A 57671-nucleotide genomic window follows, 5' to 3' on the forward strand; every position below is an offset into this window, starting at 1 on the left:
CCCTCCTTGTGGGGGAGATGTCCGGCAGGACAGAGGGGGGCGCGAAGGATCGCCGCCTATCTACTTTGCACCAACCGCCTGCTCATAGACATCCGGCTTGAACCCCACGAGAACACTGTCACCAATTTCCAGCACCGGGCGCTTGATCATCGTCGGTCTGGCCAGCATCAGCGCCTTGGCCTGCTTTTCGTCGAGCGATTGCTTGTCTGTCTCCGGCAGTTCGCGGAACGTGGTGCTGCCCTTGTTGAGGAGCTTTTCCCAGCCGACCTTGCCGACCCAGCCATTCAGCCTGCCCGCTTCGATCCCGTCGGCCCGATAGTCATGGAAACGATAAGGCACGTCATGGCTCTCCAGCCAGATGCGCGCCTTCTTGATCGTGTCACAGTTGGTGATGCCATACATGGTGATCGTCAAAGCGCGCTTCCCTGCTGATTGTCGAATCCGTCCCGCACCCTAAAACCGCCCTTCCCGCTTTGCCAGCGCCCGCATCCCATGTGAAGATGATTTGAACCTTGCATGAACGGCCAGGGCATTGCCCCGGCCGCCATGCTCGTTTTTCGCCTGCAGCGAAGAAAGCAGACTCCGGAAAGCCGGCGGCATTGCCTCAATAGTAGAAGCGCTCTTCGGTAATCTTGCCGTTCTTGACTGTGTACAGGCCAACCTCATCCATGGTGACGCACTCGCCCGTAGCCTTGGGCGTTATGTCAAACGTGAAGCGCACCGCGAACTGGTCGCCGTTGATATAGGGCCCCTCGACGGAGCCGCCGTGCACTTGGTTGTTCTCTTGCCACCACTGGCCCTTCTGTTTCACGGCTTCCTTGCCGTTGCAGACGGCCATAGGGCCCTCCATGGCTTCATAGCTGACGATTTCGTCGGCATTGTACTTCTGAGCGGCACTTTCGTTGTCGCCCCGCCTGAGCAGTTCGGTGAAATCCTTGGCAATTTCCGCGACGGTCATTTGTCTTCCTCCTGTTCCGACGCACTCGAAGTAGGAAAGCGCTCGCCAGTCCGCCAGCTTTGCCCGCACGACAGCTGACAAGCTTTGTCAGGACGATAGACATAGCGCGGCTCTGGGACGACGGTTTGAGGGCGAGCGATCGGCGCATCACATCGCACTGAGCGGCCAACAGTCCGGGAAAACGTACTTCTTCAGTCCGCGCAAGCTGTGCACAAGAACGAACTCCCGGGCGACAAAGCTGATTGGGCCGATAGGCTGTTGCGGAATAAGTTTCTGGTCATAGGCCAGCGTCAAATGTGGAACGAAACCGTCTGAAGCTTTGAGTCCTTCGCGCGACATTTCAGCGCCGAGCTTCCTGCTCAATTCGCAAACCGGTCCGTCATCGGCGAGAAGCACGAAAGGATGCTTGGCCGGGCGGCTCCTCGTCGCCGGGCGACCGGGAAAGCTCCTGAATTGGCGAAAGGTGACATCAAACTCAGACATCGCGATGCGCCGCCCCGATCGGGCCGCTGCGAAGATGATTTTCTCTGGCAGCCTTTTGTAATCACCGACATGTTGCAGGCTGACGTGAAACCGGTGATACAGCAGACGTGAGGCGGTTATCTCACATTGGCCGCACAGCTGGCTTTGACAATCCGCAAACCGCGAATAGTCCTTCTGCTGCAGAAACAAGCCGTAGAAGACGCGCTCCGGCCGCTTAGGCCGCCATGGCGGCTCTGGAATTCCGAAATCGAACTCGCCTTGGTACATACGCGTACGCTCGCCAAGGAACGCTCCCGTTTTGCTCCGGCGTTAGAACAAAACAGGTACATCTCTTTGAGTCAAGCGTGGATTGCTTCGAAGCCCACCCCGCATCCGATGCCCTTGACCTCGAGAAAGTCATGGACCCCAGTCGGCGTATTCGCGGCCGTTGCCCGACTGCCGTAGCCGCCGATGGAGCAGGTCAGCTGGGCAGCATAGGGCAGTTGGCGCCACGGCGCAGGCTGATATGCGCCACGTCGCCGACGCTGAACTGGAAACCCTCAGCCTGGCGCGGCGCATCGATGACAATAGGTGCGCCTTGGTCGAGTTCGGCATGCAGCCGCAGCGTGCGGCCATGAAAGACGACGCTGTTGACGCGCGCCGGCGCCGTGCCCGGCGCGGCCTCGGTCGTTGCCAGCAAGTCCTCCGGGCGCACGCCGATGGTCCGCACTTCGCCTTGCCCGGGTGACTTCCCAGTTTCAGAAGTTGCCTCCACCGCCAGGGCGCCGGCGGCGAAACGCAGGCGATCGCCCTCGCGGCCGACGAAATGCGACTGCAGGAGATTCATGGTGCCGATGAAGCTCGCCACGAACGTCGTGGCGGGCCGGTCGTACAGTACCGCCGGTGGCGCGATCTGTTCGATGCGGCCCTTGTTCATGACGACGATGCGGTCGGAGATCGACAGCGCTTCGGTCTGGTCATGGGTGACCATGACGAAGGTGGTGCCAAGCCGCGACTGCAGCCGCTTCAACTCGACCTGCATCTGTTCGCGCAGATGCGCGTCAAGCGCCGACAGCGGTTCGTCGAGCAAGAGCACGCGCGGTTCGCAGACGATGGCGCGGGCGAGCGCGACGCGCTGGCGTTGGCCGCCGGAGAGTTCGGAAACGCGGGCACGAAGCTTGTCGGCGAGGCCGACCATGTCGAGGGCTTCACCGACGCGTTTTGCCTGTTCGGCTCCGGACAATTTGCGCAGCGACAGACCGAAGCCGACATTTTCGGCGACGTTCATGTGCGGGAACAGCGCGTAGTCCTGGAACACGGTATTGACCGGCCGGTCGTAAGGTCGAAGCGCGGTGATGTCGCGGCCGTCGAGCAGCACCGCGCCGCTCGACGGGCTTTCGAAGCCCGCAATGACGCGCAGGCTGGTGGTCTTGCCGCAGCCCGATGGTCCGAGCAGGGTGATGAACTCGCCGCTGATGATGTCGAGATCGACGGCGTCGAGCCCGACGATACCGCCGGGAAAAATCTTCGATACCGCCTGCAGGCGGACGAGCGGATCAGGCGCCATCGCGAACCTCGGACGGTTTCGTGGTGTTGACCCAGAGGATCCGGCATTCCTCGCCGCCAGGATTGCGGAAAGCGTGCAACAGCGTGCTCTTGAAGGCAAAACTGTCGCCGGTCTTCAGCACGTATTTTGTCGAATCCACCACCAGTTCGACCTCGCCGGCCAATACGTAGCCAAACTCATGGCCTACATGCGCATAGGCTTCCGCGGTGCCGCCGCCGGCTTCCACCGTTACCAGCATGCCGGTCAGCGTCGCGCCCGGCGGCGACAGCAGCGCCTTGGCGATGCCCTCCGACTTCACCGGGATGGCGCGGCGGCAGTTGGCACGCACGCAGTAGAGATCGTTGGCGGCATCGTCGCCGTCGGCGATCAGCGCCGACGGCTCGATGTCCAGAGCCGCGGCGAGCGGCCAGATCACCTTGACGCGCAGCGAAGACATGCCGCGCTCGATCTGGCTGAGCGCGCCGATCGACACGCCCGCCCTGGCGGCAAGCTCCGCCAGCGAAAGGCGGCGCTCGAGCCGCAGGGCCCGCACCCGCCGACCGACGCGAACGTCGGCATCGTCCTTGGGTTTCTCGGCCTGTTCGTCCAGCATGTCCATGCATCGGTCCTCGTTTGCCGCATCCTTATCGAGCAACGCAGCATTGTCGTTCGCACGTTTGCGCTGCCCCTCACCCTTACCCTCTCCCCGTGAAAAAACGGGGAGAGGGGGTCGCCGACGTTGCGGCCAGTCCCCTTCTCCCCGTCTCTATTACGGGGAGAAGGGGCAGGCGGATGAGGGGCGGCGCAAGCTTCAGTAATCCAATCGCCTCCAACAAGGCTGGCCAGCGTCACCCGCCGGCCTTCACCTTCTCGAACATCTTGGCGACATCGTCATTCTGCTTCATCGGGCCGGTGAAGATCGTGCTCTTCAGCATTACTTCAGGGTCGGACGGCAGCTGGAGCTTTTCCAATTCGTCCTTCGGCACACCGGCGAAGGCAGTCGAGAGCGAGCTGCCATAGCCATAGGACTGGATCAGGAATTTGCCCGACTCGGCGTCCAGCCGGCTGTTGATGAAGTCATAGGCGAGATCGACGTTCTTGGCGTCCTTGAGCATGACGAAACCGCAGGCCCAGGTCAGCATCCCTTCCTTCGGCCTCATGAACTCGACCGGCACGCCCTGCTTCTTCAGCGAAGTGGCCGATGCGTTCCAGGTCATGGCGGCGACCAGCTGGCCACTGGCCAGCGCCTGCTCGACCGAAGTCATATCGGTGGTGTAGCTCGACAGCAGCGGGCGCTGTTCGCGCAGCTTCTCGGCGACCTTGTCCATTTGGTCCGCAGTCATGTCGAAGGGGTTCACGCCGGCAAGCAGTGCCGCGACGATGGGCGTGTCGTGGACGGCGTCGATGGTCGCCATGCGGCCGGCATACTGCTTGTCCCACAGAAGTTTCCAGCTCGCTTCGGGGTTCTTCACCAGATCGGTGCGGTAGAGGATCGAGGTGTTGCCCCAGTCCCACGGCACCATCCAGACCTTGCCGTCGCCCGCCTGCAAATCGGGCAGGTTCTTGAACACGGGGAAGACCGAATCCCAGTTCTTGATGCGCTTGGTGTCGATCGGCTGCAGCAGGCCTTCCTTGTTCCAGCGCGCCACCTTGTCGTAGCAGGGATGCGCTATGTCGGGGCGGAAGCCTGCCTTGACCTTGGTGAAGGCATCGTCATCGTCACCGAAGATGGAGGCCTCGAAGCCATCGGGATGCGCGGCGAGGAAGCTCTTGTTGAAATCGGGCAGCTCGTACCCTGACCAGGTGAAGTATTGCAGCTTCTCGGCGGCCAACGCCACGGTCGACGACAGTGCGAGCGCCAGTGCGGCAAGGCCGGCCCGGGCCTTGTGTCCGGCTATCGATTTCAGGTGGAATGCCATTTTCGTTCTCCTCTTCTTTGTTGTGGTTGGCGTTGTTGTGATCAGGCTGAATTGGCGGATATCCGGCGCACCGCGCCAAGCCCGCGATGGCGCAGGATCTCGGCTGTGCCGGCGATGATGAAGGACACGGCCAGGATCATCGTCCCCAGCGCCATGACGGTGGGCAGCGAGCGGGGAAAGCGCAGTTGGCTCCAGATGTAGAGCGGCAGGGTCGGCTCGGTGCCGGCAAGGAAGAAGACGACGATGAATTCGTCGAAGGAGATCAGGAAGGCGAGCATGAAGGCCGACAGCACGGCGGGCAGGCTGAGCGGCAGCATGACGCGCCGGAACGTCGTCCAGTCGGAGGCGCCAAGGTCGAGCGCCGCCTCGCGAACCGTCCTGGGGATGGCGGCGAAGCGGCTGCGCATGACGACCACGGTGGTTGGCAGCGCCACCAGTATATGGCCGAGCACGATGGCGACACGCGACGGTCCAACGCCAACGAGGTTGATCAGGATCAACAGCGATATGCCGACGATGACGCCTGGAATGAGGATCGGCAGCCGTGCGATGGCGCTGATGGTGGCGGCCAATGGCGAGCGGCCGTAGAGGTCCATATAGGACACGGTAATGCCGCACAGCGTGGCGCCGGAGGCCGCGATGGCGCCGATGACGAGACTGTTCAGGAGCGCGCCCGACAGAGCGGAATTGCCATAGAGGGTCGCGTACCACTGCAGCGTGAAGCCCTGCAGCGGAAACGCCGCCTGGATGGAATCATTGAAGGAAAACAGCGGAATCAGCAGAACCGGGAGATAGAGAAACACGAGGTAGGCGAGCACATAGAGGCCTAGCCAGCGGCCATTTCGTTGCGTGCCGAGGCGTTCCACTCTCATGTGCGGCTGCCAAACCTGCGGTCGGCGCCGCGTGCGACCAGCACCACGACCAGGATGACCAGCATGACGCAGACCGAAAGGGCCGCGCCGAACGGCCAGTCGTTGGCCTTGCCGAACTGCGACTGGATCAGTGTGCCGATCATGGTGCTGGCCGGTCCGCCGACCATCGCCGGGGTGACATAGTCGCCGACCGTCGGCACGAAGACGACCAGGGCCGCGGCCAGGACGCCCGGCATCGAGTTCGGCAGCACGACCCGGCGAAAGGACGTGAACGGCCGCGCGCCAAGGTCTGAAGCGGCCTCGATCAGCGATTTCGGAATGGTCTCCAGCGCCACATAGATCGGCAGGATGGCGAACGGCGCATAAGCGTGGGCCAGCGTGACGACCACAGCCGCTGGCGTATTGAGAAACGCCAAGGTCGGCTGTGACCAGATACCGCTTTCGATCAGCGCCGAGTTCAGGACGCCGTTATAGGCGAGCACGATCTTCCAGGCGAAGACGCGCAGCAGGTAGCTGGTCCAGAACGGCAGTGTCACCAGGAACAGGAGCAGGCCACGCCGCCGCCCGGCGTAGAACGCAAGGTAGTAGGCGACGGGATAGGCGGTGACGACCGTGGCCAGGGTCACCAGCCCGGCGATGACCAACGAGCGCAGCGTCACCGTCCAGTAGAGCGGATCCGAAACCACCGTGGCGAAATTCGCCAGGCCGAAGCCGCTGCCCAGCAGCGAACCGTCATTGCCGCGGAAGGCAAGGAAAAGCACGAGGCCAAGCGCAAACAGGATCAGCAGGAAAGTGACCAGCGCGCCCGGCAGCAGCATGGCGAACCGGAAGCCCGACGAAGACCGGGCCTCGGACACCTGTGCCGCAACTAGGGTCGACATCGACCGGCTCACCCAAATTTTGAAATTACCAAAGAGTTTTTCATATTTGTGAAACTGTCAAGCGAAATCCCGCCGGTGGATTGTGACGGGCATCCATTGAAACCGTTTCGACAAGGTTTGAACGAGTCACATGAATACCCAGAGGTTTCACGCTCTTGAAAAGACTCAGCCGGGTCTCGACAGTGCCGACGCAGACCCGCTTGTCGCAAAGCCGGAATTTCATGGACGAGACGGCAGTCTGAATCGCCATCGAATGGGATAGACCTTTGGGCGGAATCCGGGGAAAGTGCCGCGCCGACCCGGCAAGCCCGCATTCGATGATCAGAGGACCGCACGCATGACGAACCCGACGCATCTGCCGACCGAGGGCCTTTTTGTCGGCCGCGCCAGGAGCAGCGATGCCTTGTATCCCCTGGTGATCACGGTGCGTGACGGCATCGTCTTCGACATCACGTCGAGCGCGGCGCCGACCGTGCGCGACGTCTGCGAGATGGCCGATCCGGCAAGGCATGTGCGCTCGGCCGAGGGCAAGCCGATCGGCTCCCTCGACGACATCGCGGCCAACAGTTTCGAGGCCACGCGTGATCCGGCAAAGCCATACCTCCTGTCCCCGGTCGACCTGCAGGCCATCAAGGCATCGGGCGTGACTTTTGTCGTCAGCCTGCTCGAACGGGTGATCGAGGAGCAGGCGCGCGGCTCGGCGGAAAAGGCCGACGCCATCCGCGCCGACATTGCCGGGCTGATCGGCCATGACCTTTCGAAGCTCAAGCCCGGTTCGCCCGAAGCGATGGAGATCAAGGCCAAGCTGATTTCGCGCGGCGCCTGGTCGCAATATCTGGAAGTGGGCATCGGCCCGGATGCGGAAATCTTCACCAAGTGCCAGCCGATGGCTTCGGTCGGCTTCGGCGCCGATGTGGGCCTTCACCCGGTGTCGACCTGGAACAATCCGGAGCCGGAGATCGCCATGATCGCCGCCAGCAGCGGCAGGATCGTCGGCGCCACCATCGGCAACGATGTCAATCTGCGTGACGTCGAGGGGCGTTCGGCGCTGCTGCTCGGCAAGGCCAAGGACAACAATGCGTCGGCTTCCCTCGGTCCTTTCATCCGCCTGTTCGACGACGCATTCTCGATCGACGACGTGAAGCGCGCCGTCGTGCGCCTGAAGGTCGAGGGCGAGGATGGGTTCTCGCTGGAGGGCGCAAGCTCGATGGCCGAGATCAGCCGCTCGCCCGAAGAACTGGTCGCCGCTGCCATGGGTCCGCATCACCAATATCCGGATGGGCTGGCGCTTTATCTCGGCACCATGTTCGTGCCCTCGAAGGATCGCGGCGAAAAGGGCAAGGGCTTTACCCACAAGGTCGGCGACATCGTCACCATCTCGTCGGAAAAATTCGGCGCGCTGGTCAACCGGGTGCGGCTGTCGCCCGATTGCCCGCACTGGACCTACGGCGCCAGCCATCTGATGCGCGACCTCGCCAAGGCCGGTCTCATCTAGCTGTGGCGCAACCGGCCTGCCGGACGGTCAGGACGGTTGCTCGGCTGAGCCTCGACGCCAATCATCCCGCTGCCCGGAAAAATCACCCCAACTGAATCTGATGGGGCCGTTGATGGCGCCCGGTCAGCCGCCAACTACATCTGCAGATGGAGGCTTGCCATCCGCCGAAAAAGGGAATGCTCTTGGGCATCCGAGCGGCGCTGGCAAAAGACGCAATCCGGCTGAAGCCGGAACAAGGGACGGATCATCTTCAACCGGGAGGAAATCAAATGCTGACGAGACTAAGACTTGTGCTCTACGGCCTGCTGGTCGCGCTGACGGTTCTACCGGCAGCCGCCCAGGCCAAGACGTTCTACTGGATTTCACATGGCGGCCCGGCCGATCCGGTCTGGACCTACTTCCTTGCCGGCGCCAAGCAATGGGCAAAGGACACCGGCAACACCGTCAACACCTCGTTCCACAATGGCGACGTTGCCTCCCAGCAGGAAGCGGTTCGCGCCGCGATCTCGGCCAAGGCCGACGGCATCGTCACCACCAGCCCAGATCCGGGCAGCCTGGTTGAGATCGTCAAGGAAGCCCGTACCGCCAACATCCCGATCATCAACTTCAACACGCCCGATCCCAAGGCCAATTTCAATGCCTATGTCGGCGGCGACAACGTCACCTTCGGCAAGCATTGGGCGCAGTATCTGGTCGACAAGGGGCTGGTGAAGAAGGGCGACTTCGTCTGGATGCCGGTCGAGATCCCCGGCGCCACCTATGGCGTCCAGGAGGAAGAAGGTATCAAGAGCGTCTTCGGCCCACTCGGCGTCACCTATGAAGTCACCGAGGCGACGCTCGACCAGGCCGAAGTGATCAACCGCATGGTCGACTATCTCACCGCCCATAAGGGCAAGGTGAAGGCCATCATCGGCCTCGGCGACCTCGTCACCGGCTCGATCAAGCGGGTGTTCGACCAGGTCGGCATCAAGCCCGGCGAAATCCCGGTCGTGGGCTGGGGCAATTCTCTCGACACCACCCAGGAAGTGCTGAACGGCTACGTCAATGCCGGCCAGTGGCAAGACCCGCAGGCGACCAGCTATGTCGCGCTGTCGCTGGCCAACATGGCCGCCAGCGGCATTCCTCCAGGCTTCAACGTCATCACCGGCGCGCTCTATGAGAAAGACACCGCCGGGGTCTACGACAAGATCCTGTCCGGCAAATAACCGCGATCCTGGCGCCGCGCCGTTCCGGCATGGCGCCAGATGCCTTCTTGCGCCGCGACTGCCCGCCTATGCGGTGGGGGGTCGCGGCCCGTTCCAACCATGTCGCGGGTTCCCAGTGGAAAATCATTCGCTCATCCAACGCCTGATCGCGCGGCCGGAATTCGGACCCTTCGTCCTGCTGGTCGTCGAAATCGCCGTTTTCTGGAGCATCAACCCCGATTTCCTGTCGCCGCAGAACATCTCCAACACGCTGGCCTTCACTGTCGAACTCGGCCTGATCGCGCTGGCGATGACATTGCTGATGACGTCGGGCGAATTCGACCTGTCCGTCGGGTCCCTGTTCGGCTTCTCGCCGGTGCTGATGTGGACGCTGTTCAATGGCGGCGTCACCTCGCTGGAGATGGGCTTCGTCGTCGCGCTGGTGGTCGCCGCGCTCATCGGCCTGGTCAATGGCTGGTTCGTCACGCAGCTCAAGATCCCGTCCTTCCTGGTGACGCTCGGCATGCTTCTGGTGGTGCGCGGCAGCGCCCTTTTCATCACCGATGGCTTTCCGCAGCGGACCTGGAGCGCCGAAGGCAGCTGGCTGGCGGAAGCGCTGGTCGGCGACTTCTTCATCGGCCCGTTCCGCATCTACATGTCGCTGTTCTGGTTCATCGCCGCGGCAATCGCGCTCGGCTATGTGCTGACGCAAAGCCGGACCGGCAACTGGATCCAGGCGGCGGGCGGCAATCCCAACGCAGCGCGCGCTCGCGGCGTCAATGTCAACCGCGTCAAGGTCGGCCTGTTCGTCCTGTCGTCGGTCATGGCCTCGCTTGCCGGCGTCATCTCTTCGCTGCGCACATCCGCCGCCAACCCCAACAGCGGCACCGGCTACGAACTCGAGGTGATCGCCATGGTGGTCATCGGCGGCACGGCGCTGACCGGCGGGCGCGGCACCATCATCGGCACGGTGCTCGGCATCCTGATCCTGCGCGTGATGCGCAACGGCATCGTGCTGATCGGTGTACCCGGCCTTGCCTACAACATCTTCATCGGCGCGATCATCCTTGGCATGATGGCACTCCACTCATGGCTGGAACGCCGGCATCAGGCAGGGACTTGAACCATGGCTGAACCGCTCATCCGCATGCAGAACATCCGCAAGTCCTACGGCCGCGTGCAGGCGCTGGTGGATGCCAATTTTCATGTCAACGAACGAGAGATCGTCGGTCTGCTCGGTGACAACGGCGCCGGCAAGTCGACGCTGATCAAGGTGCTGTCGGGCGCCGTGCCGCTGACCAGCGGCGACATCTTCATCCGCGGCAAGAAGGTGAACCTGCGCAGCACCAGCGACGCAATCGCCAACGGCATCGAGACCATCTACCAGGACTCCGCACTGGTCACGCAATTGTCTATCGCCCGCAACCTGTTCCTGGGGCGAGAGCCGATCAAACCGCCGCGCTTCCTCAACCGCATGGACCAGGAGGCGATGAACACGGTCGCCCGCGACCTGCTCAAGCAGGTCGGCATTTCGAAGAACATTCCACCGACGACGCCGATCGGCTCGCTCTCCGGCGGCGAGCGGCAGGCGGTGGCGATCGCGCGCGCCATGCATTTCGATAGCGACCTCATCATCCTCGACGAGCCGACCAACAACCTTGGCGTGGCCGAAACACAGGGCGTGCTGAGTTTCGTGCGCAACGCACGCGATTCCGGTCATTCCTGCATCTTCATCGCGCACAACATCCACCATGTCTTCCAGGTGGTCGACCGCATCGTCGTCATGCGCCGGGGCAAGGTGGTCGCCGACGACATCGATCCGAAGAAGACCAGTGTCGCGGAAGTCGAACGGATCATCACCGGCATGTCGGACAAGGAAATCCGGGACGCCATCGCCGACGGCAAACCGGCGCACTGAGGACGGGCGGAAGCCGTCCTGTCGAAACCGTCGAATGCGAATGGGATGATGGTGGGCAATCATCCGTTGCTCAGATCGCATCGCTTCTCACATCACCCGTCTGGCGCGGCAACGCGTCGACGCATAGGGTTGCGGCATGAAGGCCACCGTCTCCGATATCGCCAGGAACTGCGGGCTCTCGACGGCGACGGTCGACAGGGTGCTCAACAATCGGCCCGGCGTGAGCGCCGCCAACAGGCAGCGCGTCATGGAGGCCGCCAAGCAGCTTGGCTATTTGCCGGTCGCCGATCAGGTGACGCTGCCCTCCAAGCCCGCAAACCTCGAATTCTTCCTGCCGATCGGCAGCAACGCCTTCATGCAGGATCTGGCAAGGCACATCGAGGACTATGCGTCGCGCCTGCCGCTGGTCGCGTCCTGCCGGATCCACAACCTCGCCGGTATCTCGCCGAACGCATTGCAGACAGCCGTGGAAAACCTGTCGCTGAAGGCCAATGGCGTCGGTGTCATCGCCATCGACCATCCACGAACCCGCAACATACTGGGCGACATCGTCGAAGCCGGCATCCGCCTGGTGACGCTGGTGTCGGATATTCCGGCCGCCCCCCGCTCGGCCTATGTCGGCATCGACAACCGGGTGGCGGGGCGAACCGCGGCACTGTTGATGGGGCGTTTCCTCGGCGGCCGCGAGGGTCAGCTGGCGATGGTCGTCGGCTCACGCTCCTATCGTGGGCATGAAGAACGCGAAATGGGTTTCCGCTCGGTGCTTGGCGAGGAGTTTCCCAACCTGACCATCAGCAGCGCCGTCGAGATCAACGACGAGCCGGATGCCAGCTACGCCGAGACCATGAAGGCGCTGCGCAACGAACCGGAACTGCTCGGCATCTATTGCGTCGGGGCCGGACGCTCCGGTGTTGCGAAAGCCATCCGGGAGACGCGGCCCAATCGCAAACCGGTGTTCATCTGCCACGACCTGACCAAGGAGACGCGCGGCTACCTCGTCGACGACCTTGTCGACGTCGTCATCGACCAGCATGCGAGGCTGATCGCAGAACAATCGGTCATCCGCCTGCTCGGCTCCATTGCGTCATCGGCACCCTATCTGACCCGGAAATTTATCGAGCCGCGGCTGATTTTCAGGGAAAACGTGCCGGTGCAGTGAGGTCGCACCCGAATGTCACGGGGCGGCACGGCAAATCTGCACAGCTGCTATGCACTATTCGTGATTGCCGAATCATTGGGCAATTCGTAGCTTCTGGTTGTCGGCCATCTACTCCTCCCAGATGCGATGCTGGCGCTGAATGGGGTGCACCTCCTCCCGCACCACATTCGAAATCGAGCCCGCTGCCACCTCCTCCCGGCAGCGGGCTTTTTTCGTTCAGCCGGCGGGTAGTGCGGTAGCAGCCGGCCAACAAAGGCGTCAGGCATCGCCCGCTGATGCGGTGGGGAATGACTGATAGCCGCGACGAATTTCAGCCGGCCGCAGCGCCCCGGAAGGAAACGATCAGGCCTTCCGCCATGCGCACGAATTGCGTGCTGGGGCCTTCGGTGCCCACGGTCTGCACGCTGACACGCGCGCCCTCGAACAGCAGCGACAGCGTATCGGCGAGAAGCTCGGCCTGGCCGATGCCGGCATCGCGGCAGAGTCCGACCAGGCGTTCGCGCTGGGCTTCCTTGAGTTCCTTGATCACGCGCCTTGCCGGATGGTCTGGCTCGGTCAGCTCAGCGGCGGCATTGGCCATGTCGCAGCCACGGCCGTCGGTATTGAGCATGGCGGCCGCCTTGGAAACCCAGGCGTGAAGCTGCGCGAGCTTGTCGCCCGGATGCTCCGCTTCGAATGTTTCCCACATCGCGCCGACCTTGGCCGCATTGGCGCGCAGGCACTCGACGATGAGATCGTCCTTGGATTCGAAGTGACGATAGAGCGTCATCTTGTTCGTGCCGGCGGCTTCGGTGATGGCGTCGACGCCGACGCCCTTGATGCCGTGCTTGTGGAACATGTCGCGTGCCGTCTCCAGGATCCGATCCCGGGGACGAGAGCGCTCCACGACGCCGTCTGTCATCATGATCTCCTTTCGTTTCCAAAAAACCCTCGGCCACCTCTTGACTAGGGTGTTACCGGTCTGTAACTTCCAGAATGTTACTTACTGGTAACACCTATATCGTCCGCCGTCAATAACAAGGTCGTGACCTGGTCCTACCAGATCGAGAGAGACGATTGCCAATCATGCGGCCTCGGCCGGTGAAGAGATGAAAAACGGTTCGCGAGCATGGGCTGCGAATCGACAGACAAGGAGCCGGCCAATGTCACAGCGCCGCGATCTTACCATAGATGAAGCCGTCCGGGATCCGATGATCCGGCTGGTCATGAAAGCCGATGGCGTCGACCCGCACGCCCTCGAAACGATGCTGCGGTCGCTCGCCGATGCGCAGAACCGCGACGAACCGCTGCTCCGCACGCGGAATGACACCAGGCGCCGCCAGCGGCTGTCCACCGTTGCCCGTGCATTCGGCAGGGCAAGAGCAGCAGGCGAGGTGTGTGTGTCGTGGTAAATTTCTTCATCCACCGTCCGATCTTCGCCTCCGCGATCGCCATCATCATGGTGCTCGCCGGGACGATTTGTTATTTCCTGCTGCCGGTCTCGCAGTTTCCCGACATCACCCCGCCACAGGTCGTGGTCAGCGCCCACTATCCTGGCGCCAGCGCGCAAGTGGTGGCCGATACGGTGACGACGCCGCTGGAGCAGCAGATCAACGGCGTGCAAGGCATGACCTACATGTCGTCGACGAGCTCCAACGACGGCTCCTCGACCATCACCATCACCTTCGATGTCGGCTATTCCTTGAGCACTGCCGCCGTCGACGTCCAGAACCGCGTCTCGCAGGCGGCTTCGTCACTGCCGGCGATCGTCAACCAGGGCGGCGTGACGATCAAGAAGCAGAACCCGAACTTCGTGCTGATCGTCAACCTCACCTCGCCCGACAATTCCGTCGATCCGGTGGCGCTTTCGAACCTTGCCTATCTGCAGGTCGTCGATCCGCTGAAGCGCTTGCCCGGCGTCGGCGACGTGCAGATCTTCGGCGAGCGGCGCTATTCGATGCGTGTCTGGCTCGATCCGGACAAGCTCGCCAATCTCGGCATCACCGCCGTCGACGTGCAGAACGCCATTTCCGAGCAGAACGTGCAGGTGGCGGCCGGCAAGATCGGCCAGTCACCCGCCCCGGCCGGCACCGCCTTCGAGATGCAGGTCAACGCCGTCGGCCGCCTCAGCGACCCGAAGGAATTCGGCGACATCGTGGTGCGCGCCAATACGACCAGCGGTTCGCTGGTGAGGCTACGCGACGTCGCACGCATCGAACTCGGCGCGCTGCAATACTCGTCCTCGGCCTTCTTCGGCAAGGACCCGACGGTGGTGCTCGCCGTCTACCAGATGCCCGGTTCCAACGCGCTCGACCTTCAGCAGCGCGTCAAGGACAAGATGCAGGAGCTATCGACCCGATTCCCGAAGGGCGTCTCCTACGCCATGCACTACGACACGACGCGCTTCGTCTCGGCGTCGATGCATGACGTGCTGATCACGCTCGGCGAAGCGCTGGTGCTGGTCGTCGCCGTGGTGTTCATCTTCCTGCAGAGCTGGCGCACGACCATCATCCCGACCATCGCGATCCCCGTATCGCTGGTGGCGACGCTCGTCGTCATGGAGATGCTGGGCTTCTCTCTCAACATGCTGTCCCTGCTCGGCATGGTGCTGGCGATCGGCCTTGTCGTCGACGACGCCATCGTGGTGGTGGAGAATGTCGAACGACAGCTCGAGGCCGGACTGAGACCACTGGCGGCAACCAAGGCCGCCATGGCCGAAGTCACCGGGCCGATCATCGCCACGACAGCCGTGCTGATGGCGGTGTTCATACCCGTCGCCTTCATTCCCGGCGTCTCGGGACGGCTCTACAACCAGTTCGCATTGACGGTGGCGATTTCGGTCGGCATTTCCGCCTTCAATTCGCTGACGTTGAGCCCGGCGCTCAGTGCCGCTTTCCTGCGCCATCGCCATGGCACGCAATTCGTGCTGTTCCGCTGGTTCAACACCGGCTTCGACAGGCTGTCGCATGCCTATGCCCATGGCGTGCGCCTCCTCGTCCGCTTGCGCTGGATCATGCTCGGCCTGTTCGCGGCGGGGCTGGTCGCCACCTATTTCGTCTGGCAGCGCCTGCCCTCGACCTTCCTTCCGGTCGAGGACCAGGGCTACTTCTTCGTCGTCATCCAACTGCCGGACGGCGCCTCCCTGGAACGCACCGACGCGGTGGCGCAGAAGGCGCGTGACATCCTGCAGGCAACGCCCGGCGTCGACATCGTCGGCTCGATCAGCGGCCTGAACTTCCTGACCAGTGCCGCGCAGTCGAATTCGGCTGTCGAATTCGCCATCCTGAAGCCATGGGAGAAACGCGGCCCCGACCAGAGCGCCTCGAAACTCGTCGCCGACGTGCGCATGAAGCTGCTGCAGATACCGGAAGCCTTCGCGCTCTCCTTCGATCCGCCGTCCATTCCCGGCATCGGCACGACCGGCGGTTTCGAATTCGTCGTGGAGGACCTCACCGGCCGCGGCAGCAATGCGCTTAACGACGCAACGCAGGCCGTGATCGCCGAGGCGCGCAAGCAGCCCGAGATCAATCCGCAGCAGCTGTTCTCGCCGTTCTCGACCTCGACGCCGCAGTTCAATTACGACCTCGATCGAGCCAAGGCGAAGCTGCTCGGCCTCAACCTGCCCGACGTCTTCAACACGCTGCAGATCTATCTCGGCTCGCTTTACGTGAACGACTTCAACCTGTTTGGCCGCACCTTCCGGGTGACTATCCAGGCCGACAAGGATGCTCGCGCGGGTGCGGCAGACATTTCGCGGCTCTATGTGCGCAATGCTTCCGGCGGCATGGTGCCGCTCAGCACGCTGGGCAAGCTGGTACCGTTCGTCGGTCCGGAGACCGTGCCGCACTACAACAACAACGCCTCGGCCACGATCAATGGCGGCGCCGCACCCGGCTTCTCGTCCGGTCAAGCTGTCGCTGCCATGGAACGGGCGGCCACCACCGCACTGCCCAGGGATTTCGGCTTCGAGTGGACCGGCATCACCTTCCAGGAACTCAAGGCAGGATCGATTGCGTCGGTCGTCTTCGGCCTTGCCATCGTCTTCGTCTTCCTGATCCTAGCGGCTCAATATGAGAGCTGGGCGATGCCGTTCATGGTGCTGCTGGCGGTGCCGCTCGCTCTGTTCGGCGCGTTCGCCGCACTTTGGGCGCGAGGCATGCAGATCGACGTCTACTCGCAGATCGGCTTCGTCATGCTGATCGGCCTGGCGGCCAAGAACGCGATCCTGATCGTCGAGTTCGCAAGACGGCGGCGCGAGGAAGGCTTGAGCATCGTCGAGGCGGCCATGGAGGCCGCGCGGCTCAGGTTGCGGCCGATCCTGATGACCGCCTTCGCCTTCATCCTCGGCGTGCTGCCGCTGATGTTCGCCACGGGTGCGGGCGCGGCAAGCCGCCAATCGATCGGCACCACCGTGTTTGGCGGCATGGTCGCCGCGACCATCCTGTCGCTGGTGTTCGTGCCGGTCTTCTACGCGGTCATCGAACAATTCCGCGAACGCCGTGGCGGTGATGAGCCTGTCGCCACGCACACTGAACCAACCGCCGAACCCGCCTTCCCTCCCCTGGCGCAAGCGGCCGAATAAGATTGGAGACTGATCATGCGTAAATGGAAAATCGCGTTGGGAACGGCTGTCGCGCTGGGCGCCATCTCGGTGGCGAGCGTCCACCTGCTCGACATGGGCAACCTCAGGCTGAGCGCCGGCACGGCTGGAGCGGCGACGCCGGCCGCGGCAGCCTTTGTCATGCCCGTGCCGGTGGCGAGCGTCGTCAAGAAGACGATCCCGATCTATCTCGACTACGCCGCCCGCATCGAGCCGATCCGCAGCATCACCTTGCAGGCCAGAGTGCCGGGCTATCTGCAAGAACAGACGGCGCAAGACGGCGCCGATGTGCGGCAGGGCGATCTGCTCTACAAGATCTCGCCCGACGACTTCCAGGCCGCGCTCGACCAGGCGAAAGCCCAGGTGCAGCGCGACACGGCGACGCTCGACTATGCGCGGTCCAACCTCGGCCGCGGCTCCGAACTGGCCAAGAGCGGTTATCTGGCCAAGGACAGCTTCGACCAGCGCACCAGCACCTTGCGCGAGGCACAGGCGTCGCTGGCGCTTAACCAGGCGGCCGTGCGCACGGCGGAACTCAATCTGAGCTACTCGGAAATCCATGCGCCGTTCACTGGCCGCCTGGGCCGCAACCAGGCCTCGGTCGGAACGCTGGTCAGCGTCGCCGGCACGGTGCTGAACACGCTGGTGCAGCTCGACCCGATCTACGTTACCTTCAATCCGAGCGAGACGGACCTTGCGCAGATCGAAGAAGCCCGGGCATCGGGGCCGATCGAAGTCGAAGTCCTACTGCCCGGCGCTACGGAAGCCAGCCAGAAGGGTCAGCTGACCTTCATCGACAACACCGTCGACCACTCGACCGGCACGATTACGGCCCGCGCCACCATCGGCAATGCGAAGTTCACCTTGCTGCCGGGCCAATATGTGCGCGTGCGGCTGCACGTCAAACAGCAGCCCGATGCGCTGATGGTGCCTCAGGTGGCGCTCGGCTCGAGCCAGCTCGGCAAATATCTCTATGTCGTCGGCAAGGGCAACACGGTCGACCAGCGGCTGGTTTCGCTCGGACCGACCAGCGGCGACCAGATCGCCATTTTGAGCGGCGTCGCCGAAGGCGACCAGGTGATCACGAGCAATCTGCAGAAGATCGGACCCGGAATGCCGATCTCGCCACTGCCACAGAAACCGGCTACCTGACTCCCCCGCAGGCCCGGTTTCCGCGCGGCGTCCTCGACCTTTTCTCAGGTCGTGGGCGCCGTTTTCACGAGCAGGCCGACAAGAGCGGCCACATCGGCGCGGTCGGCCTGGGCTGGCGGCATGAAGGCGCAATAGGGATGACCGAGGCGCACCGAGACCGATGACGGCGCGATCAGGCGCCCTGCCTTCAGATCGGCCTGCGCCATCACCCGCTGGCCAAGGGCAATGCCGAGGCCCAAGCGTGCCGAGGCGATCGCCAGGCTGGACAGGCCGACGCGACGGCCATGCGACGGGTCTGGCGAGCGGTTGCCGCCGCATGCCGCGAACCAATCCGCCCAGGTCGGGTGCGAGGCATAGTTCGGACCCCAATTGGTGTGGATGAACAGGCTCTCATGCAGATTCGCCAGACCTGTGTCGCCATTGCCATGCCGGTGCCAGAACCCTGGCGCGCAGACCGGCAGCACATCGTCATGGACAAGACGGACCATCCGCAGGCCGGGATAGTGGTAGTCGCCATAGGAGATCCGCAGATCGACACCCTGGCGCGTCAGGTCGACCGGATCGTCTTCCGCCCGCACGTCGATCGCCATGTGCGGGAAAGCTTCAAGAAGTGCTGCCAGTCTCGGCGCCAGCCACAGCTCGGCCAGCGAGTACGGCACGCTGACCACAAGCCGTGTCCTCAAGCCGCCTTCCAGCATGCGCTGGCCGATGGCGGCAATGTCGCCCAGCGCACGCGCGGTCTGCGGATAGATGGCATGGCCGGCATCGGTCAGCGTGATGCGGTTGCCGGTGCGCACGAACAATTGCTTGCCGAACCAGGTTTCGAGGTTGCGTATCTGCTGGCTGACCGCCGCCGAGGACACGCCAAGCTCACTCGCCGCCAGAGTGAAGCTGCCAACGCGGGCAGCGACCTCGAAGGCCCTGATCGCATTCAGCGGCGGCAGGCGCTCCATGCAGTCTCCATAAGTTTTTCTTGGCCATTCCTAATAATTTTCCGCGTTGAGAGAAAGAATTTTTTGCCCTCTTCTGTGCCCAACCTATGGAGCACGCGACATGAAAGACATTCTCGATCTCGACCTTTATCCGCTCGACCGTGAGGGCAGCGCCGAATGGAACCGCCTCGTAGAACAGTCCATCGCAGCGCTCGAAGCCGACGGCATGTTCAATCTCGAAGGTTTCTTGAGGCCCGGCGTCGCCGAAAAGGCGGTGCGGGAAATCAAGCCGGTGATGGACACGCAATCCCACGTCCACAAGCGCATGCACAACATCTACTTCAAACCCGATATCCCCGAACTCGCGCCCGATCATCCCGCGCTGCGCAAGGTCGAAACCATCAGCCACACCGTCTGCGCCGACCAGATCCCCGGCAGCACGGTGATGACGATCTACGAGTATGAACCGCTGGTGCGGTTCCTGGCCGCGACGATGGGCAAGGAGAGGCTGCATGTCATGCAGGATCCGCTGGCCCGCGCCAATGTCATGGCCTACCGCGCCGGCGAGGCGCTGAACTGGCATTTCGACCGCTCGGAATTCACCACAACGCTGCTGCTGCAGCAGGCGCAACGCGGCGGCGACCTAGAATACCGCACCGATCTCAGATCGGATGACAACCCGAACTACGAAGGCGTCGCCAAGCTGCTCGAAGGCCGCGATCCCGAAGCCAAGATCCTGCGCATGAAGCCGGGTACGCTCAACGTCTTTCGCGGCAAGAATACCGCGCACCGCGTCACCACCGTCGAAGGCGAACGCGAACGCATGATCGCGGTGTTCTCCTACTATGAAAGGCCGGGGGTGATGTTCAGTGCCGAGGAGCGGGTCGGCTTCTACGGCCGCGCGGCCTGAGTTGCCCCGAACCGCATCGGGCCGGAGTGTCGGGTAAAAACGAAAATGACGCCTTGTCAGATTGTCGACAACCTGATTGTCTAGCCTTCTTTCTCGCTGGAGTCGGCCGAATGGTGAAGACGGAGTTCAGCCCAATTGCCGACACGACGCGCCGGGCCGAAATCATGTATCTGCTGCGGCGTGCGATCCTGACCGGCCAGCTCGAACCAGGCCAGAAGCTCAACGAGCTCCGTATTTCCGAACAGATGCGGGTCAGCCGCGCGCCGTTGCGCGAGGCGATGCGCGAACTGGTGCAGGAAGGCATCCTGACCAGCATTCCCTATGCCGGGACCTTCGTCATCGACGTCACCGCCAAGGACATCGACGATGCCTATTCACTCAACAAGGTGCTGGACGAGTTCGCCATCGAGCGGACCTGGAAGCTGCGCGACCAGCGTTTCTTCGATGAGCTCGACCGGCGCCACGAGGCGGTCAAGCAGGCAACGCGCGACCGCGACACCACAAGGCAGATCGAAACCGCGCTGCAGCTGCACGGCCTGATCCACGAATGGGCCGACAATTCGGTGCTCCTGGAAACATGGCAGCGGCTGACCAGCCGGTTGCAGATGTATTTCGCCCTGCACCAGCAGGCGCGCAAGGAAGCCGTGCCGGCCGCGGACGTCCATGAGACCTATGTGCGGCTGCTCAAGGGCGATGACATGCGCGCCGCCCAGCGTCACGCCCGCGAGCACATCGACCTCGATTTCGAAGAGCTTCTTGCCTATGCGCGCGGCCTCGAAGCGCGCACGCCAAAAGGCGCCTGATCATCTCTCCTCATCGCTGAGAACGGACACCAAAGTGCAGATCGAAACCATCAAAGCCTATCATGTCGTGCAGCCCTTCGTTGACGGCCCCTACCGCATGTCCAAGGGACGCGTCGCCGATGCTTTCGACGCGGTGATTGTCGCCGTCACCTCGGACAGCGGTTTGACCGGATGGGGGGAGATGGCGCCGCTCGGCAATTTCTACTCGGCGGCGTTTCCAGCGGGGACACGCGCGGGCGTGCCGGAAATCGGGCCGCACCTTATCGGCCAGGATCCGCGTGGGCTGGCCAGCATCGGCCGGCTGATGGACACTGTGTTCAAGGGCCATCCCTACATCAAGTCGCCGCTCGACATGGCCTGCTGGGATCTCGCGGCACGCGCCGCCGACGTGCCGCTGGTCACGCTGCTCGGCGGCAAGGAGAGCGACACGGCCGAGCTCTACAAGGTCGTCACCCATGGCACGGTCGATCAAATGGCGGCGCTGGCCGAGCGGATCGTCAAGGACGGCTTCCACCGGCTGCAGGTCAAGGTCGGCGGCAATGTCCGCGACGATATCGAGCGCGTTACCGCGGTCGCTGGCTCGGTGCCGAAAGGCACTGTGATCTTCTGCGACGCCAATGCCGGCTGGACGCCCTATCAGGCGCGCCAGTTCGCCGACGCGACGCGCGCAATCGACTATACGTTCGAGCAGCCCTGCACGACGATCGACGAGAACATGTCGGTGCGCCGCATGCTCGACAAGCCGATGGTGCTCGACGAATCCGTCACCTCGCTGGAGGAGATGCTGGAAATCCATCGCCGGGGCGCGGCCGACGGATTGACGCTGAAGATTTCGCGGCTCGGCGGCATCACCAAGACCCAATTGATCCGCGACGTTGCCGTCGACCTCGGCTTCATGATCACGGTCGAGGACACTGGCGGCGCCGAGATCGATACAGCGGCGATGGCGCACCTGTCGCTGTCGACGCCGGAGGAGCGCCGGCTGCATGCCATCGCCTTCCACGAATGGGTGACGGTGCGCACCGCATCGAACATGCCGCCGGTCACGGGCAGCCGCATGGGCATTCCGGACGGTCCGGGCCTTGGCATCGACGTCGTTCCCGACCTCCTCGGCAAGCCCTTCTTCGAGATCGGCCGCTGAGATGAAGATCAGGCGCATCAGGGCAACACCGATCAACTACCGGCTGGAAGCTCCTTACGTCTGGGTCTTCGGCGAACTCGACGGCTTCTCGCCGACCATCGTCGAGGTCGAGACGGAGGACGGGCTTGTTGGCCTCGGCGAGGCGCCGACGCCGGCCGCGGCCGCGATCATCAATGACGTGCTTGCCCAACGGCTCGTCGGCCGCGACGCCTTCGACATCGCCGGTGCGGAGCATGTCTGCCTGCCCTTCTGGGCCGGCGTTCAGTCGATCAATGATCGCGCCCGCATCATGGCCTTCGGCGCCATCGAGATGGCGTTGTGGGACCTGCGCGGCAAGGCGTGGAACCAGCCGCTCTATCAACTGCTCGGCGGCGCGGTGCGCAAGGACATCCCGTTCACCGACTATTTCTCGTTGCGCGGCGACGGACCTGATGTGAAGGGCGAGACGACGCCGGAAGAAGTCGCTGACTATTGCGTCGAATTGCACGAGACGCATGGCACGACCTTCTTCGAGGGCAAATTCTCGACCGACGATCCGAAAATCTCACTGACGATGGTCGAGTTGATCCGCCGCAAGCTCGGCGACGACGCGATGATCCGCATCGATTCCAATCAGGCCTATTCGCTCAGCACCGCGCGGCGGCTGGCGCGGCCGCTGGAGGAACTCGGCGTGCGCAACTGGGAGGATCCGGTGGCGACCATCGAGGAGATGCGCGAACTGCGCCGCCATTGCTCGATCCCGTTCTCGACGCACAACATCGACGTTGCGCGCGCCATGGACCTCAAGGTTCCGGACGCCTTCGTCGGCAACCCGACGGCGCATGGTGGCATCGGCCGCATGCTGCGCTTCGTCGGCGCCTGCGAGCACGCCGGTATCGACTATTGGTGCTACAGCGGCGACACGGGCATCGGCAGCGCCTGTTATCTGCATCTGTGCGCCGCGCTCGGCTGGATCCGGGAGCCCAACCAGTCGCTGTTTCGCATGCAGCCGATGGACATCATCGAAGAAGGGCCGTTTTCGCCGAAAAACAATGTGGTGCCGGTGCCGGAAGGACATGGCCTCGGCATCACGCTGTCGCGCGAGAAGCTTGCCGCCTGCCATCGCGACTTCGTCGAGAACGGGCCATGCAATAAATATCATGACCCGGAAAAGCCCGGCACTTACCGCAGATTGCCACTGAACTAGAAGGACGCTGAAAGGAAGGAGGACATATCGGAGAAAAGGCGGCCACGCTTCAATCCGGTCGCCTGGCGACAGAAAATGCATCAAGAAAATCTGACCTTTCCGACCCAAGGGGCGGATGGACCAGACAGAACCCCATGCTACAGTCCGTCGACCGATAGTGATGAATGCCTGGACAGGAGAACTCCACGGAACTCGTCAACTGGAATGCTTCGCCAATCACAACAACTGGGGAAAGGGCTTAGAACCCATGAACAAGAATTACCGCATTCTCGATCTCATCCGCCGTAACCGCACGCCGCTCGAAAACCATCTGATCGATGGCCTCGTCGATGGCCGTGTCAGCCGCCGCGACTTCATCCGGCATGGCAGCCTGCTCGGCCTGTCGCTGCCGCTGCTTGGCGGCATAACCACGGCGGCCGGCCTGGGCGGCATGCCGTCGCTCGCCCGCGCCGCTGGCGCACCCGGCGCCACAATCCGCGTCGCCAGCAGCGTGCCGGCAGCAGCCATCGACCCCGTCACCATCGCGGATGCCGGCGGCCTGCTGGTCATGCAGCAGGTTGCTGAATTCCTCTGCGTCGACGGTCCCGATCTCGTGCTCAAGCCGGCACTGGCCGAAAGCTGGAAGCCGAACGACAACGGCTCGGTGTGGACCTTCAAGCTGCGCAAGGGCGTGAAGTTCCACTCAGGCGGCGAGATGAAGGCCGAGGACGTGGTGGCCAGCATCGACCGCCTCGCCGATCCAGCCAATTCGTCCAACGCTCTGTCGGTGTTCACCGGCATCCTGTCGAAGGGCGCCAGCAGGAAGGTCGACGATTACACGGTGGAATTCCACCTCGACGCGCCCAACGGCAACTTCCCCTACATGCTGTCGTCCGACAACTACAACGCCGTCATCATCCCGGCGAGCTATAAGGGCGATTATGAGAAGAGCTTCGACGGCACCGGGCCGTTCAAGGTTGAGAAATACACACCGAAAGTCGGTGCATCCTTCGTCCGCAACGACGACTATTGGGGCGAGAAGGCGCTGCCGGATCGCACGGAATTCACCTTCTTCACCGATGTGCAGCCGATGATCCTGGCGCTGCAAGGCGGCCAGGTCGACATCATCAACCAGATGCCGGTGCTGGCTGGCGTCGCCCTGCTCAACGATCCGAGTGTCGACATCATCAGTCTGAAGTCTTCAGCGCATCAGCAACTGCATCTGCGCTGCGACGACGGCCCGCTGAAGGATGCGCGCGTGCGCCGCGCCATCGCGCTCAGCATCGACCGCAAAAAGCTGGTCGCAGGTCTGATGAAGGGGCGCGCCGTGGCGGGCAATGACAGTCCGTTCGCCGCGGTCTACCCTTCCACCGATGCGAGCGTGCCACAGCGCGAGCAGGACATCGCGCAGGCCAAGCAGTTGATGGAAGCCGCCGGTGCCGGCAAGGGCTTCAAGATAACGCTGACCACCGAGCGTTACCTCGAAATCCCGGAATATGCCCAGCTCATCCAGAACTGGGTCAAGGAGATCGGTATCGAGCTCGAACTCAACATCCTCGACCAGAGCGCCTACTATGGAGACGCGGTGTTCGGCAAATCGAACTGGCTGGATTCGGTGATGGGCATCACCGACTATGGCCATCGCGGCGTGCCGAACGTCTATCTCGCGGCTCCCTTGAAGAGCGACGGCACCTGGAACGCCGCGCATTTCAAGAACAAGGACTATGACACGCTGGCGACCAGCTATATCGCCGCGCTCGACCTCGAAGCGCAGAAGGCGACGGCGGGCAAGATCCAGAAGCTGCTGCTCGAGGAAACGCCTGTCATCTTCGGCTATTTCTACGACTACCTGACGGCAACGGCGAAGGGTGTGGCCGGCGTGCAGCCGACCGCCATGTCGCAGTTGTTCCTCGAAAAGGCGTCGAAGGCCTAAGCGCGAGGAGACAGCCCATCCCGCAACTGCCAGTCCCCATCGGGGCTGGCGCTTTCGCGGCCAGGCCGAGGCAAGGCGTTGCACGCCGGCCTGACGCGGACCCTCGCCTGCGGGACGATTGATCATTGACCGGCCCGATGGAGTCCGAGACGCTGCTCACCACCATGCATTGGGGGACCTACGAAATCCGTGCCGAGAACGGCAGGCTCGTTGGCGTCGAGCCATGGAGCGGCGACCCCGATCCATCGCCGATCGGCAAGTCCATGCTCGGCACGGTACAGGGGGATCTGCGCGTGGCACGTCCCGCCGTGAGGCGCGGCTGGCTCGAGGGAAACAGGTCCACCGCCAATGGCCGGCGGGGTAGCGAGCCCTTTGTCGAAGTGTCGTGGGAAACGGCACTGGACATCGTGGCGGCCGAACTGGACCGGGTTCGCGTCGAGCATGGAAACAGTGCAATCTATGCGGGATCCTATGGGTGGGCGAGCGCAGGAAGATTCCACCACGCCCAGAGCCAGGTGCACCGCTTCCTCAACACGATCGGCGGTTATACGAGTTCGGTGCTGAGCTATTCCTATGGCGCGGCCGAGATCATCCTGCCGCATGTGCTTGGCGGGACCGATGGCCTGACGGGCAATCATTCCACCTGGGATGGGATCGAACGGCATAGCGAGTTGATCATCGCCTTTGGCGGCTTGCCCTGGCGCAATACGCAGATACAGGGCGGCGGCTCGGCACGCCACGAGGCTGCGGCCGCCCTGCGCAAAGCCGTCGGCAATGGCGCCCGCCTCGTCAATGTTTCGCCGGTGCGCGACGACGCGCCGCGCGGTGTCGACACCGAATGGCTGCCGCTTCGGCCGAACAGCGACACGGCGATGATGCTGGCCTTGTGCCATGTCCTGGTCAGCGAACGCCTTCACGACGAGGGGTTTCTGGCGCGCTACTGCACCGGTTTCGAGATCGTTCGCGCCTACATCCTCGGGGAAAGCGACGGGCAACCGAAGGACGCGGCATGGGCTGCCGCCCTGAGCGGCGTGGCCGAGGACCGGATCGTCGCCCTGGGCAGGGAGATGGCCGCCAAGCGCACCATGTTGATGGTCAGCTGGTCGCTGCAGCGGGCCGACCATGGCGAACAACCTTACTGGGCCGCGATTACGCTTGCCGCACTGCTTGGCGAGGTCGGGCTGCCGGGCGGCGGGTTTGGCTTCGGTTATTCGTCGACAAATGGCGCCGGCAGACCGGAGATGGGATTTCGCTGGCCATCCGTTCCGCAAGGCAAGAACCGCGTGCCTGACTTCATTCCCGTCGCCCGCATTGCCGACATGCTGCTTAATCCAGGCGGATCGTTCGAATTCAATGGCGCTGCGATGTCCTATCCCGACATCACGCTCGTCTACTGGGCCGGCGGCAACCCGTTCCACCACCATCAGGATCTGAACCGTCTCGTCGAGGCATGGCAACGGCCTGAGACGATCATCGTCCACGAGCCGTTCTGGACGGCAACAGCACGCCATGCCGACATCGTGCTGCCGGTCACCACGCCGCTGGAGAGGAATGACCTCGCTTTCTCGAACCGTGAAAATCTCGTCGTCGCCATGAAACAGGCCATCGATCCGGTGCAGGAGGCGCGCGACGATTACCAGATCTTCTGCGGTCTCTCGGCGCGACTCGGTGCCAGCGAAGCCTTCACCGAAGGGCGCGATGCCTCGCAATGGATTCGTGTGCTTTACGAACAGGCCAAGGATAATGCGGGCGCGGCCGGGGTCGAGATGCCGTCATTCGACCGTTTCTGGCAGGATGGCCATGCGGATCTTGCCCGGCAAGTCACCTCGCAGACATTGCTTGGCTCCTTCCGCGCCGATCCGGAGCGGAACCGGTTGGCGACGCCGTCAGGCCGCATAGAGCTGTTTTCCTCGACGATCGATGGTTTCGGCTATGACGACTGTCCCGGCCACGCGGTGTGGCGGGAGCCCAGGGAATGGCTGGGCAGCGACCTTGCGGAGCGGTTCCCCCTGCATCTCCTGTCGCCGCAGCCTGCGGACAAGCTCCACAGCCAGTACGATCACGGCTCGGTCAGCCGCGCGGGCAAGGTGTCGGACCGCGCACCGCTGTGGATCAATCCGGTGGATGCCGCGGCACGCGGCATACAGGACGGGGCGGTCGTCCTCGTTTCCAACGATCGCGGGTCGTGCCTGGCGGGCGCCGTGCTGACGGACGGCTTGATCCCTGGCGTCGTCCAGCTGCCGACCGGCGCATGGTTCGACCCTGCCGAGCCAGGACAGTCGCATAGCCTGGAAAAGCATGGCAACCCGAACGTGCTGACACCAGACCGGGGGACGTCGCGCCTTGCCCAGTCACCGACCTGCAATTCGACGCTGGTCGAGGTGTCGCTGTTTGCCGGGGTCATTCCGGCGGTGACAGCCTTCGATCCGCCTGTCACAGTAAGTTCACCGAACCTGCCTGGCGTGGCCGGGCCGAAACCTCGTTCATAAGGAGCCGATGCCATTCTCTCCTTCTTCGCCCGGCGTGTGTCGCTGTCGCTGATCACATTGTTCTTGCTCAGCATCATGGTGTTTCTGGGCGGCCAGGTTCTGCCCGGCAATGTCGGACGCGCGATATTGGGCCCGTTCGCCGACCAGCGGGCCGTGGACGCGCTCAACCACTCCCTCGGCGTCGACCGCCCGCTGCTCACCCAATACGCGACCTGGATCTGGAACTTTGTCCGGGGCGACATGGGCACCTCCTACATCTTTCGCTCGCCGGTCGCGCCGTTCGTCATCAACGCGCTCGGCAATTCGATGAAGCTGGCGGCGGTCGCCTTCGTGCTGGTGGTGCCGATCGGCATTCTGGGCGGCGTCATTGCAGCGCTTAATCTCAACCGACCGCTCGACCGCATCATCAGCCTCGGCGGCCTGTCGGTGACGGTGCTGCCGGAGTTCGTCACCGGCATCATCCTGATCCTGATCTTCGGTGTGTGGCTGCGCTGGCTGCCGATCTCGGCGGCATGGCCCAAGGACGCGGGCTTCTTCACCCAGCTCTATTACCTCATCCTGCCCGCTTTGCCGCTGTTCCTGGTGCTGTTCGGCTATATCGCGCGCATGGCGCGCTCGGGCATGATCGAGGCGCTCGATTCCGATTACACGCGAACCGCCGTGCTGAAAGGCCTGCCATGGCGCACGGTGATCTGGCGCCATGTGCTGCGCAATGCGCTCCTGCCGACCATCACCGTCATTGCCACCCAGACCGGCTATCTCATCGGCGGCCTGGTGGTGATCGAGACGCTGTTCCGCTACCAGGGCATCGGCTCGCTGATCTTCACCGCCGCGCGCGGCAAGGACTTTCCAATGCTGGAATCGGGCATTCTCACCATCGGCATCGTCTATGCCGTGGCGACATTGATCGCCGACTTCCTCTATTCCGTGCTCAATCCACGCATCCGGCTGGGGACAGACCAATGAGCGCCGTCCAGACCACCTCTCCCGCTCGACAAGACGACACGCGCCGGCGCAGCCCGGCGGCGGAGGTCCTGTCCTCGCTCATGCGCTCCGGCACCTTTCTGACCGGTCTGGCCATCGTCCTGTTCTGGGTCGCCTGCGCGCTGTTCGGCGAACATTTCGCGCCCTATGATCCGCTTGCCGACGATATCATCAACGCGCTCACGCCGCCTTCGGCCGAACACTGGTTCGGCACCGACCAGATCGGCCGCGACGTCTTCTCGCGCGTCATTGTCGGCTCGCGCGATATCCTGACCGTCGCACCGCTCGCCACCTTGCTGGCGACTATCGCCGGCACCGCGCTTGGCCTGCTCACCGGTTACTTCCGCGGCATCGTCGACGATGTCGTCAGCCGCATCCTCGAAGCCTTCATGGCCATCCCCGTGGTTATCGTTGCGCTGCTCGCCATCGTCGCGCTCGGCACCTCCAAGACCACCGTCATCATCGTCATCGGCCTGAGCTTCGCGCCGATCATCGCCCGCACCGTGCGCTCGGCGGTGCTGGCGGAGCGCGAACTCGACTACGTCGCCGCCGCACAGCTCCGGCACGAGAGCGCCTTCCACACGATGTTCGTCGAGATCCTGCCCAACGTCATCCCACCGATCCTGGTCGAGACCACGGTGCGGCTGGGCTATGCCATCTTCGCGGTCGCCACACTCTCCTTCATGGGCTTCGGCATCCAGCCGCCCTCACCCGACTGGGGGCTGTCCATCTCAAGCAACTACGGCATGATCGGCGGCGGCTTCTGGTGGACGGTGCTGTTCGATGCCTTGGCCATCGCCTCGCTGGTGATCGGCGTCAATCTGGCCGCTGACGGCGTTCATGGAGCCTTCAATGACTGAACCCGTCAAGGCACAGGACGCAAAAGCAAAAAACGCGCTCGAACTTAAGGACCTATCGGTCGCCTACCGTGTCGCTGGCCGCAACCGCGCGGTGCTGCGCAATCTGAGTCTCACGATCGGCCAGGGCGAGGCCTATGGGCTGGTCGGTGAATCCGGCTGCGGTAAATCCACCGTCGCGCTCACCGTGGTGCGCTATCTGCCCAGGAACGGTTCGATCACCGGCGGCGCTATCGCGCTCGACGGCCAGGATCTGATGAAGCTCGATGCCGAGGCGCTCAGGCGGGCCCGCGCCGAAAGCGTATCCATGGTCTATCAGGATCCGGGCAAGGCATTGAACCCGTCGATCCGCATCGGCCGGCAGCTGACCGAGATTTTCGAGCTTGGCGGCATAACCGGACAGGCCGCCACCGATCGGGCGATCGCCATGCTCAACCGGGTGCGCATCTCCGATCCGCCAAGCGTCATGCAGCGCTATCCGCACCAGTTGTCGGGCGGCATGCAGCAGCGCGTGGCGATCGCCATGGCGCTGGCCAACGATCCCTCCATGCTGATCCTCGACGAGCCGACCACCGGGCTCGACGCCACCGTCGAGGCCGAGGTGCTCGACCTCATCGCGCAACTGCGGCAGGAACTCTCGGCCTCGATCCTGTTCATCAGCCACAATCTCGCCGTCGTCTCCAATATGTGCGACCGTGTCGGCGTCCTCTATGCCGGCATGCTGGTCGAGGAAGGACCGACGGAGGTCGTCTTCAACGATCCCCGCCATCCCTATACCGTCGCCCTGCTGCGCTGCCTCCCACGCGGTGGCCAGCGCAAGGACCAGGGCCGGCTCGACACCATCCCCGGCTTCCTGCCCGGCATTGGCGCCACCATCACCGGCTGTGCCTTCGCCGACCGCTGTGCGTTGGCGACCGAGCGCTGCCGCACCGAATTGCCGCCCCTCTATGATCTGAGTGACGAGCGCGGCAAGCGCTTGTCGCGCTGCCACTATCACGACAAGGCGCAAGCCCTGCCGCGCGCCACACCCAGCGATGTGGCGCCCGCGCCAAAGCCTGCGGCCCAACCTGTGTTGCGGGTGGCGGGAGTGAACAAGACCTATGCCAGCCATGGCCATCCCTTGCGCGCCGTCAAGGACGTCTCGCTTGATCTCAGGCCCGGCGAGACACTGGGGCTGGTCGGCGAATCCGGTTCAGGCAAGACCACCTTCGCCAGGCTGCTGCTCGGCCTGGTACCACCCGATGATGGCGGCCTCATAGAACTCGAGGGCAAGGCGCTGGCGCCGAAGCTGGAGAACCGCGGCGACGACCAGGTCAAGGCGATGCAGATCGTCTTCCAGAATCCGGATTCAGCACTCAACCGTTCGCATTCGATCCGCCACATCCTTGGGCGGGCGTTGAAGCGGCTGGCCGGTCTCTCCGGCAAGCCGCTGGAGACGCGTCTCGACGATCTGGTCCGGTCGGTGCGGCTGACCGACCGACATCTGGCCGTCAAGCCGCGCCAGCTGTCGGGCGGATTGAAGCAGCGCGTCGCAATCGCCCGCGCCTTCGCCGGCGATCCGCGCATCGTCGTCTGCGACGAGCCAACATCGGCACTCGACGTCTCCGTGCAGGCGGCGATCCTCAACCTGCTCGCCGATCTGCAATCGAAGGAAGACGTCAGCTACATCTTCATCTCGCACGACCTTGGCGTGGTTCGTTATCTCTCCGACAAGATCGCCGTGCTCTATCTCGGCCGCATCATGGAGCTCGGGCCATCGGAAGCCGTGTTCTCCGGCCCGCATCATCCCTATACCGAAGCACTGCTCTCGGCCGTGCCAAAGCTCGACCAGACCGAGACGGCGCGCATTCGGCTCGACGGCGAGATTCCCAGTGCCGTCAACCCGCCCTCCGGCTGCGTCTTCCACACGCGTTGCCCGCGCAAGATCGGTCCGATCTGCGAACAGCAGGAACCGCCGCTCGCCGAGGCGCAACCTGGACATTCCATCCGTTGCCATATCCCCTATCCGGAGCTGGCGAGGTTGCAGAAGGGTGTCGTCATCGAAGCGGCATAGCGGCATTTCCTGCTCGCCATGCCGGCCGGTCACATCCGTTCGGCCATGCCCAGCGAACGATCGCCTTCCGAAAAACCCTGATCGCTGTGCCAGTCCCCGGCCAGCGTGCGCAACCCGGTGAGCGCGACATCCAGGACATCCGAGGAAACCGGGTTCGAGGGATAGGCAAGATAGATCGGCCGCTGGAACACCGGCGTGTTGTCGATGCGCCGCATCTCGCCGCGCTCGATATGGCCGCTGACAGCGCTGAGCGGGAGATAGGCCGCCGCCTGCTGCGACAGGACATGCTGCAGCCCGATGAAGACCAGCCCGGCCGAAATCGCCGGCTTGACCATGCCGGCGAAGGCACGGTCATGCTCGATGCGGAATTCGAGCCCCCAGTCCATCAGAATGTAGTTTTCGGTCCATGGCTTCGTCTGACCCGTGTGCTGGACGAGCACGACCTGATCGACGGCGAGCGTCTCGTAGACGATGCCGGGATGCGGGCGCGGCAGATAGAGGATACAGATGTCGAGCAAGCCTTCCGCCAACTGGTCGATCGCCAGATCCGGAAAACTGCCTTCGAGCCGCAGCGCCACATTTGGCCGCTCGGCGCGCATCCACTCGACCCATGGCGAGGTGATGCGCTCCCACAGATAGGCGGGAGCCGTCAGCCGCAGCAGGCTCTCATAGCCATCGGGAACGGCGATGTCCTGCCTCGACTGCTCCCAGGTGCGGGTGATGGAGGAGGCATGCGGCAGGAATTGCCGACCGGCCGGCGTGAGTGTCACACCATCGCGATCCCTGACGAAAAGCCGGCGCCCCAACTGCTCTTCCAGCCCCCTGATCCGCGCGCTAACGGTGGATTGGGCGAGGTTGAGCCGGTTGGCCGCGACGGTGAAGCTGCCATGTTCGGCGACCTCCAGGAAGCTGCGCAGGTTCTCGGTATCCATGAATCACTCCTGCATCGAAAATTTCGATGGACCCCATCAAAAAATATCGCTTTCCGGTCGCGGTCAACAATGACCTAAATGGCCAACCCCCCAAGGGCAAGCGAGGAATGCAGCCATGCCAAGGCATTTCAGGATGATCGACGCCGCTCGCAGAAGCCTCACCGCAATCGAAAATTCCGCTGTCGACGAATTGCTGGCCGGCAGGCTCGACCGGCGCGGTTTCCTGCGCCACGGCAGCGTGCTTGGCCTTTCCCTGCCGTTCCTGGGCAGCCTTGTCGCCGCAGCCGGTTTCGGCACGCAGCAAGCCCGCGCCGAGGGGAAGCCGGGCGGCACTATGCGCGCCGGCGTCGCCACGCCCGGCGGCGCCATCGATCCCGTCACCTACTATGATAGCGGCAGCTACCAGTTGGTTTTCCAGACCGCCGAGTTTCTCTGCGTCACCCAGCCCGACCTCACCCTGAAACCGGTGCTAGCGGAAAGCTGGTCGCCGAACGAGGATGGTAGCGTGTGGACCTTCAAGCTGCGCAAGGGCGTGAAATTCCACAATGGCGAGGACTTCAAGGCCGACGACGTCGTCGCGACCTTCGACCGGCTGGCCGATCCGAATGGCGCTTCCAACGCGCTGTCGGTGTTCAAGGGCCTGCTGTCGAAGGGCGGCACACAAAAGGTCGACGACCACACCGTCGCCTTCCATCTCGACGCGCCCAACGGCAGCTTTCCCTATTCGGTGTCGATCGACAACTACAACGCCGTCATCCTGCCGGCGAGCTACAAGGGCGACTACGAAAAGACCTTTGAAGGCACTGGACCGTTCCGGCTGGAAAGCTATACGCCGAAGGTCGGCGCGACCTTCGTGCGCAACCCCGACTATTGGGGCGAGAAGGCCCTGCCTGATCGCCTTGAGTTCAAGTTCTACGGCGACGTGCAGCCACGCATCCTGGCACTGCAGGCCGGCGAGGTCGACATCCTCGACGCCGTCCCACTCGATGTCAGCCAGGTGGTGCTGAACAGCCCCGACATCACGGTGCTGCGCGTCGCCTCGACCGCGCACCGCCAGCTCCACATGCGTTGCGACATGGCGCCGTTCACCAACAAGCGTGTGCGCCAGGCGCTGGCGCTGTGCATTGATCGCTCCAAGCTGGTCGACGGCCTCTGCCGCGGCATGGCCGCGACCGGCAATGACAGCCCGTTCGCGCCGGCCTTCCCCGCTACCGACAAGTCGGTGCCACAACGCACGCAGGATATCGCTAAGGCCAAGCAACTGCTCGAGGCGGCGGGGCTGGCCAGCGGCTTCGACATCACCCTGACGACGCTGCGCTATTCCGACATTCCAGGCTACGCGCAGCTGTTCCAGAACTTCGCCAAGGAGATCGGCGCGCGCATCGCGCTCAATATCGAGGACCAGGACAAATATTACGGCAAGGCGGTGTTCGGCCAGTCGGACTGGCTGGACAGCCCGCTCGGCATCACCGACTACGCGCATCGCAGCGTGCCGAATGTCTTCCTGAAGAGCCCGCTGGTCAGCGACGGCCCATGGAATGCGGCGCATTTCAAGAACCCCGCCTATGACGGCATGGTCACGTCCTATCTGAAAGCGCTCGACATCGGCGCGCAGCGCGCGGCCGCGTCCGACATCCAGAAACTGCTGCTCGACGAGACGCCGGTCATCTTCAGCTATTTCCCGGATCTGCTGGTGCCGGTGCGCAAGAATGTCAGCGGCCTGCCGCCGATCGCCGCCGGGCTGCTGCTCGATCGTGTGTCCCTGGGTTAGAGGCTCGGCTGTGAAACTCCGCTTTTCGGGCGGTGAGGCTATCCGGCAGCAGGGTTGCGAAGAGCGGTGGGGGCCATCGTTCCAGCAGTTTGATGCAGGAGAAACCCGCCGCCCGGAAACCCTCTCCGATACAACAGCTCAATCCGAAGCTCATCTCACTTTTGGCCAACGCTCGATGACAAAAGAAAAGAAACGGGAGACTACCATTCGCAAGCCTCATTTGCGCGGCCGCGGGCCGCATTTCCCCCTGCTCGACAACATCATGCAGTATGAGTTCGAGCCGGGCTACGTCGCCTTCACCATGCCGATGCAGAAGCGGCTGCGCGTGCAAGTGGGTTCGATGATTGTCGCCGACACGACCAAGGCGCTGGTGCTCTACGAATCCGACCACCTGCCCGTCTATTATTTCCCGATGAGCGACGTGCGCGAGGAGTTCCTGCTGCCAAGCACGACGACGACCGAGAGCCCGTTCAAGGGCGTCGCCACGCACTACTCCCTGAACACCGGCATCACACTGGTCGAGGATGCCGCCTGGCGCTATCTCGATCCGGTCAAGGGGTCCCCGCTGCCGACGGACTACATGTCCTTCTATTGGCCCAAGATGACGCACTGGTATGAGGAGGACGAGGAGATTTTCGTCCATGCCCGCGACCCGTTCCGCAGGGTCGACTGCCTGCCCTCGTCGCGGCGGGTGCAGGTCATCCTCGATGGCGAGCAGGTCGCCGATTCCCGCCGTGGGGTGTTTTTGTTCGAGACCGGCCATCCCGTGCGCCACTATCTGCCGATCTCGGATACGCGGCTCGATATGTTCGCACCCAGCCGCTACATTTCGCGCTGCCCCTACAAGGGTATCTCCAATTACTACCACGTGACGACAGCCAAGAAGCGGCACGAGAACCTTGTCTGGTATTATCCGGAGCCGGTGCACGAGGCGGAGCGTATCAAAGGGCTGGTCTGCTTCCACCACGAACTGGTCGACAAGATCCTGGTCGACGGCGTCGAAGTTCCGAAGGAAGCCACCGCTGCCTCGAACGGTTATTTCTGAGCGAATCCGCACAACTTCGCCTGCAGTCTGAAATTCCGCCGCGAGCGAAGCGTTAGTCGTTGCGCCGCATGAACGTTGGTATATATAATTTCATCCCATGAAACGGCCTTGCGAGATGGGGCTCGCCGGGCCAACAGCCGAGATCATGGGACCGTGATGGCTCGCACCTCGCAGGGCGCCGCAGGACTGGCAATCGACCCGCGGATGATCGCTCCCGCAGCGACGCATCGGCCATGAGACTGGCCGCCTCGGCAGTATCCGTCACCACCAAAATCGAGCATCATCGCGCCTGCGCCGGCCTTGGCTGCGGCATGGCGGCAGAGGCCTTGCGCAACGACCGGCTTTTTTCAGAACAATCAAGAAAAGACGCAAGAAGGGAACGACCATAACCGACACAGCTTGAAGGAGAACAAGCAATGCCATTTCGTGGTTTGATTTCGAAATTCCCGATGGGAGCCCTGACACTTGCCGCGGCAAGTGTCATCAGTCCGATCGCCAATGCCGCCGCACCGGAATCCAACGACCCGATCAAGATCGCACTGTTCGACTGGACCAGCGTCAATCTCAACGCCAAGATCCTCGGTGGCATCCTCGAAAAGCTCGGTTACACGGTCGAGTATCCGACCGCCGACTACCTCTCCAGCCTGACCACCGGCCTCACCAATGGCGACCTCGATGTCGGCCTGGAATTCTGGGATACGACCGCCGGCGAGGCCATGAAGGCGTCCGACGCCACCGGCCAGACCGAGCGGCTCGGCAAGCTCGGGCCGAAGGCCAAGGAGGAGTGGTGGTTCCCCGAATATATGAAGGAAAAGTGCCCGACCTTGCCGGACTGGCATGCGTTGCTCGACGCCACATGCGCGGCATCGTTCTCGACCGCCGAGACGGCACCGAAGGGACGCTATCTCGGAGGTCCGGTCACATGGGAAGGCTTTGACGACGAGCGCGTTGCCGCGCTGAAGCTGCCCTTCACCGTGATCCATGCCGGCACCGATGCCGCGATGTTCGCCGAGCTCGAGTCGGCCTATCAGCGCAAGGCGCCAATCATGCTGTGGATCTACTCGCCGCACTGGGCGCCGGCCAAATACAAGGGCGAGTGGGTGCAATTCCCCGAATACACGCCCGAATGCTACAACGACCCGAAATGGGGCGTGAACCCCGATGCAAAATACGATTGCGGCAAGCCGCATGGCGAAATCTGGAAATATTCCTGGAACGGCATGAAAGACAAGTGGCCGGTCGCCTACAAGGTGGCCAAGGCCTACACGATCGATACCGACGAGCTCAACAAGATGAGCGGCGAGATCGACCTCGACGGCAAGACGCCGGAGGACGTTGCCGCCGCCTGGATCGCCGCCCATGAGGCAGATTGGAAAGCCTGGGCGCAGTGACTGTTCCGACTGGAAGTGAGACCCGGCCGTTGATCGGCCGGGTCTCAGCTGTTGATGTTCCCCAAGGACCATTGGATGACGGACAGGACTGAACAGGGGTCGCCGCAACCGGGCACGGATGACCGCCCGGTAAAACTTGCCTGCCGCAATGTCTGGAAGCTGTTCGGGGCGAACGCGGCCAATTTCATCCGCCAGCGCGACGGCAAGGCCAGCATGGCGGACGTGGCCGCGGCCGGGCTGGTCGGGGCCGTACGCGCCGTGGACCTCGAAATCCGCCAGGGCGAGATCTTCATCATAATGGGCCTGTCCGGCTCCGGCAAATCGACGCTGGTGCGCTGCATGTCCAGGCTGGTCGAGCCGAGCCACGGCAAGGTCGAGTTCGAAGGCAAGGACCTGCTGAAAATTTCCGACGCCGCACTCATCGAGTTGCGGCGCCATCGCATGGGCATGGTGTTCCAGAATTTTGCCTTGCTGCCGCATCTCAACGTGCTCGACAACATCGCCTTTCCTCTCAGCATCCAGGGCCAGGATCGGACGACGCGCGAGGCGCGCGCCCGCGAAGTCATCGAACTTGTCGGCCTGCGTGGCCGCGAGCATTTCTACCCCCGCGAACTCTCCGGCGGCCAACAGCAGCGCGTCGGCATCGCCCGCAGCCTCGCCACCAAACCCGAGATCTGGTTCCTCGATGAGCCGTTCTCCGCGCTCGATCCGCTGATCCGCCGCGAGATGCAGGACGAGTTGATGCGGCTGCAGACCATGCTGCACAAGACCATCGTCTTCATCACCCATGATTTCGACGAGGCGATAAGGCTCGCCGACCGCATCGCCATCATGAAGGACGGTGAGGTAATCCAGATCGGTACGCCGGAAGAACTTGTGGTCAATCCGGCGACCGACTATGTGGCCGAATTCACCCGCGACGTCGACCGCGCCAAGGTGATCTCTGCACGCAGCCTGATGCGCGCCTGCGAAGGTGCGGAGCATGGCGGCGTGGTCGCGCCGGAGGCCAAGATCGCCAGTTTCTCGGCCGACATCGTTTCAGCCGGCAAGCCGTTCGCGGTGGTCAACGGCACCGGCAAGCCGATCGGCGAAGTGACGCCGCAAGCCGTCATCGATCTGTTGGCCGGCATCGAGCGCGCGGCAGCCGGCACATGACGGTAACGGCAAGCGCCAGCAAGGTGAGACAGCCGGTTCAGCGGTGGCTCGTCATCTGGGCGCTCGCGCTCACCGCCGTGCTCGTGATGTTCCTGCTGCAAGACACCATTCCTTGGGCCGTCAACTATCCCGCCAGCGCCGTCGTCCCCATCCCCGAGTGGGTCAGCGCGCTGATGGGCTGGATCAAGTCGAACCTGTCCTGGCTGACCCGTTCGATCACAGCGGTCCTCGGCGTGCCGCTCGATTTCGCGCTCGATCTCTTGGCCAAGAATTTCAAGATCGGTCATGGCGCGGACGCCTATGTCCTGCCACGCCTGTCATGGGTCGGCGTGTGCGCCGCCGCCTTCCTCGCCGGCCATGCCGTGGGAGGCCGGAAACTCAGCCTGCTGGTCGGTGGCTGCTTCCTCTACATCGCGCTGTTCGGCCAGTGGACCAGCGCCATGCTGACGCTGGCGCTGATCTCCATCGCCGTGCCGTTCTGCATCGTCACCGGGCTGTTCGCCGGCATCTGGGCCTGGCGCAAGCCGTGGGCGGAAAGGCTGGTGGTCTCCCCTGCCCTCGACCTGATGCAGACGATCCCGACCTTCGCCTATCTCATCCCGATGCTGCTTCTGTTCGGCAACAGCCCGGTGTCGGCGATGATCGCCACCGCCATCTTCGCCACGCCGCCGATGGTGCGCGCCACGATGCTGGGGCTGTCGCGCGTGCCACAGGAAATCGGCGAATTCAGCGACATGGCCGGCTGCACGGCGCGGCAGAAACTGTGGCGGGTGCTGCTGCCCTCGGCGCGGCCGACGCTGATGGTCGGCGTCAACCAGGTGATCATGCTGGCGCTCAACATGGTGATCATCGCGTCGATGATCGGCGCCGGTGGCCTGGGTTACGATGTGCTTCTGGCGCTGCGCGCGCTGAAGGTCGGCGAGGCGATGGAAGCGGGTCTCGCCATTGTCGCGCTCGCCATCGCGCTCGACCGGCTGAGCCAGGCCATCGCACACAAGCAGGCCAGGGGTCATATCCGTCAAGAGACGACCCCAGGCGTCTGGCGGCGCCACCCCAATCTGTCGCTGGCCGTCGCCATCCTCATCGTGACGACCCTGCTCAGCCTGTTGGTGCCGGCCTTCGCGGCAGTGCCGAAGGCGATCACATTCACAACGGCGCCGCTGTGGAAAGCGGCGGTAAACTGGGTCACGATCAACTTCTTCGACACGATCGAGGCGTTCCGCGTCGCGCTTATCCTCAACGTGCTCAACCCGGTGCGCGCTTTCTGCGAGGGTTTCCCGTGGCTGGGTGCCGTGTTCCTGCTTGGCCTTGCCGGCTATCAACTCTCAGGCTTGCGCCTGGCGGCGCTCGTCGCGGCGCTGACCGCCTTCTGCGCCGTGACCGGACTCTGGGAAAAGACCATGGCGACAGTCTATCTCTGCGGTATCTCGGCCTTCATCGCCTGCCTGATCGGCATCCCGATCGGGTTCGCGGCATCGCGCAGCGACCGCTTCGAGAAGATCGTCACACCCATCATCGACACACTGCAGGTGCTGCCGTCCTTCTGCTTCATCATTCCAGTGGTGATGCTGTTTCGCGTTGGCGACGTCACCGCGATGATCGCCACCGTCGCCTTCGCCGTGGTGCCGGCCATCCGCTACACCAATCACGGCATCCGGCAGGTGCCGCCGGCGCTGATCGAGGCGGCGAAGGTTTCCGGCTGCACGCCGCGCCAGACCTTCTTTCGCGTGCAATTGCCGCTGGCGCTCCCCGAGATCATGCTCGGCGTCAACCAGACCATCCTGATGGCGCTGGCGATGATCATCATCTGCGCCATGGTCGGCACACGCGACCTTGGCCAGGAGGTGTTCATCGCGCTGTCGAAGGCCGATTCCGGCCGGGGCATCGTCGCGGGCCTGGCCATCGCCTTCATCGGCATTGTCGCCGACCGGCTGTTCAACGCCTGGACGGCGAAGGCCAGGGCAAGGCTTGGTTAGCTAGCAGCCGAGCGCTACCCCGCCGAAGTTCGCAGCTCAATCCCCCAATCGAAAGACAGGTAATGCCAGCAATCGAACAGCCATGCTGATGGCGAAAGAAGCGTCCTTTTGCAAATGGTCATCGGCTGGCGACATGGTGTTGAGTACACGCCGCGAGAGATTCGAAGGATCGTCGATACTCCGATAGTGGGAAAGTGGGTTACGCAAGTCCATCAGACGACGCAGATCATCTGAATCATTCTGCGTAATTACGTTCCGTGAGACACACCTGCGCAGGGTTTCCTGAAACGAAATACGATCCGGCAACTTCTCGCCGTTAATACCAAGAGCGAGATGTGCGGCCAGCATATGCTCCGCGAGCCCCTGACACAGCAGTACTGTTGCTATGAAATTTCCGTGTACGAAGCTCGCGCGCGCTTCAATCCAAGCCGCGTAAGTCGTTTCGCCGCCGGGAAGCATTGTGCCGCTCGATCCCAGCGCATTGGAAAGATCCGAAAGCTGGCGAAACCGCGCAACCTTGCTCGGAAGATCGTCATGCAGTTCCGCTAGAAGTAGGCGCGCGAATCCTAGATCGCTGACGGGAGATAAGAGATCAGATTGATCTTTGTCAGCCAAGAATGACTCCCAGAGCTACTCCGCCGCGACGCCCTTCACTTCGAGATAGCTCTCCATCGAATCGTCGAGCGCGTGCAGCCATGGCGTGTGATGCAGCGGCGCCATGGTGCCGGTCATCAGCGAGCGATAGGCGTGGTCGCGGAAACTCATAATGTCTTCCGCCTTGTGATGCTCCCACTCCATGAAGGTCCGGTTGACCGCCTCGACATCGAAGCCAGGATAATCGGTCTGGTCCATCAATTCCTTGGTGTAGTCGCCCTGGAACCAGATCATCTGCTCGGCGTCTCCCAGCGTCTCCTCACGCGCCCGCCACTTGGCGCCATGCTCGGCCATCGCCTTGGCGGAGGGCAGCTTGATGCGGCCCATGATGACGTCGCGGGCGAACCAGGCCTGCGCATCGAACATATTGAAGGTGTAGAACTGGTCCTGCATGCCGATATAGAAGAGCTTCGGATTCTTCTCCCAGACGATGCCCTCATAGAGATCCAGCGGCCACATGCGGTTAGCTGTCTTGAGCTTGAGGTCGTCTGTCAGGAACGGGAAGGAATGCAGGTAGCCGGTGCACAGGATGATGGCGTCGACATCCTTGGTCGAGTCGTCCTTGAAATGGGCCGTCTTGCCGACGACCTTCTGCAGCAGCGGCACTTCCTTCCAATTGTCTGGCCATTTGAAGCCCATCGGCTTGGAGCGGTAGCTGGAGGTGATCGACTTGGCGCCGTATTTGTAGCATTGCGAACCGATGTCCTCGGCCGAATAGGAGCGGCCGATGATCAGGATGTCCTTGCCCTTGAACTCCATGGCGTCGCGGAAATCGTGGCTGTGGAGAATGCGGCCGTTGAAGGTCGAAAAACCCTCGAAATATGGAACGTTGGGCACCGAGAAATGCCCGGAGGCGACGACGACATTGTCGAACTCTTCCGAATAGGTGACGTCGTTGGTGCGGTCATGCGCGGTGACGGTGAATTTCTTCGTCTCGTCCGAGAACGTCACCATGCGCACCGGGCTGTTGAAGCGCACCCATTTGCGCAGGCCCGACTTCTCGACACGGCCCTTGATGTAGTCCCACAGCACGGCGCGCGGCGGATAGGAGCCGATGGGCCGGCCGAAGTGCTCCTCGAAGGTGTAGTCGGCGAATTCCAGGCATTCCTTCGGCCCGTTCGACCAGAGGTAGCGATACATCGAGCCATGGACCGGATCGCCGTGTTCGTCGAGGCCGGTGCGCCAGGTGTAGTTCCACAAGCCGCCCCAGTCGGCCTGCTTCTCGAAGCAGACGATTTCGGGAATATTGGCGCCCTTGTCGGCCGCCGACTTGAAGGCCCTGAGCTGTGCCAGACCGGACGGTCCGGCTCCGATGACGGCAACGCGAGTGTTCATTTCCGGGCCTCCACTTTTTTGATTTCCCCAGCGAAACAAATTTCACTGACAGTGACAGTAATTGGCCCTTTGGTGCTGTCAACAGCCAACTGCGGGAACCACGTTCGCGCGCAATGAATTCCTGGCGGAAAAAACTGCGGCGGCCGCGATCATGGGACCGGCGCATGCGACACAAGATGGCTTGCCGTCGCGGTTGCGCTCCTGTATCGGCACCTGACATGTTCACCTTGAGTGAAATAAATCCTGGGGTCGGGAGACATGGCGAAGAAAATTTCCGCTTCCAACATTGGTCCTGGTTCCACGACCGCCAAGCCGAAGCCGCAGCTGAAGGCCTTGGCGGAAGGAAAGGCCATTCGCGCGCCGCTGACGCAGAATCCGCATGCCATTCGCGACAAGCGCGAAAAAGTGCTGGAGGTCGCGATCGGCCGCGAGGTACGCGCATTCCGCAAGAAGCTCGGCATCACCGTGGCCGACCTCGCTGTCGCCACAGACATTTCGCTCGGCATGCTATCCAAGATCGAGAACGGCATCACCTCGCCGTCGCTGACCACCTTGCAGGCGCTGTCGCGGGCACTTGGGGTTCCCGTGACAGCCTTCTTCCGCCGCTTCGAGGAAGAGCGCAGCGCCGTTTTCGTCAAGGCCGGCGAAGGACTGGACGTCGAGCGCCGCGGCACGCGCGCCGGCCACCAGTACAATCTGCTCGGCCATATCGGCTCCAACACCAGTGGTGTGGTCGTCGAACCCTATCTGATCACGCTGACCGAAGATTCGGACGTGTTCCCGACCTTCCAGCATGAGGGCATGGAATTCCTCTACATGCTCGAAGGCGAGGTCGTTTACCGGCACGGCAGCAATCTTTATCCGATGAAGCCCGGCGATAGTCTGTTCTTCGACGCCGACGCGCCGCACGGGCCCGAGCAGCTGACGCAGCTGCCGATGCGTTATTTGTCGATTATTTGTTACCCGCAGAATAGTGCGGGGTAAGCGGAGTTGATCTCCCCCCTTGAGGGGGAGATGGCCGGCAGGCCAGAGGGGGGCGCTGTCCCGCCGACTTATCAATCGATCGTAGCTGCTACCTGAGGAGGTTGTTTGCCTTTCGCCAAGTGGGCAAGGCTTGCGTTCCTTCACGCCCCCCCGTGTCCTGCCGGGCATCTCCCCCACAAGGGGGAGATCGGCAGTTTCGCGAGCATTGCTCAGTCCGGCCCAAATCCCGGGCTCGTCGGACTGCCGTCATCGAGCTTCGACAGCCATTCGACCAGGGTCGGTCGATAGCGCGTCAGGCCCTTGTAGGTGGCGAGTTCCTCGGGCAGGTCGCGGATGACGCGGTGCAGGCGCCGTGCCCATTTCGGTTGCGTCACCAGCTCATCCATCTTGATCAGGTAGCAGCGGATCGGGAAGACGATGCCGTTGGAGCGCGGCAGCCGCCAGAAGCTCTGCAATTCGACGCGCAGATGCACCTTGTCGCCGACATTCTCGGGCGTGACCGTCGCCCGGTCCGGCCCCCATTTGTGGTAATTTTCCGGGCTCGTATCGAGACGCGGATTGATGGTCATCGTCCAGTTGAGACGCCGTGCCGGCTTGCCCTGCTGAATGTTGGTGAGGAACTTCAGCGCGCGCGTGAAAATCCCCTTCTCATGTGCCAGCGGCACCGGCGCGTGCCATTCGAAGAAGTTCATGCCGATGTCGAAATCGAGCGACCAGTCGGCCTGGGTGGTGACCATGCCGGCATCCATCCACAGATTGCCGTCGCGCTGGTCGAGGATGCAGAAATCGCCCTGGCTCTGGCGGGTGATGTATTCCATCGGCCCGTAAGGCAGTGTCGACGTATCGCCGAAGGTGAAGGTGTCGTCGATGCCGAGCGGCCTGTTGATCCAGCGCCAGCGGTCACCGTCGCGCGTCAGCGTGAAATGCTCGGGATAGCCGAGCGCCTGCTGCTCCATCAAAAGCTCGAGCAGATCCCAACCGGCCAAGGTCATGTGCGGCAGCGACTGGCAGCGCAGCGGGTCCTCGGCCAGCACCAGCGCGCGGTCCTGCATCTCGGCGACATAGTGCTCGTCGACATCGATCAGGTTCTCGAGCACGCTGCCCTTCGGGCCGACGACATGCGGCTCGATGTTGACCGCGTACATGTAGGCGTCTTCGTGGAACGGAAACGGGAACCGCCTGATGTGTTCCGGGCTGTTCCTGAAGGTGAAATCGTCGCGGAATGTTTCCTTGCGAAAGGTGATTCCCAAGCTCGCCTCCTATCTTTCCAAGACCAGCGATTTGCCCTCGAAGCGCGACACGCACGGCATGATTTTGCAGCCGGAGCGGTGGTCGTCCTCGCTCAACCAATGGTCGTTGTGGATGAACTTGCCGTCATACGAAATGACATTGGTTTCGCACTGGCCGCAGACACCGCCACGGCAGAGATAGGGCGGATCGACGCCAGCCGCCTCGATCGCCTCGAGCAGGCTCTGCTGCGAACCGACGCGGATCGTCTTGCCGCTGACGGCAAGCGTCACATCGAAGGGCAGACCCGGCTGGGGTGCCGCGAAATGCTCGAAATGCACGGCCTCCGAAGGCCAGCCCAAGGCGGCCGCGCGGTCGCGCACCCAGTTGATCATGCCGGCGGGACCGCAGACATAGAGATGCGTGCCGAGCGGCTGAGTCGATAACAGACGGTCGAGCTCGATGCGCTCGTCGCGATCGTCATGGTAGAGCCGGACGCGGCGGTCGTAACGTTCCCGCAGCACATCGGCGTAGGTGCCGAGCGAGGCGGTGCGGCAGGTGTAGTGCAGCTCGAAATTGCCGCCCTCCCCCGCCAGCTGCGCGGTCTGCGCCATGAACGGCGTGATGCCGATGCCGCCGGCGAGCATCAGGTGCTTCTTCGCCCTGAGGTCGAGCGAGAACAGATTGACCGGATAGCTGATCACCATCTCCAGGCCCGGCTTGACGCTCCTGTGCATGAACAGCGAGCCGCCGCGTCCGGCATCGTCGCGGCGCACCGAGATCGTGTATTCGCGCGTGTCGAGCGGCGAGCCCATCAGCGAATAGGGATTGAGCCTGGTGCGCTCGCCGTCGCGCATTTCGACCACGACATGGGCGCCGCCGGAGAAAGTCGGCAGAAGTTCGCCGTCGCGCCGGCGGAAATGGAAGCGGGTAACGAGGTCGTTTACCGGAACGACATCGCTGACCACCACATCGAGCTTGGTTGTGCCGGTGCTCATGGGAAGGCCTCCTCCACCGGAGGAGTTTCGCTGCGATCCTCGGCATTGATGCACACGCCCTGGAAGGCGGCGAGGCGCCTGGAATAATGATCGCGGACCAGGAGCAGCAGGCCGCAATGCAAGCAGGTGGCGGGCTGCGTCGTCACGTTCTCGGTGATGCCTTTGCAGTGCACGCACTGCATGCGCCGCGCCAGCGAGCCGCGATGCTCGGTCTGCATGGAAGTGTGATCGATACCGGCTTCGAGCGCCACCTGCATGGCCTGGCCGATCAGGCCTTCCGTGCCGGAGAGATAGAGACGCAGGCCCATATGCGCATTGCTCAGCGTCTGCTTCAGCCTCGGCAGCAGACTGGCGAACGAGGGCGCCTGGTGAAACTGCGCCGGCCTCAGCGATTCCAGCGCAGCGATGTGTTTGCCGTCAGGACCGGGGATGAAGACGATCTCGGCTTCGTCGAAAAAGCCGGCCGGCGCTTTCGCGGCCATCTCCGATATAGCGAGCGCCCCCTCCGCATCGGCGATGAAAAGATGGTGCTTGCCGGGCTGCGGAGAGAGCGTTCCGTAGACCGGCCGGCTGATGATGCTTTTGGCTGCCATTTAAGTCTTCGTGCCTCGAACCCCTCGCTGCCGATTATGCCTCAGCCTTTCACCGTGCGCTTGGTCTTTTTGGGATCGTCGAAGGGCAAGGGCTGTGCCGTCGCCTTGATGGAACCGCTCTTGTTGCGGATTTCAAGCTTGGTGTCCTTGACCGCGCAATCCACGTCGAGCCGGGCGATGCCCATCGATTTCTCGACCAGCGGCGAATACATGGCGCAGGTCACCACGCCGACCTTCTTGCCGTCGCGATAGACCGGCGCGCCTTCGTCGGCGGGCTCCTTTCCGTCGAGCAGCACGCCGTAGATCTTGAAGCGCTCCTTGCCCTTAAGCCGATAATGCTCCTCCGCACCGCGGAAGCCGGTCTTGCCCGGGCTGACGGTGAAGTCGAGGCCGAGTTCCCACAGCGTGTCGCCGGGACCTTCGTTCTCGAACGGGTATTTCTGCGAATTATCGTAGGGGTAGAACAGCAGGTAGCTTTCAACGCGCAGCATGTCTAGCGTGGTGAAGCGGCATGGAATGATGCCGGCGCTCTTGCCCTCTTCAAGAATCCTGTCCCAGATCGTGCCGGCATCCTGGCCACGGCAGAATATCTCGTAGCCGCGCTCGCCGGTGTAGCCGGTGCGCGAGATCATGACCGGGAAACCGAACAGCTGCGTCTGCATGTGGTGGAAATAGTTGAGGTCGCGAATGCCGGGCACGTGCTTGGCCAGATAATCGACCGCTGTCGGCCCCTGCAGCGACAGGTCGTGCAGATTGTCGTCGAAGCGCAGCGACACGTCACGGCCCATGGCGGCCCGCTGCAACTCCTCATGGCCGGTGCCGGAGCCATGCACGACCATCCACGCGTTCGGCCCGGTGCGGTAGAGGATGCAGTCGTCGGTGAACTTTCCCGCCTCGTTCAACATGCAGGCATAGGCAGACTTGCCGGGATAGATCTTTTCGACATCGCGCGTGGTGGCGAGATCGATCAGATGCGAGGCGTGCGGCCCGGTGATATGGACCTTCTTCAGGCCGGAAACATCCATCAGCCCGGCCTTGGTGCGGATGGCGATGTATTCCTCGTCGGCGTCCTTGTCGTAGGTCCAGGCGGTTCCCATGCCGCTCCAGTCTTCGAGCTTCGAACCCAGCGCGCGATGGCGATCCGCCAGGGTCGAAAATCTCCAGGATGCCGTCATCCGATCGTCCTCCGTCCGATAGTCGTTGATGTTCCCTGCCCCTTTGCACAGCGGCAGAGGCTTTGCGCGAATATTGACCGCAAACGAGGGAGACCCGCAATCCCCTGAAAGCAAATAATTTCATTGTCAGGCAAAATTCATTGCCCAGGGCCAGGCGGTTAACTCAGCGTAAATTCGCCTTGACAATTCCGGAAATCGGCCTGAATTTATGAAAAAAATTTCACTCTCTTGAAAGAGGGCGACGGCCGGCGAATTTGGACCCGGACGTCGGAATAAAGGGGAAAACCGATGTCAGACCTGCAGCAGCGCATCGAAGCGCTGTATCGTTCCGACGTGCGCGGATCCGCGCTCCTGATTATCTGCCTCTGGGCGACGATCCTCTTCGTCCTCATCATGACCTGGCCCTACATCCCGCACACGGGGATAAAGGTCGTGGTGGCGATCGCCGCCGCCTGTGTGCTGATCTTCAATACAGCCGCCATCCTGGCGATGGTCAACCATTACAAGGAAGACAAGGACTTCATCTACGGGCTCGACATCAAGAACGCCGACGCGTTCCGCAACCGCAAGTCCTGAGGGGTAGAGAACATGTCCCGCTATACGCCACCGGAACAGAGCAAAACCGGTCAGATATTGGATATCATCGTCGTCGTGGTCGCCATTTTCGTGGCGCTGTGGCTGCCGCTGAAACTGGGCCTTGCCGGAGCGGCCAAATCCATCGACGCGCTCGACGCCAAGACATGGGAAGCGCTTGGCCAGAATCCGACCATGGCCGCGATCTGGGAGAAGCTCGGCTATACGCCGGAAACGGCACATGACGTCATCCAGAACCGTTTCCATTATGTGATCGACTGGCCGACGCTGATCATCATGGCAGCAGTGTTGATCGGTTATTTCGTCTTCCTGTTCCGCGCCTCCGACCGCGAATACCGCGATGTCATCAACGAAAAATTCGACGACAAATAATCGGGGGACAAGATCATGTGGATGGCACTCTCTTACGCATGCTGGGGCATCTCGATCGTGCTCGCGCTGTGGATGCTCTACGACTGGTTCAAGGTCGATACGACTTATACCGAGGACGTTCTGACCTCCTCGCGCGAAGGCGAGCTCGAGGCCGCTTCAGAAAAACACCGGATTTGAGTGGGGGTTGAACGATGACGATCACACTTGAACCGACAATCCACGGCGACAGGGTCTCGCTGCTCAGGGTGCTCGGCCCGGCCCATGTCTGGGCGCTCGGCGTCGGCATCGTCCTGGTTGGTGAATTCACCGGCTGGAATTTCTCGGCCGACAAGGGCGGCGCACTCGCGGCGCTGATCGTCTGCTGGATCGTCGGGCTGCTCTACACTTCGGTCGCCATGATCGATTCCGAAGTGACATCGACCGTCGCCGCCGCCGGCGGCCAATACGCGCAAGCAAAGCACATCGTCGGGCCGCTGATGGCCTTCAACGTCGCGCTGTTCCTGGTGTTTGCCTACACAATGCTCGAAGTGTCGGACGCCATCCTGCTCGGCGACACCATCGTCGCCAAGGCGGGCGTCGAAGGGCTTACCCACAACTCCTTCATCGCCGCCACCATCGTGGTGCTGGCGTGGCTCAACTATCGCGGCGTGCTGATGACGCTCAACGTCAATTTCGTCATCACGGCCATCGCCTATGTCTCGATCGTCATCCTGTTCTTCTCGGTCAGTCCGTGGACGCAAGGCGCCGTGCTGAAGCTCAACGAGTTGGTCACTCCCGGCAACGCCCTGCCCTATGGCTGGATCGGCGTCATCGCCGCCTTCCAGTTCGGCATCTGGTATTATCTCGGCATCGAGGGCACTACGCAGGCGGCCGAGGAAGTGCGTTCGCCGGCCCGTTCGCTGCCCTACGGCACGATGGCCGGCATGATCACGCTTCTGATCGCGGCCGCGATGACCTGGTATGTCTGCGCCTCGCTAATGCCCTGGGAATATCTCGGCATCACCTACTATCCGCTGTGGGACGCCGGCAAGCTGACCGGCAGCCCGCTGCTCGAAAACCTCCTGTTCGTCGCGACGCTGCTTGCAGCCATCGCCTCCGCCAATGGCTGCATCAACGATGCCGCGCGCGCCTGGTTCTCGCTTGGCCGCGACCGCTATTTGCCGAGCTGGTTCTCGGCCGTGCATCCGAAGTATCGCACACCCTACCGCTCGATCCTGTTCCTGCTGCCGATCGCGCTGGCCTTCGCCTTCATCGCCGACCTCAACCAGGCGATCACCTTCTCGATCCTGTCGGGCGTGCTGCAATACACCTTCATGAGCATCAACATCATGATGTTCCGCAAGAAGTGGCCGCTGGGTTCGATCCGCCGCGGCTACACGCACCCCTTCCACCCGCTACCGGCAATCGTGCTGTTCTGCCTGTGCGTGGTGACCTTCTTCGCCATCTTCCTCGGCTTCGGCTCGCAGTTGATCGCGATGGTCGCTTTCTATTTCCTGATCTCGCTGTGGTTCCATTTCTACCGCTACAAGTTCGTGCGGCGCGGTGATCAATTCACCATGCCATGGCCGAAACCGCAGGGCTATTGATGGGAGACGGCCCGTCCAGATCCTGGACGGGCCTGGCATGAGAAAATGTCCGAGGTGACATCAGCACTGCTTGCCGGGGCAATTGCCCTGGCTATCATCCTTCACCTCGCGTGGCTGGCGCGCCGCAGCCGCGACAGGGCATCGGCGGCACTCGCCGCCGATGCGGCCAGCATCCGCGCCGTCATTGCCGACGCGGCCAATGTCTCGGACGGCACCGCCGGCGTCATCACCTGGGAAGGATCGTGGAACGGCCAACGCGTTCAGTTGCGCGCCATCGTCGATACGCTGGCGACCAGAAAACTTCCGGCGCGCTGGCTGTCGGTCTCGATCACCGAGAAGGTCGCGGTGTCCGCGGTCTTCGACATGATGATGCGGCCGGGCTCGCCGACGACATTCTCCAATTTCGACCATCTCCAGCACACGCTGCCGAAAGCGCCTCGCTTTCCCGCTGAGGCGGTGCTGCGGACAAACCGGCGAGGCACGCGTTTCCCGCAAGGCATCATCGCCGACCATCTGGAACCCTTTTCAGAAGGGCGCGCCAAGGAGCTGCTGATCACGCCAAACGGAGTGCGCATTGTCTGGCTGCTGGCCGAGGCCGAGCGCGCGCGCTACGGCGTTTTCCGGCAAGCCGCGTTCGGGGACGCGCAGATCGACGCGGCACTGATTCAGCGGCTGCTGGTATCTCTCTCGGAGCTGCGGGGCGCCATCAACCGAAGCGAACGGCAGGCCGCATGACCAGCACAACCAATGCGCCCGCTCCACCGAACCCGTATCTGGTTCTCGGCGCGGCAATCATCCTGCCGGCAAGCGGACACGTCATTCTCGGAGTGCCGGTGCGCGGCCTGCAGTTCATCTTCTTCATGGTGATCCTGGCGTGGATAACGATGAAGATCGCCCCGCCGGACGCCAGCTTCATCGGGCGCCATGCCGGCGGCTTCCTGATCTATGCGCTATCGATCCTCGACGCCTACAAGATCGCACGCGTCCGCACCGCCAAATGGGTTCACAGCGAACGCCACGAGGGCGATGCTGCCGGGGGTGGTACGCAGGCAGATATATAACTACAGGAATATTTTTTTCATCCCATTGAATTCCCGGAACTCATTCGGTACATCTCCAGAGAACAAAGGTCGGAGGCTGACATGTGTGGAATCGTCGGGCTGTTTCTGAAGGATAAATCATTGGAGCCCAAGCTCGGGGCGATGCTGTCGGAGATGCTGGTATCGCTCAGCGATCGCGGCCCGGACAGCGCCGGCATCGCCATCTATGGCGCCCCGTCCGGCAATGAAGCCAAGATCACCATCCAATCGGCGAAGCCCGGCCACGATTTTCGCGACCTCGATACCGAGCTTGCCAAGGCGCTCGGCGTTCCAGTGAGCATCGCGGTGAAGTCGACCCACGCCGTCGTTAGGACCCGCCCCGACAAGATCGACGAGGCCCGCGAGGCCATCCAGGCGCTGCGCCCCGACATCCGCATCATGGGCGCCGGTGACGTGGTCGAGATCTACAAGGAGGTCGGCCTGCCCGAAGCGGTCGTCGATCGCTTCGATGTGCGCAAGATGACCGGCACGCATGGCATCGGCCACACCCGCATGGCGACCGAATCGGCGGTGACGACGATGGGCGCGCATCCGTTCTCGACCGGCGCCGACCAGTGCCTGGTGCACAATGGTTCGCTCTCCAACCACAACAATGTCCGCCGCGAGTTGATCCGCGAAGGCATGACCTTCGAGACCGAAAACGACACCGAGGTCGCGGCCGCCTACCTTTCCTCCCAGATGGCGCATGGCAAGAATCTCGGCGAGGCGCTGGAAGGCACGCTGTCGGACCTCGACGGCTTCTTCACCTTCGTCGTCGGCACCAAGAACGGTTTTGGCGTGGTGCGCGACCCGATCGCCTGCAAGCCCGCCGTGATGGCCGAGACCGACCAGTATGTCGCCTTCGGTTCGGAGTATCGCGCGCTCACCAAACTGCCCGGCATAGACAATGCGAGGGTCTGGGAACCGGAACCCGCAACCGTCTATTTCTGGGAGCATTGAATTCATGACGGCAACCTCCAAGGCAACGCGCGACCAGGGCTCCACCACCAGCCATGCATCGCGCGTCTTCGACCTCGACGTCATGTCGTTGCGCGAGCTGAACCAGGCGCTGCACAATTTGGCCCCCGGGTCCAACGAGACGGCGTGGGAAGTGCTCAACCCGAAGGGCAACCATTCGGTCGCCGTCGGCGTCGACCAGCCCGTCAGCATCGATGTGCGCGGTAGCGTCGGCTATTATTGCGGCGGCATGAATTCCGGCAGCACCATCACCGTGCATGGCTCGGCGGGACCCGGCGTCGGCGAGAACATGATGTCAGGCTCGATAACAGTGAAAGGCGACGCCAGCCAGTATGCCGGCGCCACCGGCAAGGGCGGCCTTTTGGTCATCGAGGGCAATGCCTCGTCGCGCTGCGGCATCTCGATGAAGGGCATCGACATTGTCGTCCATGGCAATATCGGCCACATGTCGGCCTTCATGGCGCAGTCCGGGAATCTGGTGGTGCTGGGCGACGCAGGCGACGCGCTGGGCGATTCCATTTATGAGGCGCGGCTCTTCGTGCGCGGCAAGGTCGATAGCCTCGGCGCCGACTGCATCGCCAAGGAGATGCGGCCCGAGCATCTGGAATTGCTGCAAGGCCTGCTCGACCGTGCCGGCGTCACCGGGGTCAAGCCGTCGGAGTTCAAGCGCTATGGCTCGGCGCGCACCCTCTATAATTTCAATATCGACAACGCCGAAGCGTATTGAGGCAGCATGACCTACCGCAACCCGCCGACGACGCCCCGCAAATCCGCGACCTTCGACGACTACACGCTTTCCGAAATCCGCCGCGCCGCGGCGACCGGCATCTACGACATCCGTGGCGCCGGCGCCAAGCGCAAGCTGCCGCATTTCGATGACCTGCTGTTCCTTGGCGCCTCGATCTCGCGCTATCCGCTGGAAGGCTATCGCGAGCGCTGCGACACATCGGTCGTGCTTGGCTCGCGCCACGCCAAGAAGCCGATCGAACTGAAGATCCCGATCACCATCGCCGGCATGAGCTTTGGCTCGCTCTCGGGCCCCGCCAAGGAAGCACTCGGTCGCGGCGCGACGCTGTCGGGCACTTCGACCACGACCGGCGATGGCGGCATGACCGAGGAAGAGCGCGGCCATTCCAAGCAACTGGTCTATCAATATTTGCCGTCGCGTTATGGCATGAACCTGCGCGACCTGCGCCGCGCCGACGCCATCGAAGTCGTCGTCGGCCAGGGCGCCAAGCCCGGCGGCGGCGGCATGCTGCTCGGCCAGAAGATTTCCGACCGTGTCGCCGAGATGCGCACGCTGCCGAAAGGCATCGACCAGCGCTCGGCCTCGCGCCACCCCGACTGGACCGGTCCCGACGATCTCGAGATCAAGATCCTCGAACTGCGCGAGATCACCGATTGGGAAAAGCCGATCTACGTCAAGGTCGGCGGCGCCCGCCCCTATTACGACACCGCGCTCGCGGTGAAGGCCGGCGCCGATGTCGTCGTTGTCGACGGCATGCAGGGTGGCACGGCGGCCACCCAGGAAGTGTTCATCGAGAATGTCGGCCAGCCGACGCTCGCCTGCATCAGGCCGGCGGTGCAGGCGCTGCAGGATCTCGGCATGCACCGCAAGGTGCAGCTGATCATCTCCGGCGGCATCCGCAACGGCGCCGATGTCGCCAAGGCGCTGGCACTTGGCGTCGACGCGGTCTCGATCGGAACGGCAGCCCTGGTCGCGCTTGGCGACAACGACCCCCGCTGGGAGGCGGAGTATAACGACCTCGGCACCACGGCCGGCGCCTATGACGACTGGCACGAGGGCCGCGACCCCGCCGGCATCACCACGCAGGATCCCGAACTGATGAAGCGGGTCGACCCGGTGGCCGCCGGCCGTCGGCTGGCGAACTATCTCAAGGTGATGACGCTCGAGGCTCAGACCATTGCCCGTGCGTGCGGCAAGAACAGCCTGCACAATCTCGAACCCGAGGACCTCGTCGCACTGACGATCGAGGCAGCCGCCATGGCTGGCGTACCGCTGGCCGGCACCAACTGGATACCGGGAAAGAACGGTTTCTGACAAAGATTACCCAGACCACATAAGCGAGGAAACTACATAATGGGGAACGATCTCGCCGCATTCGCCAAGGAGAACGGCGTCAAATACTTCATGATTTCCTATACCGACCTGTTCAGCGGGCAACGTGCCAAGCTGGTGCCGGCACAGGCGATCGCCGATATGCAGAAGGATGGCGCCGGCTTTGCCGGGTTTGCCACCTGGCTTGATCTGACCCCCGCGCATCCCGACATGCTGGCGGTGCCGGACCCGGACTCAGTCATCCAGCTGCCGTGGAAGCCTGAAGTCGCCTGGGTCGCCGCCAACTGCATCATGGACGACAAGGATGTCGACCAGGCGCCGCGCAACACGCTGAAGCGGCTGATCGCGGAAGCCGCCAGCGACGGCATGCATGTGAAGACCGGCGTCGAAGCCGAGTTCTTCCTGATTTCGCCCGATGGCAAAACCATCTCCGACGAATACGATACCGCCTCAAAGCCCTGCTACGACCAGCAGGCGGTGATGCGCCGCTACGACGTCATCGCCGAGATCTGCGACCACATGCTGGCGCTCGGCTGGGGTGCCTACCAGAACGACCACGAGGACGCCAACGGCCAGTTCGAGATGAACTGGGCGTTCGACGATGCGCTGCCGACTGCCGACAAGCACTCCTTCTTCAAGTTCATGGTCAAGTCGATCGCTGAAAAGCATGGCCTACGCGCCACTTTCATGCCCAAGCCCTTCCAGGGCCTGACCGGCAATGGCTGTCACGCTCATATCTCGGTGTGGGACAAATCCGGCAAGACCAACGTCTTCGCCGACAATTCGATGGAACTCGGCCTGTCGGCCAAGGGCAGGAACTTCCTCGGCGGCATCATGAAGCATGCCTCGGCGCTCGCCGCGATCACCAACCCGACGGTCAACTCCTACAAGCGCATCAATGCGCCGCGCACCATTTCGGGCGCCACCTGGGCGCCGAACACGGTGACCTGGACCGGCAACAACCGCACCCACATGGTGCGTGTGCCCGGCCCCGGCCGCTTCGAGTTGCGCCTGCCGGATGGCGCCGCCAACCCTTACCTTCTGCAGGCTGTCATCATCGCCGCCGGCCTCGACGGCATCCGCTCCAAGGCCGATCCGGGCAGGCGTTACGACATCGACATGTACCAGAATGGCCATACGGTGAAGGGCGCGCCGAAACTGCCGCTCAACCTGCTTGACGCGCTGCGCGAGTTCGACAAGGACAAATCGCTCAAGGCGGCGCTGGGTGAGGAATTCTCGTCGGCTTATCTAAAGCTGAAGCACCAGGAATGGAATTCCTATGCTTCGCACTTCACGCAATGGGAGCGCGACCACACGCTGGACATATAACCGTCCAGCGGTGCGAGCGGCCTCGGAATGACCTGATGAAATACTCGATCTTCTCGCTCGCTCGGGCTGCCCTTTCCGGCCACAAGAACTGGCAGCGCACCTGGCGCGACGCCACGCCGAAGGATCGCTACGACGTGGTGATCATCGGCGGCGGCGGCCATGGCCTGGCCACCGCCTGGTTCCTCGCCAGCGAGTACGGCATCAAGAATGTCGCCGTGCTCGAAAAGGGCTGGATCGGCTCCGGCAATGCCGGCCGCAACACCACCATCATCCGCTCCAACTACGGCCTGCCCGGCAATACCGGCTTCTACGAATTGTCGATGAAGCTGTGGGAGCGGATGGAGCAGGACCTCAACTACAACGCCATGGTCAGCCAGCGCGGCGTCATCAACCTCTACCATTCCGACGCACAGCGCGACGCCTATGCCCGGCGCGGCAACACAATGCGCATCAACGGCATCGATGCCGAGTTGCTCGACCAGGCAGCGCTCAAGAAGATGATGCCGTTCCTGAATTTCGACCATGCACGCTTTCCCGTGCAGGGTGGATTGCTGCAGCGACGCGGCGGCACCGCGCGGCATGACGCCGTGGTCTGGGGCTACGCCCATGCCGCTAGTGAACTTGGCGTCGACATCATCCAGAATTGCGAGGTCACCGGCTTCGTCAGGGATGCCAACGGCAAGGTCACCGGCGTCGAGACCTCGCGCGGCAGGATAGGCGCCGGCAAGGTCGGCATGGCGGTGGCCGGTTCTTCGTCGCGCGTCGCGGCGATGGCTGGCCTGCGGCTGCCGATCGAAAGCCATGTGCTGCAGGCCTTCGTCTCCGAGGCGATCAAGCCGCTGATCCCCAATGTCATGACCTTCGGCGCCGGCCATTTCTATGTCAGCCAGTCGGACAAGGGCGGCCTCGTCTTCGGCGGCGACATCGACGGCTACAATTCCTATGCCCAGCGCGGCAACATGCCTGTGATGGAAGACGTCTGCGAGGGCGGCATGGCGCTGATCCCGATGATCGGGCGCGTACGGCTGCTGCGCCAGTGGGGCGGCATCATGGACATGTCGATGGACGGCTCGCCGATCATCGACAAGACACCGGTGGACGGCCTCTACATCAACGCCGGCTGGTGCTATGGCGGATTCAAGGCAACGCCGGGATCGGGCTTCGTCTTCGCCCATCTTCTGGCCCGCGACGAGTCGCACAAGGAAGCCGCGCGCTTCCGCCTCGACCGGTTCCGCACCGGCGCCATGATCGACGAAAAGGGCCAGGGCGCCCAACCGAACCTTCACTGAGGACGGTCAGGAACCATGCGCATTGTCTGTCCCTTCTGCGGCGAACGCGAACTCGGCGAGTTCACTTATCTGGGTGATGCCAAGCCGGTGCGGCCTGTGGCCGGCGCGTCGGAAGACGAGGTTTTCGACTACGTCTATCTGCGCGACAACATCGCCGGCGTGATGGAGGAGAACTGGTATCATGGCGGCGGCTGCCGGGCGTGGCTGAAAGTCACCCGCAACACGCTGACGCATGAGATTTCTTCGGTTGAGCCGGCGGCTGGTGCTGGTGCGAGGCAGGTTGCGAAATGAACATTTTCTGCCACCTCGGCGCTGCCCCTCACCTGCCTGCCGGCATCCTCTCCCCGTATAGAGACGGGGAGAGGGGCGCTGTCTTCGATGATTTCGCCAATAGCCTGCATTGCAAGAAGGGCGCCAGCGTTGCGGCCGTCTCCCTTCTCCCCGTCCCTATACGGGGAGAAGGTGCCGGCAGGCGGATGAGGGGCGGCGCGACCTTTTTGCGTGAGGGCCGGGCATGGTGAGTTCCAGCCAATCCCATCGCCTCACATCGGGCGGCCTCATCGACCGTTCGGCGTCGCTGAATTTCCGCTTCGACGGCAAGACTTTTTCCGGCTACCAGGGCGATACACTCGCCTCGGCGTTGATAGCCAACGGCGTCAAGCTGGTCGGCCGCTCGTTCAAATACCACCGTCCGCGCGGCATTCTGACCGCGGGTTCCGAAGAGCCCAACGCGCTGGTCGAATTGCGCACCGGCGCAAGGCGCGAGCCGAACACCAAGGCCACGACCGCCGAGCTCTATGAAGGGCTCGAGGCCGCCAGCCAGAACCGCTGGCCGTCGCTGCGCTTCGATGTCATGTCGGTCAACCAGCTGTTCGCGCCGATCTTCGTCGCCGGCTTCTACTACAAGACCTTCATGTGGCCGGCAAAGTTCTGGGAGGTGGTCTACGAGCCGGCGATCCGCCGCGCCGCCGGCCTCGGCCGTGCCGCGGGCGTCGCCGATCCGGACCACTACGACAAAGCCTGGGCGCATTGCGACGTGGTGATCGCCGGCTCCGGTCCAACGGGCCTCGCGGCGGCGCTTGCTGCTGGGCGCACGGGTGCGCGCGTCATCCTGTGCGAAGAGGATTTCGCGCTCGGCGGACGCCTGCTCTCGGATGGCGGCACGATCGACGGACTGCCGGCGGCGGAATGGCTGTCACGAACGCTGGCTGAACTCTCGGCAATGCCCGATGTCCGCATCATGACCCGCACGACGCTGTTCGGTGTCTATGACGGCGGCACCTATGGCGCGATCGAACGGGTCAACGACCACCTGCCCACACCGCCCGAGCATCAGGTGCGCCAGCGGCTGTGGCGGATCGTGGCCAAGCGCTGTGTGGTCGCGGCCGGAGCTATCGAACGACCGATCGTCTTTGCCGGCAACGACACGCCAGGCGTGATGATGGCCTCGGCGATGCGCAGCTATGTCGCGCGCTTCGCGGCCACGCCTGCAAAGCGGGTCGCGTTGTTCACCAACAATGAGGACGGCTGGCGCACGGTCGAGACCGCCCTCGGCGCGGGATTGCAAATCGCGGCGGTGATCGACGCACGGCACGACATATCGCCGGCCCATCGTTCGCTGGCATCCAAGACTGGATTCCCGGTGCTGCACGGCTCCGTCAGCGGTGTCGACGGCGGCAAGGACGGCGTCCGCAAAATCGCTGTCGCACTCACCGGCGGTGCGCGCGCCGAGGTCG

General features: G+C 63.0%; 53 protein-coding genes (1 of these 53 running past the window's edge). 36 read left to right on the forward strand and 17 right to left on the reverse strand.

Annotated elements, in window-relative coordinates; translation table 11 throughout:
• Nucleotides 1-60: 60 nt before the first annotated feature.
• The 8 genes from FJ938_RS21220 to FJ938_RS21255 form a co-directional block, all read right to left on the reverse strand.
• Nucleotides 61-414, reverse strand: a complete 354-nt coding sequence (locus tag FJ938_RS21220) for an ArsC family reductase (protein WP_140607286.1) — start codon at nt 412-414, stop codon at nt 61-63.
• Between the two features lie 190 nt (nt 415-604).
• Nucleotides 605-958 carry a nuclear transport factor 2 family protein gene (locus FJ938_RS21225; protein ID WP_140607287.1) on the reverse strand — a complete coding sequence of 118 codons (354 nt, stop codon included), beginning with the start codon at nt 956-958 and terminating at the stop codon, nt 605-607.
• 147 nt (nt 959-1105) lie between these two features.
• Complete coding sequence (locus tag FJ938_RS21230) at nt 1106-1708, reverse strand: 2'-5' RNA ligase family protein (protein WP_140697064.1); 603 nt, start codon at nt 1706-1708, stop codon at nt 1106-1108.
• Nucleotides 1709-1901: 193 nt separating this feature from the next.
• Nucleotides 1902-2987 carry an ABC transporter ATP-binding protein gene (locus tag FJ938_RS21235; RefSeq protein ID WP_140697067.1) on the reverse strand — a complete coding sequence of 362 codons (1086 nt, stop codon included), beginning with the start codon at nt 2985-2987 and terminating at the stop codon, nt 1902-1904.
• Complete coding sequence (locus tag FJ938_RS21240) at nt 2977-3585, reverse strand: cupin domain-containing protein (protein ID WP_140697070.1); 609 nt, start codon at nt 3583-3585, stop codon at nt 2977-2979. Before FJ938_RS21240 ends, FJ938_RS21235 begins: the two co-directional genes overlap by 11 nt.
• Before the next feature lie 229 nt (nt 3586-3814).
• A complete protein-coding gene (locus tag FJ938_RS21245; protein ID WP_140697073.1) occupies nt 3815-4885 on the reverse strand; it encodes an ABC transporter substrate-binding protein in 1071 nt (356 codons plus the stop codon).
• A gap of 41 nt (nt 4886-4926) precedes the next feature.
• Nucleotides 4927-5757 (reverse strand): ABC transporter permease, encoded by an 831-nt coding sequence (locus FJ938_RS21250; RefSeq protein ID WP_140697076.1) that lies wholly within the window; start codon nt 5755-5757, stop codon nt 4927-4929.
• Nucleotides 5754-6638 (reverse strand): ABC transporter permease, encoded by an 885-nt coding sequence (locus FJ938_RS21255; protein ID WP_140697079.1) that lies wholly within the window; start codon nt 6636-6638, stop codon nt 5754-5756. Before FJ938_RS21255 ends, FJ938_RS21250 begins: the two co-directional genes overlap by 4 nt.
• 337 nt (nt 6639-6975) lie before the next feature.
• On the opposite strand from FJ938_RS21255, the gene FJ938_RS21260 reads away from it, so the two are divergent.
• The 5 genes from FJ938_RS21260 (at nt 6976) to FJ938_RS21280 (ending at nt 12394) form a co-directional block, all read left to right on the forward strand.
• A complete protein-coding gene (locus FJ938_RS21260; protein ID WP_140697082.1) occupies nt 6976-8133 on the forward strand; it encodes a fumarylacetoacetate hydrolase family protein in 1158 nt (385 codons plus the stop codon).
• Nucleotides 8134-8402: 269 nt separating this feature from the next.
• Nucleotides 8403-9338, forward strand: a complete 936-nt coding sequence (locus FJ938_RS21265; RefSeq protein WP_140607295.1) for a substrate-binding domain-containing protein — start codon at nt 8403-8405, stop codon at nt 9336-9338.
• 115 nt (nt 9339-9453) lie between these two features.
• Nucleotides 9454-10440: an ABC transporter permease gene (locus FJ938_RS21270; RefSeq protein WP_140697084.1), complete on the forward strand. Its 987-nt coding sequence runs from the start codon at nt 9454-9456 to the stop codon at nt 10438-10440.
• 3 nt (nt 10441-10443) lie between these two features.
• On the forward strand, nt 10444-11235 hold the full coding sequence (locus FJ938_RS21275; RefSeq protein ID WP_140697087.1) for an ATP-binding cassette domain-containing protein: 792 nt from the start codon (nt 10444-10446) through the stop codon (nt 11233-11235).
• Between the two features lie 136 nt (nt 11236-11371).
• Nucleotides 11372-12394 carry a LacI family DNA-binding transcriptional regulator gene (locus FJ938_RS21280; RefSeq protein WP_140697090.1) on the forward strand — a complete coding sequence of 341 codons (1023 nt, stop codon included), beginning with the start codon at nt 11372-11374 and terminating at the stop codon, nt 12392-12394.
• Nucleotides 12395-12704: 310 nt separating this feature from the next.
• On the opposite strand, the gene FJ938_RS21285 is transcribed toward FJ938_RS21280, so the two are convergent.
• The gene (locus FJ938_RS21285; protein WP_140607299.1) at nt 12705-13295 is read right to left on the reverse strand and encodes a TetR/AcrR family transcriptional regulator; all 591 of its coding nucleotides are present in this window, start codon (nt 13293-13295) and stop codon (nt 12705-12707) included.
• A gap of 241 nt (nt 13296-13536) precedes the next feature.
• Here FJ938_RS21285 and FJ938_RS21290 point away from each other — a divergent pair, with 241 nt between their 5' ends.
• Genes FJ938_RS21290 through FJ938_RS21300 form a run of 3 tightly spaced genes read left to right on the forward strand, consistent with a single transcriptional unit; the run spans nt 13537 to nt 18125 of the window.
• Nucleotides 13537-13785: a hypothetical protein gene (locus FJ938_RS21290; protein ID WP_140607300.1), complete on the forward strand. Its 249-nt coding sequence runs from the start codon at nt 13537-13539 to the stop codon at nt 13783-13785.
• Entirely contained in the window at nt 13779-16955 is a 3177-nt protein-coding gene (locus FJ938_RS21295; RefSeq protein ID WP_140607301.1) for a multidrug efflux RND transporter permease subunit, read from the forward strand. The genes FJ938_RS21290 and FJ938_RS21295 overlap by 7 nt, the downstream gene beginning before the upstream one ends.
• 15 nt (nt 16956-16970) lie before the next feature.
• Entirely contained in the window at nt 16971-18125 is a 1155-nt protein-coding gene (locus FJ938_RS21300; RefSeq protein ID WP_140697093.1) for an efflux RND transporter periplasmic adaptor subunit, read from the forward strand.
• 44 nt (nt 18126-18169) lie between these two features.
• Here the strand turns inward: FJ938_RS21300 and FJ938_RS21305 are convergent, their stop codons facing one another.
• Nucleotides 18170-19078: a LysR substrate-binding domain-containing protein gene (locus FJ938_RS21305; RefSeq protein WP_140697096.1), complete on the reverse strand. Its 909-nt coding sequence runs from the start codon at nt 19076-19078 to the stop codon at nt 18170-18172.
• A gap of 100 nt (nt 19079-19178) precedes the next feature.
• Between FJ938_RS21305 and FJ938_RS21310 the strand changes: the two genes are divergently transcribed.
• From FJ938_RS21310 to FJ938_RS21350, 9 genes are all read left to right on the forward strand, one after another.
• Complete coding sequence (locus tag FJ938_RS21310; RefSeq protein ID WP_140607304.1) at nt 19179-19967, forward strand: 2OG-Fe(II) oxygenase; 789 nt, start codon at nt 19179-19181, stop codon at nt 19965-19967.
• A 110-nt stretch (nt 19968-20077) separates the two neighbouring features.
• Nucleotides 20078-20770, forward strand: a complete 693-nt coding sequence (locus FJ938_RS21315; RefSeq protein ID WP_140697099.1) for a GntR family transcriptional regulator — start codon at nt 20078-20080, stop codon at nt 20768-20770.
• A 34-nt stretch (nt 20771-20804) separates the two neighbouring features.
• On the forward strand, nt 20805-21911 hold the full coding sequence (locus FJ938_RS21320) for a mandelate racemase/muconate lactonizing enzyme family protein (RefSeq protein WP_140607306.1): 1107 nt from the start codon (nt 20805-20807) through the stop codon (nt 21909-21911).
• A 1-nt stretch (nt 21912) separates the two neighbouring features.
• A complete protein-coding gene (locus FJ938_RS21325; RefSeq protein ID WP_140607307.1) occupies nt 21913-23097 on the forward strand; it encodes a mandelate racemase/muconate lactonizing enzyme family protein in 1185 nt (394 codons plus the stop codon).
• A gap of 247 nt (nt 23098-23344) precedes the next feature.
• Nucleotides 23345-25009, forward strand: coding sequence for an ABC transporter substrate-binding protein (locus tag FJ938_RS21330; protein ID WP_140607308.1), 1665 nt, complete (start codon nt 23345-23347; stop codon nt 25007-25009).
• Between the two features lie 137 nt (nt 25010-25146).
• Nucleotides 25147-27498 (forward strand): molybdopterin guanine dinucleotide-containing S/N-oxide reductase, encoded by a 2352-nt coding sequence (locus FJ938_RS21335; RefSeq protein WP_140607454.1) that lies wholly within the window; start codon nt 25147-25149, stop codon nt 27496-27498.
• Between the two features lie 12 nt (nt 27499-27510).
• A complete protein-coding gene (locus FJ938_RS21340; protein WP_140697101.1) occupies nt 27511-28464 on the forward strand; it encodes an ABC transporter permease in 954 nt (317 codons plus the stop codon).
• Entirely contained in the window at nt 28461-29342 is an 882-nt protein-coding gene (locus tag FJ938_RS21345) for an ABC transporter permease (protein WP_140697103.1), read from the forward strand. The genes FJ938_RS21340 and FJ938_RS21345 overlap by 4 nt, the downstream gene beginning before the upstream one ends.
• Nucleotides 29335-31392: an ABC transporter ATP-binding protein gene (locus tag FJ938_RS21350; RefSeq protein ID WP_140697105.1), complete on the forward strand. Its 2058-nt coding sequence runs from the start codon at nt 29335-29337 to the stop codon at nt 31390-31392. Before FJ938_RS21345 ends, FJ938_RS21350 begins: the two co-directional genes overlap by 8 nt.
• Nucleotides 31393-31421: 29 nt before the next feature.
• On the opposite strand, the gene FJ938_RS21355 is transcribed toward FJ938_RS21350, so the two are convergent.
• A complete protein-coding gene (locus FJ938_RS21355; protein WP_140697107.1) occupies nt 31422-32324 on the reverse strand; it encodes a LysR family transcriptional regulator in 903 nt (300 codons plus the stop codon).
• A gap of 115 nt (nt 32325-32439) precedes the next feature.
• On the opposite strand from FJ938_RS21355, the gene FJ938_RS21360 reads away from it, so the two are divergent.
• The 5 genes from FJ938_RS21360 to FJ938_RS21380 all read left to right on the forward strand — a co-directional run bounded on the left by FJ938_RS21360 (nt 32440) and on the right by FJ938_RS21380 (nt 39662).
• Nucleotides 32440-34095 carry an ABC transporter substrate-binding protein gene (locus FJ938_RS21360; RefSeq protein WP_140697109.1) on the forward strand — a complete coding sequence of 552 codons (1656 nt, stop codon included), beginning with the start codon at nt 32440-32442 and terminating at the stop codon, nt 34093-34095.
• 175 nt (nt 34096-34270) lie between these two features.
• Nucleotides 34271-35140: a DUF427 domain-containing protein gene (locus FJ938_RS21365; RefSeq protein ID WP_140697112.1), complete on the forward strand. Its 870-nt coding sequence runs from the start codon at nt 34271-34273 to the stop codon at nt 35138-35140.
• A 416-nt stretch (nt 35141-35556) separates the two neighbouring features.
• A complete protein-coding gene (locus tag FJ938_RS21370) occupies nt 35557-36531 on the forward strand; it encodes an ABC transporter substrate-binding protein (protein ID WP_140697114.1) in 975 nt (324 codons plus the stop codon).
• A 75-nt stretch (nt 36532-36606) separates the two neighbouring features.
• On the forward strand, nt 36607-37686 hold the full coding sequence (locus tag FJ938_RS21375) for a glycine betaine/L-proline ABC transporter ATP-binding protein (RefSeq protein WP_140697116.1): 1080 nt from the start codon (nt 36607-36609) through the stop codon (nt 37684-37686).
• Nucleotides 37683-39662, forward strand: coding sequence for an ABC transporter permease subunit (locus FJ938_RS21380; protein ID WP_140697118.1), 1980 nt, complete (start codon nt 37683-37685; stop codon nt 39660-39662). The genes FJ938_RS21375 and FJ938_RS21380 overlap by 4 nt, the downstream gene beginning before the upstream one ends.
• A 36-nt stretch (nt 39663-39698) precedes the next feature.
• Here the strand turns inward: FJ938_RS21380 and FJ938_RS21385 are convergent, their stop codons facing one another.
• Both FJ938_RS21385 and FJ938_RS21390 read right to left on the reverse strand, forming a co-directional pair.
• Nucleotides 39699-40277: a hypothetical protein gene (locus tag FJ938_RS21385; RefSeq protein ID WP_140697121.1), complete on the reverse strand. Its 579-nt coding sequence runs from the start codon at nt 40275-40277 to the stop codon at nt 39699-39701.
• Between the two features lie 15 nt (nt 40278-40292).
• The gene (locus FJ938_RS21390; protein WP_140697124.1) at nt 40293-41651 is read right to left on the reverse strand and encodes an NAD(P)/FAD-dependent oxidoreductase; all 1359 of its coding nucleotides are present in this window, start codon (nt 41649-41651) and stop codon (nt 40293-40295) included.
• Nucleotides 41652-41909: 258 nt separating this feature from the next.
• Here FJ938_RS21390 and FJ938_RS21395 point away from each other — a divergent pair, with 258 nt between their 5' ends.
• Nucleotides 41910-42635, forward strand: coding sequence for an XRE family transcriptional regulator (locus FJ938_RS21395; RefSeq protein ID WP_140697127.1), 726 nt, complete (start codon nt 41910-41912; stop codon nt 42633-42635).
• A gap of 209 nt (nt 42636-42844) precedes the next feature.
• On the opposite strand, the gene FJ938_RS21400 is transcribed toward FJ938_RS21395, so the two are convergent.
• From FJ938_RS21400 to FJ938_RS21415, 4 genes are read right to left on the reverse strand one after another with little or no spacing between them, the layout of a single operon-like run.
• Nucleotides 42845-43885 (reverse strand): DUF3445 domain-containing protein, encoded by a 1041-nt coding sequence (locus FJ938_RS21400; protein ID WP_140607320.1) that lies wholly within the window; start codon nt 43883-43885, stop codon nt 42845-42847.
• 9 nt (nt 43886-43894) lie between these two features.
• A complete protein-coding gene (locus FJ938_RS21405; protein WP_140697130.1) occupies nt 43895-44860 on the reverse strand; it encodes a PDR/VanB family oxidoreductase in 966 nt (321 codons plus the stop codon).
• Complete coding sequence (locus FJ938_RS21410) at nt 44857-45453, reverse strand: dimethylamine monooxygenase subunit DmmA family protein (protein ID WP_140697133.1); 597 nt, start codon at nt 45451-45453, stop codon at nt 44857-44859. Before FJ938_RS21410 ends, FJ938_RS21405 begins: the two co-directional genes overlap by 4 nt.
• A 41-nt stretch (nt 45454-45494) precedes the next feature.
• Entirely contained in the window at nt 45495-46628 is a 1134-nt protein-coding gene (locus tag FJ938_RS21415) for an aminomethyltransferase family protein (protein ID WP_140697136.1), read from the reverse strand.
• Nucleotides 46629-46916: 288 nt separating this feature from the next.
• Between FJ938_RS21415 and FJ938_RS21420 the strand changes: the two genes are divergently transcribed.
• The 13 genes from FJ938_RS21420 to FJ938_RS21485 all read left to right on the forward strand — a co-directional run.
• Entirely contained in the window at nt 46917-47204 is a 288-nt protein-coding gene (locus tag FJ938_RS21420; protein ID WP_140697139.1) for a hypothetical protein, read from the forward strand.
• Between the two features lie 12 nt (nt 47205-47216).
• Complete coding sequence (locus tag FJ938_RS21425; RefSeq protein WP_140697141.1) at nt 47217-47594, forward strand: hypothetical protein; 378 nt, start codon at nt 47217-47219, stop codon at nt 47592-47594.
• 15 nt (nt 47595-47609) lie between these two features.
• Nucleotides 47610-47771: a hypothetical protein gene (locus FJ938_RS21430; protein WP_140697144.1), complete on the forward strand. Its 162-nt coding sequence runs from the start codon at nt 47610-47612 to the stop codon at nt 47769-47771.
• Between the two features lie 14 nt (nt 47772-47785).
• Nucleotides 47786-49180: an amino acid permease gene (locus tag FJ938_RS21435; protein ID WP_140697147.1), complete on the forward strand. Its 1395-nt coding sequence runs from the start codon at nt 47786-47788 to the stop codon at nt 49178-49180.
• Nucleotides 49181-49225: 45 nt separating this feature from the next.
• Nucleotides 49226-49915: a hypothetical protein gene (locus tag FJ938_RS21440; RefSeq protein WP_181169151.1), complete on the forward strand. Its 690-nt coding sequence runs from the start codon at nt 49226-49228 to the stop codon at nt 49913-49915.
• The gene (locus tag FJ938_RS21445; protein WP_140697150.1) at nt 49912-50241 is read left to right on the forward strand and encodes a hypothetical protein; all 330 of its coding nucleotides are present in this window, start codon (nt 49912-49914) and stop codon (nt 50239-50241) included. The genes FJ938_RS21440 and FJ938_RS21445 overlap by 4 nt, the downstream gene beginning before the upstream one ends.
• Nucleotides 50242-50322: 81 nt before the next feature.
• Nucleotides 50323-51219 carry a glutamine amidotransferase family protein gene (locus FJ938_RS21450; RefSeq protein ID WP_140697153.1) on the forward strand — a complete coding sequence of 299 codons (897 nt, stop codon included), beginning with the start codon at nt 50323-50325 and terminating at the stop codon, nt 51217-51219.
• Between the two features lie 4 nt (nt 51220-51223).
• A complete protein-coding gene (locus tag FJ938_RS21455; RefSeq protein ID WP_140697156.1) occupies nt 51224-51964 on the forward strand; it encodes a GXGXG domain-containing protein in 741 nt (246 codons plus the stop codon).
• Between the two features lie 6 nt (nt 51965-51970).
• Nucleotides 51971-53299 carry an FMN-binding glutamate synthase family protein gene (locus FJ938_RS21460; protein ID WP_140697159.1) on the forward strand — a complete coding sequence of 443 codons (1329 nt, stop codon included), beginning with the start codon at nt 51971-51973 and terminating at the stop codon, nt 53297-53299.
• A 39-nt stretch (nt 53300-53338) separates the two neighbouring features.
• On the forward strand, nt 53339-54646 hold the full coding sequence (gene glnT / locus FJ938_RS21465) for a type III glutamate--ammonia ligase (RefSeq protein WP_140607332.1): 1308 nt from the start codon (nt 53339-53341) through the stop codon (nt 54644-54646).
• A 35-nt stretch (nt 54647-54681) separates the two neighbouring features.
• Nucleotides 54682-55935, forward strand: a complete 1254-nt coding sequence (locus FJ938_RS21470) for a sarcosine oxidase subunit beta family protein (protein ID WP_140697162.1) — start codon at nt 54682-54684, stop codon at nt 55933-55935.
• Nucleotides 55936-55950: 15 nt separating this feature from the next.
• Nucleotides 55951-56226, forward strand: a complete 276-nt coding sequence (locus tag FJ938_RS21475; protein ID WP_140697165.1) for a sarcosine oxidase subunit delta — start codon at nt 55951-55953, stop codon at nt 56224-56226.
• 226 nt (nt 56227-56452) lie between these two features.
• Nucleotides 56453-57671, forward strand: partial view of a sarcosine oxidase subunit alpha gene (locus FJ938_RS21485; RefSeq protein ID WP_140697184.1) — the start only. It continues 1763 nt past the right edge of the window; the window shows 1219 of its 2982 coding nt (coding positions 1-1219); the start codon lies at nt 56453-56455; its stop codon lies beyond the right edge, outside the window.

It is taken from the genome of Mesorhizobium sp. B2-4-14 (assembly GCF_006442155.1).
GTDB lineage: Bacteria > Pseudomonadota > Alphaproteobacteria > Rhizobiales > Rhizobiaceae > Mesorhizobium.

What these genes read in the sequence shown, in the direction of transcription:
- FJ938_RS21325 (WP_140607307.1), top strand. Translation starts at nt 21,913, where the DNA reads ATGAAGATCAGGCGCATCAGGGCAACACCGATCAACTACCGGCTGGAA.
- FJ938_RS21305 (WP_140697096.1), bottom strand. Translation starts at nt 19,078, where the DNA reads ATGGAGCGCCTGCCGCCGCTGAATGCGATCAGGGCCTTCGAGGTCGCT.
- FJ938_RS21380 (WP_140697118.1), top strand. Translation starts at nt 37,683, where the DNA reads ATGACGGTAACGGCAAGCGCCAGCAAGGTGAGACAGCCGGTTCAGCGG.
- FJ938_RS21265 (WP_140607295.1), top strand. Translation starts at nt 8,403, where the DNA reads ATGCTGACGAGACTAAGACTTGTGCTCTACGGCCTGCTGGTCGCGCTG.
- FJ938_RS21370 (WP_140697114.1), top strand. Translation starts at nt 35,557, where the DNA reads ATGCCATTTCGTGGTTTGATTTCGAAATTCCCGATGGGAGCCCTGACA.
- FJ938_RS21460 (WP_140697159.1), top strand. Translation starts at nt 51,971, where the DNA reads ATGACCTACCGCAACCCGCCGACGACGCCCCGCAAATCCGCGACCTTC.
- FJ938_RS21395 (WP_140697127.1), top strand. Translation starts at nt 41,910, where the DNA reads ATGGCGAAGAAAATTTCCGCTTCCAACATTGGTCCTGGTTCCACGACC.
- FJ938_RS21450 (WP_140697153.1), top strand. Translation starts at nt 50,323, where the DNA reads ATGTGTGGAATCGTCGGGCTGTTTCTGAAGGATAAATCATTGGAGCCC.
- FJ938_RS21355 (WP_140697107.1), bottom strand. Translation starts at nt 32,324, where the DNA reads ATGGATACCGAGAACCTGCGCAGCTTCCTGGAGGTCGCCGAACATGGC.
- FJ938_RS21240 (WP_140697070.1), bottom strand. Translation starts at nt 3,585, where the DNA reads ATGGACATGCTGGACGAACAGGCCGAGAAACCCAAGGACGATGCCGAC.
- FJ938_RS21430 (WP_140697144.1), top strand. Translation starts at nt 47,610, where the DNA reads ATGTGGATGGCACTCTCTTACGCATGCTGGGGCATCTCGATCGTGCTC.
- FJ938_RS21350 (WP_140697105.1), top strand. Translation starts at nt 29,335, where the DNA reads ATGACTGAACCCGTCAAGGCACAGGACGCAAAAGCAAAAAACGCGCTC.
- FJ938_RS21455 (WP_140697156.1), top strand. Translation starts at nt 51,224, where the DNA reads ATGACGGCAACCTCCAAGGCAACGCGCGACCAGGGCTCCACCACCAGC.
- FJ938_RS21235 (WP_140697067.1), bottom strand. Translation starts at nt 2,987, where the DNA reads ATGGCGCCTGATCCGCTCGTCCGCCTGCAGGCGGTATCGAAGATTTTT.
- FJ938_RS21310 (WP_140607304.1), top strand. Translation starts at nt 19,179, where the DNA reads ATGAAAGACATTCTCGATCTCGACCTTTATCCGCTCGACCGTGAGGGC.
- FJ938_RS21475 (WP_140697165.1), top strand. Translation starts at nt 55,951, where the DNA reads ATGCGCATTGTCTGTCCCTTCTGCGGCGAACGCGAACTCGGCGAGTTC.
- FJ938_RS21375 (WP_140697116.1), top strand. Translation starts at nt 36,607, where the DNA reads ATGACGGACAGGACTGAACAGGGGTCGCCGCAACCGGGCACGGATGAC.
- FJ938_RS21410 (WP_140697133.1), bottom strand. Translation starts at nt 45,453, where the DNA reads ATGGCAGCCAAAAGCATCATCAGCCGGCCGGTCTACGGAACGCTCTCT.
- FJ938_RS21425 (WP_140697141.1), top strand. Translation starts at nt 47,217, where the DNA reads ATGTCCCGCTATACGCCACCGGAACAGAGCAAAACCGGTCAGATATTG.
- FJ938_RS21330 (WP_140607308.1), top strand. Translation starts at nt 23,345, where the DNA reads ATGAACAAGAATTACCGCATTCTCGATCTCATCCGCCGTAACCGCACG.
- FJ938_RS21405 (WP_140697130.1), bottom strand. Translation starts at nt 44,860, where the DNA reads ATGAGCACCGGCACAACCAAGCTCGATGTGGTGGTCAGCGATGTCGTT.
- FJ938_RS21390 (WP_140697124.1), bottom strand. Translation starts at nt 41,651, where the DNA reads ATGAACACTCGCGTTGCCGTCATCGGAGCCGGACCGTCCGGTCTGGCA.
- FJ938_RS21250 (WP_140697076.1), bottom strand. Translation starts at nt 5,757, where the DNA reads ATGAGAGTGGAACGCCTCGGCACGCAACGAAATGGCCGCTGGCTAGGC.
- FJ938_RS21255 (WP_140697079.1), bottom strand. Translation starts at nt 6,638, where the DNA reads ATGTCGACCCTAGTTGCGGCACAGGTGTCCGAGGCCCGGTCTTCGTCG.
- FJ938_RS21420 (WP_140697139.1), top strand. Translation starts at nt 46,917, where the DNA reads ATGTCAGACCTGCAGCAGCGCATCGAAGCGCTGTATCGTTCCGACGTG.
- FJ938_RS21360 (WP_140697109.1), top strand. Translation starts at nt 32,440, where the DNA reads ATGCCAAGGCATTTCAGGATGATCGACGCCGCTCGCAGAAGCCTCACC.
- FJ938_RS21225 (WP_140607287.1), bottom strand. Translation starts at nt 958, where the DNA reads ATGACCGTCGCGGAAATTGCCAAGGATTTCACCGAACTGCTCAGGCGG.
- FJ938_RS21335 (WP_140607454.1), top strand. Translation starts at nt 25,147, where the DNA reads ATGGAGTCCGAGACGCTGCTCACCACCATGCATTGGGGGACCTACGAA.
- FJ938_RS21230 (WP_140697064.1), bottom strand. Translation starts at nt 1,708, where the DNA reads ATGTACCAAGGCGAGTTCGATTTCGGAATTCCAGAGCCGCCATGGCGG.
- FJ938_RS21435 (WP_140697147.1), top strand. Translation starts at nt 47,786, where the DNA reads ATGACGATCACACTTGAACCGACAATCCACGGCGACAGGGTCTCGCTG.
- FJ938_RS21315 (WP_140697099.1), top strand. Translation starts at nt 20,078, where the DNA reads ATGGTGAAGACGGAGTTCAGCCCAATTGCCGACACGACGCGCCGGGCC.
- FJ938_RS21345 (WP_140697103.1), top strand. Translation starts at nt 28,461, where the DNA reads ATGAGCGCCGTCCAGACCACCTCTCCCGCTCGACAAGACGACACGCGC.
- FJ938_RS21470 (WP_140697162.1), top strand. Translation starts at nt 54,682, where the DNA reads ATGAAATACTCGATCTTCTCGCTCGCTCGGGCTGCCCTTTCCGGCCAC.
- FJ938_RS21300 (WP_140697093.1), top strand. Translation starts at nt 16,971, where the DNA reads ATGCGTAAATGGAAAATCGCGTTGGGAACGGCTGTCGCGCTGGGCGCC.
- glnT (WP_140607332.1), top strand. Translation starts at nt 53,339, where the DNA reads ATGGGGAACGATCTCGCCGCATTCGCCAAGGAGAACGGCGTCAAATAC.
- FJ938_RS21440 (WP_181169151.1), top strand. Translation starts at nt 49,226, where the DNA reads ATGTCCGAGGTGACATCAGCACTGCTTGCCGGGGCAATTGCCCTGGCT.
- FJ938_RS21290 (WP_140607300.1), top strand. Translation starts at nt 13,537, where the DNA reads ATGTCACAGCGCCGCGATCTTACCATAGATGAAGCCGTCCGGGATCCG.
- FJ938_RS21275 (WP_140697087.1), top strand. Translation starts at nt 10,444, where the DNA reads ATGGCTGAACCGCTCATCCGCATGCAGAACATCCGCAAGTCCTACGGC.
- FJ938_RS21365 (WP_140697112.1), top strand. Translation starts at nt 34,271, where the DNA reads ATGACAAAAGAAAAGAAACGGGAGACTACCATTCGCAAGCCTCATTTG.
- FJ938_RS21260 (WP_140697082.1), top strand. Translation starts at nt 6,976, where the DNA reads ATGACGAACCCGACGCATCTGCCGACCGAGGGCCTTTTTGTCGGCCGC.
- FJ938_RS21280 (WP_140697090.1), top strand. Translation starts at nt 11,372, where the DNA reads ATGAAGGCCACCGTCTCCGATATCGCCAGGAACTGCGGGCTCTCGACG.
- FJ938_RS21245 (WP_140697073.1), bottom strand. Translation starts at nt 4,885, where the DNA reads ATGGCATTCCACCTGAAATCGATAGCCGGACACAAGGCCCGGGCCGGC.
- FJ938_RS21285 (WP_140607299.1), bottom strand. Translation starts at nt 13,295, where the DNA reads ATGACAGACGGCGTCGTGGAGCGCTCTCGTCCCCGGGATCGGATCCTG.
- FJ938_RS21415 (WP_140697136.1), bottom strand. Translation starts at nt 46,628, where the DNA reads ATGACGGCATCCTGGAGATTTTCGACCCTGGCGGATCGCCATCGCGCG.
- FJ938_RS21445 (WP_140697150.1), top strand. Translation starts at nt 49,912, where the DNA reads ATGACCAGCACAACCAATGCGCCCGCTCCACCGAACCCGTATCTGGTT.